General features: G+C 65.1%; 49 protein-coding genes and 2 tRNA genes (1 of these 51 running past the window's edge). 25 read left to right on the top strand and 26 right to left on the bottom strand.

What is annotated here, in order from left to right:
- The 10 genes from BXA07_RS10075 to ybaK all read right to left on the bottom strand — a co-directional run.
- Nucleotides 1–678, bottom strand: partial view of a 3-oxoacyl-[acyl-carrier-protein] synthase III C-terminal domain-containing protein gene (locus BXA07_RS10075; RefSeq protein ID WP_076567796.1) — the 5' portion only. It extends 303 nt beyond the left edge of the window; 678 of the gene's 981 nt are visible here — the first part of the coding sequence; the start codon lies at nt 676–678; its stop codon lies off the left edge, out of view.
- A gap of 157 nt (nt 679–835) precedes the next feature.
- Nucleotides 836–1744 (bottom strand): ion transporter, encoded by a 909-nt coding sequence (locus BXA07_RS10070; protein ID WP_076567794.1) that lies wholly within the window; start codon nt 1742–1744, stop codon nt 836–838.
- 79 nt (nt 1745–1823) lie between these two features.
- On the bottom strand, nt 1824–3575 hold the full coding sequence (locus tag BXA07_RS10065) for a cation:proton antiporter domain-containing protein (protein WP_076567792.1): 1752 nt from the start codon (nt 3573–3575) through the stop codon (nt 1824–1826).
- A 107-nt stretch (nt 3576–3682) separates the two neighbouring features.
- Nucleotides 3683–4927 carry a metal-dependent hydrolase gene (locus BXA07_RS10060; RefSeq protein WP_076567790.1) on the bottom strand — a complete coding sequence of 415 codons (1245 nt, stop codon included), beginning with the start codon at nt 4925–4927 and terminating at the stop codon, nt 3683–3685.
- Nucleotides 4928–4989: 62 nt separating this feature from the next.
- On the bottom strand, nt 4990–6651 hold the full coding sequence (locus BXA07_RS10055; protein WP_076567788.1) for a GDYXXLXY domain-containing protein: 1662 nt from the start codon (nt 6649–6651) through the stop codon (nt 4990–4992).
- Nucleotides 6648–7607: a DUF2157 domain-containing protein gene (locus BXA07_RS10050; RefSeq protein WP_076567786.1), complete on the bottom strand. Its 960-nt coding sequence runs from the start codon at nt 7605–7607 to the stop codon at nt 6648–6650. The genes BXA07_RS10055 and BXA07_RS10050 overlap by 4 nt, the downstream gene beginning before the upstream one ends.
- 34 nt (nt 7608–7641) lie before the next feature.
- Nucleotides 7642–7932, bottom strand: coding sequence for a DUF427 domain-containing protein (locus tag BXA07_RS10045; protein ID WP_076567784.1), 291 nt, complete (start codon nt 7930–7932; stop codon nt 7642–7644).
- A 70-nt stretch (nt 7933–8002) separates the two neighbouring features.
- Nucleotides 8003–8674, bottom strand: a complete 672-nt coding sequence (locus BXA07_RS10040; RefSeq protein WP_076567782.1) for a DsbA family oxidoreductase — start codon at nt 8672–8674, stop codon at nt 8003–8005.
- A 90-nt stretch (nt 8675–8764) separates the two neighbouring features.
- On the bottom strand, nt 8765–9409 hold the full coding sequence (gene plsY, locus BXA07_RS10035; protein WP_244556236.1) for a glycerol-3-phosphate 1-O-acyltransferase PlsY: 645 nt from the start codon (nt 9407–9409) through the stop codon (nt 8765–8767).
- Nucleotides 9410–9506: 97 nt separating this feature from the next.
- A complete protein-coding gene (gene ybaK, locus BXA07_RS10030) occupies nt 9507–9998 on the bottom strand; it encodes a Cys-tRNA(Pro) deacylase (RefSeq protein ID WP_076567779.1) in 492 nt (163 codons plus the stop codon).
- A gap of 37 nt (nt 9999–10035) precedes the next feature.
- Between ybaK and BXA07_RS10025 the strand changes: the two genes are divergently transcribed.
- Complete coding sequence (locus BXA07_RS10025; protein ID WP_076567777.1) at nt 10036–11016, top strand: endonuclease/exonuclease/phosphatase family protein; 981 nt, start codon at nt 10036–10038, stop codon at nt 11014–11016.
- Here the strand turns inward: BXA07_RS10025 and BXA07_RS10020 are convergent.
- Nucleotides 11013–13535: a sensor domain-containing protein gene (locus BXA07_RS10020; RefSeq protein ID WP_076567775.1), complete on the bottom strand. Its 2523-nt coding sequence runs from the start codon at nt 13533–13535 to the stop codon at nt 11013–11015. The two genes, BXA07_RS10025 and BXA07_RS10020, sit on opposite strands and share 4 nt — an antisense overlap.
- A 380-nt stretch (nt 13536–13915) precedes the next feature.
- Here BXA07_RS10020 and BXA07_RS10015 point away from each other — a divergent pair, with 380 nt between their 5' ends.
- The 4 genes from BXA07_RS10015 (at nt 13916) to BXA07_RS10000 (ending at nt 19658) form a co-directional block, all read left to right on the top strand.
- Complete coding sequence (locus BXA07_RS10015; RefSeq protein WP_076567774.1) at nt 13916–15148, top strand: efflux RND transporter periplasmic adaptor subunit; 1233 nt, start codon at nt 13916–13918, stop codon at nt 15146–15148.
- 3 nt (nt 15149–15151) lie between these two features.
- Nucleotides 15152–18265, top strand: coding sequence for an efflux RND transporter permease subunit (locus BXA07_RS10010; protein WP_076567772.1), 3114 nt, complete (start codon nt 15152–15154; stop codon nt 18263–18265).
- Between the two features lie 362 nt (nt 18266–18627).
- The gene (locus tag BXA07_RS10005; RefSeq protein ID WP_212592285.1) at nt 18628–19347 is read left to right on the top strand and encodes an MgtC/SapB family protein; all 720 of its coding nucleotides are present in this window, start codon (nt 18628–18630) and stop codon (nt 19345–19347) included.
- Nucleotides 19347–19658, top strand: coding sequence for a hypothetical protein (locus tag BXA07_RS10000; RefSeq protein WP_076567769.1), 312 nt, complete (start codon nt 19347–19349; stop codon nt 19656–19658). Before BXA07_RS10005 ends, BXA07_RS10000 begins: the two co-directional genes overlap by 1 nt.
- Here BXA07_RS10000 and BXA07_RS09995 read toward each other — a convergent pair.
- Nucleotides 19650–21053, bottom strand: a complete 1404-nt coding sequence (locus BXA07_RS09995; RefSeq protein ID WP_076567767.1) for a sensor histidine kinase — start codon at nt 21051–21053, stop codon at nt 19650–19652. The two genes, BXA07_RS10000 and BXA07_RS09995, sit on opposite strands and share 9 nt — an antisense overlap.
- Nucleotides 21046–21726, bottom strand: coding sequence for a response regulator transcription factor (locus tag BXA07_RS09990; RefSeq protein WP_076567766.1), 681 nt, complete (start codon nt 21724–21726; stop codon nt 21046–21048). The genes BXA07_RS09995 and BXA07_RS09990 overlap by 8 nt, the downstream gene beginning before the upstream one ends.
- A gap of 237 nt (nt 21727–21963) precedes the next feature.
- On the opposite strand from BXA07_RS09990, the gene BXA07_RS09985 reads away from it, so the two are divergent.
- The 3 genes from BXA07_RS09985 to BXA07_RS09975 are packed head-to-tail and all read left to right on the top strand — an operon-like array spanning nt 21964 to nt 27449.
- Nucleotides 21964–23088, top strand: coding sequence for an efflux RND transporter periplasmic adaptor subunit (locus tag BXA07_RS09985; RefSeq protein WP_076567764.1), 1125 nt, complete (start codon nt 21964–21966; stop codon nt 23086–23088).
- Nucleotides 23081–26185: an efflux RND transporter permease subunit gene (locus tag BXA07_RS09980; RefSeq protein WP_076567762.1), complete on the top strand. Its 3105-nt coding sequence runs from the start codon at nt 23081–23083 to the stop codon at nt 26183–26185. The genes BXA07_RS09985 and BXA07_RS09980 overlap by 8 nt, the downstream gene beginning before the upstream one ends.
- Nucleotides 26172–27449, top strand: a complete 1278-nt coding sequence (locus BXA07_RS09975; protein ID WP_076567761.1) for a TolC family protein — start codon at nt 26172–26174, stop codon at nt 27447–27449. The genes BXA07_RS09980 and BXA07_RS09975 overlap by 14 nt, the downstream gene beginning before the upstream one ends.
- Nucleotides 27450–27514: 65 nt before the next feature.
- On the opposite strand, the gene BXA07_RS09970 is transcribed toward BXA07_RS09975, so the two are convergent.
- The 6 genes from BXA07_RS09970 to BXA07_RS09945 form a co-directional block, all read right to left on the bottom strand.
- Nucleotides 27515–27700: a hypothetical protein gene (locus BXA07_RS09970; protein WP_076567759.1), complete on the bottom strand. Its 186-nt coding sequence runs from the start codon at nt 27698–27700 to the stop codon at nt 27515–27517.
- 80 nt (nt 27701–27780) lie between these two features.
- Nucleotides 27781–28695, bottom strand: a complete 915-nt coding sequence (gene xerD, locus BXA07_RS09965; RefSeq protein ID WP_170909645.1) for a site-specific tyrosine recombinase XerD — start codon at nt 28693–28695, stop codon at nt 27781–27783.
- Nucleotides 28695–29195 (bottom strand): methylated-DNA--[protein]-cysteine S-methyltransferase, encoded by a 501-nt coding sequence (locus BXA07_RS09960; protein ID WP_076567758.1) that lies wholly within the window; start codon nt 29193–29195, stop codon nt 28695–28697. Before BXA07_RS09960 ends, xerD begins: the two co-directional genes overlap by 1 nt.
- A 425-nt stretch (nt 29196–29620) precedes the next feature.
- Complete coding sequence (locus tag BXA07_RS09955; protein ID WP_076567756.1) at nt 29621–30901, bottom strand: TRAP transporter large permease; 1281 nt, start codon at nt 30899–30901, stop codon at nt 29621–29623.
- A complete protein-coding gene (locus BXA07_RS09950) occupies nt 30898–31470 on the bottom strand; it encodes a TRAP transporter small permease (RefSeq protein WP_076567755.1) in 573 nt (190 codons plus the stop codon). Before BXA07_RS09950 ends, BXA07_RS09955 begins: the two co-directional genes overlap by 4 nt.
- 117 nt (nt 31471–31587) lie before the next feature.
- Nucleotides 31588–32580: a TRAP transporter substrate-binding protein gene (locus BXA07_RS09945; RefSeq protein WP_076567992.1), complete on the bottom strand. Its 993-nt coding sequence runs from the start codon at nt 32578–32580 to the stop codon at nt 31588–31590.
- A gap of 145 nt (nt 32581–32725) precedes the next feature.
- Between BXA07_RS09945 and BXA07_RS09940 the strand changes: the two genes are divergently transcribed.
- Nucleotides 32726–34750 carry a sensor histidine kinase gene (locus BXA07_RS09940; RefSeq protein WP_076567753.1) on the top strand — a complete coding sequence of 675 codons (2025 nt, stop codon included), beginning with the start codon at nt 32726–32728 and terminating at the stop codon, nt 34748–34750.
- Nucleotides 34751–34780: 30 nt separating this feature from the next.
- On the top strand, nt 34781–35365 hold the full coding sequence (locus BXA07_RS09935) for a response regulator transcription factor (protein WP_076567752.1): 585 nt from the start codon (nt 34781–34783) through the stop codon (nt 35363–35365).
- A gap of 108 nt (nt 35366–35473) precedes the next feature.
- Here BXA07_RS09935 and BXA07_RS09930 read toward each other — a convergent pair whose 3' ends face one another.
- On the bottom strand, nt 35474–36301 hold the full coding sequence (locus BXA07_RS09930) for a siderophore-interacting protein (protein WP_076567750.1): 828 nt from the start codon (nt 36299–36301) through the stop codon (nt 35474–35476).
- A gap of 22 nt (nt 36302–36323) precedes the next feature.
- A complete protein-coding gene (locus tag BXA07_RS09925) occupies nt 36324–36974 on the bottom strand; it encodes a PadR family transcriptional regulator (RefSeq protein ID WP_139335515.1) in 651 nt (216 codons plus the stop codon).
- 113 nt (nt 36975–37087) lie between these two features.
- Between BXA07_RS09925 and BXA07_RS09920 the strand changes: the two genes are divergently transcribed.
- Together BXA07_RS09920 and BXA07_RS09915 are read left to right on the top strand one after the other, a co-directional pair.
- Nucleotides 37088–37465, top strand: a complete 378-nt coding sequence (locus tag BXA07_RS09920; RefSeq protein ID WP_076567747.1) for a DUF3052 family protein — start codon at nt 37088–37090, stop codon at nt 37463–37465.
- Between the two features lie 226 nt (nt 37466–37691).
- Nucleotides 37692–38582: a DMT family transporter gene (locus BXA07_RS09915; protein WP_076567745.1), complete on the top strand. Its 891-nt coding sequence runs from the start codon at nt 37692–37694 to the stop codon at nt 38580–38582.
- A 23-nt stretch (nt 38583–38605) separates the two neighbouring features.
- Here the strand turns inward: BXA07_RS09915 and queG are convergent, their stop codons facing one another.
- A complete protein-coding gene (gene queG, locus BXA07_RS09910) occupies nt 38606–39697 on the bottom strand; it encodes a tRNA epoxyqueuosine(34) reductase QueG (protein WP_076567744.1) in 1092 nt (363 codons plus the stop codon).
- A 78-nt stretch (nt 39698–39775) separates the two neighbouring features.
- On the opposite strand from queG, the gene tsaE reads away from it, so the two are divergent.
- The 3 genes from tsaE to BXA07_RS09895 are packed head-to-tail and all read left to right on the top strand — an operon-like array spanning nt 39776 to nt 42476.
- Nucleotides 39776–40264, top strand: coding sequence for a tRNA (adenosine(37)-N6)-threonylcarbamoyltransferase complex ATPase subunit type 1 TsaE (gene tsaE, locus BXA07_RS09905; RefSeq protein WP_076567742.1), 489 nt, complete (start codon nt 39776–39778; stop codon nt 40262–40264).
- Nucleotides 40228–41625, top strand: a complete 1398-nt coding sequence (locus BXA07_RS09900; RefSeq protein WP_076567741.1) for an N-acetylmuramoyl-L-alanine amidase — start codon at nt 40228–40230, stop codon at nt 41623–41625. The genes tsaE and BXA07_RS09900 overlap by 37 nt, the downstream gene beginning before the upstream one ends.
- A 14-nt stretch (nt 41626–41639) precedes the next feature.
- Nucleotides 41640–42476 (top strand): D-hexose-6-phosphate mutarotase, encoded by an 837-nt coding sequence (locus BXA07_RS09895; RefSeq protein ID WP_076567739.1) that lies wholly within the window; start codon nt 41640–41642, stop codon nt 42474–42476.
- On the opposite strand, the gene BXA07_RS09890 is transcribed toward BXA07_RS09895, so the two are convergent.
- Together BXA07_RS09890 and BXA07_RS09885 are read right to left on the bottom strand one after the other, a co-directional pair.
- Nucleotides 42473–43504 (bottom strand): carbonic anhydrase, encoded by a 1032-nt coding sequence (locus BXA07_RS09890; RefSeq protein ID WP_076567738.1) that lies wholly within the window; start codon nt 43502–43504, stop codon nt 42473–42475. The two genes, BXA07_RS09895 and BXA07_RS09890, sit on opposite strands and share 4 nt — an antisense overlap.
- 155 nt (nt 43505–43659) lie before the next feature.
- Nucleotides 43660–44310, bottom strand: a complete 651-nt coding sequence (locus BXA07_RS09885; RefSeq protein ID WP_076567736.1) for a VTT domain-containing protein — start codon at nt 44308–44310, stop codon at nt 43660–43662.
- A 138-nt stretch (nt 44311–44448) separates the two neighbouring features.
- Between BXA07_RS09885 and BXA07_RS30775 the strand changes: the two genes are divergently transcribed.
- From BXA07_RS30775 to BXA07_RS09840, 10 genes are all read left to right on the top strand, one after another.
- Complete coding sequence (locus BXA07_RS30775; RefSeq protein WP_170909638.1) at nt 44449–44598, top strand: hypothetical protein; 150 nt, start codon at nt 44449–44451, stop codon at nt 44596–44598.
- Complete coding sequence (locus tag BXA07_RS09880; protein ID WP_076567735.1) at nt 44580–45518, top strand: peptidylprolyl isomerase; 939 nt, start codon at nt 44580–44582, stop codon at nt 45516–45518. The genes BXA07_RS30775 and BXA07_RS09880 overlap by 19 nt, the downstream gene beginning before the upstream one ends.
- Before the next feature lie 38 nt (nt 45519–45556).
- Entirely contained in the window at nt 45557–47470 is a 1914-nt protein-coding gene (gene mutL, locus BXA07_RS09875; RefSeq protein ID WP_076567733.1) for a DNA mismatch repair endonuclease MutL, read from the top strand.
- Nucleotides 47471–47596: 126 nt separating this feature from the next.
- Complete coding sequence (gene miaA, locus BXA07_RS09870; RefSeq protein ID WP_076567731.1) at nt 47597–48544, top strand: tRNA (adenosine(37)-N6)-dimethylallyltransferase MiaA; 948 nt, start codon at nt 47597–47599, stop codon at nt 48542–48544.
- A 91-nt stretch (nt 48545–48635) separates the two neighbouring features.
- Nucleotides 48636–48712, top strand: a tRNA-Met gene (locus BXA07_RS09865).
- A gap of 59 nt (nt 48713–48771) precedes the next feature.
- A tRNA-Met gene (locus tag BXA07_RS09860) sits at nt 48772–48848 on the top strand.
- A 465-nt stretch (nt 48849–49313) separates the two neighbouring features.
- Complete coding sequence (locus BXA07_RS09855; protein WP_076567729.1) at nt 49314–50333, top strand: LacI family DNA-binding transcriptional regulator; 1020 nt, start codon at nt 49314–49316, stop codon at nt 50331–50333.
- Between the two features lie 243 nt (nt 50334–50576).
- A complete protein-coding gene (locus BXA07_RS09850) occupies nt 50577–51977 on the top strand; it encodes an alkaline phosphatase family protein (RefSeq protein WP_070311972.1) in 1401 nt (466 codons plus the stop codon).
- A gap of 78 nt (nt 51978–52055) precedes the next feature.
- Nucleotides 52056–53666 (top strand): histidine-type phosphatase, encoded by a 1611-nt coding sequence (locus BXA07_RS09845; RefSeq protein WP_076567727.1) that lies wholly within the window; start codon nt 52056–52058, stop codon nt 53664–53666.
- 95 nt (nt 53667–53761) lie between these two features.
- On the top strand, nt 53762–55348 hold the full coding sequence (locus tag BXA07_RS09840; RefSeq protein ID WP_083708137.1) for a histidine-type phosphatase: 1587 nt from the start codon (nt 53762–53764) through the stop codon (nt 55346–55348).
- 30 nt (nt 55349–55378) lie between these two features.
- On the opposite strand, the gene BXA07_RS09835 is transcribed toward BXA07_RS09840, so the two are convergent.
- Nucleotides 55379–56878, bottom strand: coding sequence for a CoA-acylating methylmalonate-semialdehyde dehydrogenase (locus tag BXA07_RS09835; protein WP_076567725.1), 1500 nt, complete (start codon nt 56876–56878; stop codon nt 55379–55381).
- Nucleotides 56879–56891: 13 nt separating this feature from the next.
- The coding region (gene iolB / locus BXA07_RS09830) for a 5-deoxy-glucuronate isomerase (RefSeq protein WP_244556235.1) at nt 56892–57671 on the bottom strand (780 nt) is incomplete at its 5' end.

Below are 57671 nucleotides of genomic sequence, written 5' to 3'. Positions count from 1 at the left end.
GACGGCCAGGCGGAACACGGCCTTGCCATCCATGCGGAACAGGTAGTCGCCCGGCTCACAGCCGTTGCGCGGGTTGCGCTCGGTGCCGCCGCCGCGGATTTCGCAGTAGCGCCGCCCTTCCGGATACGTGCCCATCTTGTAGGCGCGGATGCCGGCGCTGCCGTCGCCCCGCTCGACGATGACGGCGGCGGCGCCGTCGCCGAAGATCATCGACGCTTCCGGCTCGCTCCAGTCGACCCCGCGCGAGGCGAGATCGGACGAAACGATGGCGATGCGCCGGTAGGCGCCGCCGGCCAGCATGGACGCGGCCACGCGGAAGGCGGCCATGAAGCTGAGGCAGCTGGCGTTGACGTCGAAGCTTTGCGTGCCTGGCGGCAAGCCGGCGTGTTCGGCAACAAAACACGCCGTGTTCGGCAAGGCCTGTTCGGGCACGCCGTTGGCGCAGATCAGGAGGTCGATGTCGGCCGGGCCCAGGCTGGCATTTTGCAGCGCGTCGCGCAGGGCGGCGGCGCCCAGCTGGCTTTGCGATTCGTCGGGCGCGGCGACGAAGCGCGACAGCACGCCGCTCTTGCGCAGGGTGTAGCCGGGCGGGTGGCCCAGTTTCAGGTCCAGGCTGGCGGAGGTGACACTGTGCGACGGTACGGCTTTACCCGTCGCGATCAGGCGAACTGGAATCATGTCAGCTTTTATAAGTTAGTGCGCCAAGGCGCAAAAGACGCCTGATGCCGCCAGCTGCGCGGCGCGGTTTGCGGCCTCCGATGCTCGCCGTGCATGCGCACGGCTCGACGTCTCGGCCACAACCCGCATCCGCTCGCTGCGGTGGCATCCGGCGAGGTTAATCGAGTGCCAGCGGCGGCAGTTTGACGCCGCAGTTCTTGCAGAAGTTGGCGTCGTCATCGAGCCCTTCTTTCAGGCAAGTGGGGCAGGTACGCGTGGTCACCAGCTTGGAACTGCGCTGTACCGTCATTTCCGCGCTGATAATGCCGGTAGGCACTGCCAGGATGCCCCAGCCCAGCAACATCATCATCGAGGCGATCGCGCGGCCGAAGTCGGTCTTCGGCGTGATATCGCCAAAGCCCACTGTCGTCATGGTGCTGATGGCCCAGTATATCGACGTGGGAATACTGCTGTAACCGTTCTCCGGCCCCTCCACGACATACATCACAGTACCAAGCAGGAAAACCACCATCATGACAAAAGACAAGAAAATGAGGATCTTGCGCCGGCTCGACAGCAGGGCCCGCCCCAGCAGCGTATATTCATGCACATACGAGGTCAGCTTGAGGATACGGAACATGCGCAGCAGGCGCAGGATGCGCACGTCGATCAGCACGTGCGCGCCCGGCAACAGCAAGCCGATGTAGGTCGGCACGATGGCCAGCAAGTCGATAATGCCGAAGAAACTCTTGGCGTAGCGCACCGGGTGCTGCAGGCACGACAGGCGGGCGAAATATTCGATGGTAAACAGAATGGTGAAAAACCATTCGAGCGCCGTCAGCCAGGCGCCGTAGCGCTCCGCCACCGAGGCGACACTGCTGAGTACGACCACGGTCACGCTGATCAGGATGGCGGCGATCAGCGCCAGGTCGAAGGCGCGGCCCGTGCGCGTCTCCGCCTCGAAAATGACGGTGTACATCTTTTCGCGCCAGCCCCGCTCGGGCTTGCCAAATTTCTGTTGCGTTTCCTGCGCGGCAATTTGCTGCGGCGTCAACGGGGCCGCCCCGCTCTTCGTCGCGGCTTTCATGTGGTTAGTGTGCTCATATACTATTATTGTATAGATAATTGACAAAGCACGGCGACACGCACGTTTGCAACGGTTTTCGCTAGGGCAATTTTTTCGCCAGCAACACGGCATTGCGCCGGTCGCGCTCGGCCTGCACGATGTCCGCCGTGCGCGCTTCCGACAGGCCCACCTCGTGCAACACGGTGGCCGTCAGCTGCAGCGCCGATTCCAGCGCCTCGGGCACGACCAGGGTGGCGCCCGCCTGTATCAGGGCCACCGCATGCGCCTCGTCGCGGGCGCGCGCATACACGGGCAGCTGCGGATATTCGCGGCGGATCGATTTCACGGCGTGCAGCACGGATGCCGCATGGTCCATGGTCAGCACCACGGCTGCGGCCCGGTCCGCATTGACCTTTTGCAACAGTTCGGCGCGCGACGCGTCGCCGAAATACACGGGAAAGCCGCGCGGATGCAGGGTCGTCACCAGGCGCGCATCGTTTTCGATGGCCACATACGCGATATCCTGTTCCGTCAATACCTTGGCCAGCAACTGCCCCACCCGGCCGAAACCGGCGATGATGACGGTGCTGCCCTGCGGCGGCGGCGCGCCATGCGCCAGGTCGGCCATCTGATGGTGGTGGCGTTTTTCCCACCAGTTGCCGAAACCGCGCGCCGCCTTGGCCAGCGCCGGCGTGGCAAACAGGCTCAGGCCCACCACCAGCATGACGAACTGCGCCACCTGCGGGCCGATCAGTTTCGTGCCCAGCGCATACGCGACGACGATGAAGGCGAATTCGCCGCCCTGCCCCAGCAGCACGCCCGTTTCCACGGCGCGCCCCCAGTGAAAGCCGCCGAGGCGGAAAATCACGCTGATGACGAGGGTTTTCACCGCAAACAGGCTCAGCACGGCCAAGGGAATCAGGACCGGCGACTTGAGGATTTCGCGCACGTCGATCTGCATGCCCACCGACATGAAGAACAGGCCCATCAGCAAGCCCTTGAACGGTTCGATCGTCACTTCCACTTCGTGACGGAATTCCGTTTCCGCCAGCAGCAAGCCGGCCAGCAGGGCACCCAGCGCCATCGACAGGCCCGCCAGGTACGTCAGGCCCGCGATGCCCAGGGTACTGAGCAGTGTCAAGGCCATGAACACGTCGGGCTGGCGTTTCTTGACGAAAAACTGGAACAGCGGACGGATCACGCGGCGCCCCAGCAGATAAATCAGCAGGATGGCGCCGGCCGATTTCACGGCCGCAAAGCTGAGCAGGTAAGCCAGGTCGTCGCTGCGCCCGCTGGCGAACACGTCGATCAGGATGAACAGCGGCACCACCATCAGATCCTGGAACATCAGAATGGAAAAGCCCGCCTGGCCGGCCGGGGTCTGCAGGGAGCGCTGGTCGGTGAGCAGCTGCATCACCACGGCCGTGGACGACAGCGACAATACCAGGCCCAGCACGATGGACGCTTCCAGCGACAGGCCAAAGTAATACGCGACGGCGCCGATCAGGCAGGCGCTGACGGCCACCTGCCCTACGCCCGCGCCGAACACCCAGCGCCGCAGCGCCCACAGCCGTTCCGTGGACAGCTCCAGGCCGATCATGAACATCAAGAACATCACGCCCAGCTCGGCCAGTCCGCTGACCTGCTCGGCGCGCACGAACGAAAAATACGTCAGCCACGGGAAGTCGCCGGCCCACAGGCCGAAGCCGAACGGGCCGAACAGGGCGCCGACGGCGAGGAAGCCGAGGACCTGGTTGACCTTCAGGCGTTGTAATAGCGGAATGAAAATCCCGGCCAGGGCCAGAAACAGCAGGGTTTCCCGCAGATACGGTAAGGCGTGTTGCTCTTCCAAAATAATCCTAACTTAATGATATCTATGCCGAATTGATAATTGTCGCATGCTGGACCACGGCGAAGCAGGCCCACGCACGATATTTTTTCCACAAGGCAACATTGCCCTTACCTGCCATCCTCTTGCGGCACCGCCAGCATGTCCGCGCGCGGGCGGTCCCAGCCCGGCACGTAGGCGGGACACGGCCGGCTGCGGAACTGCTGCAGTTCCACAGTCGTAAAATTGGGCAGCATGCCGGGGTTGAAACGCACGTCCGTCAGCTTGTTGGCGTTAAGCCGGGGCATGCGGGCAAAACGGAACCAGGCGTCGACATAGCAATTGTCTTCCTGCAAAGCGCGCAAGGCGGCCAGGCTGCCCGCCGCCTGGGCCGATACGGCAATGCCGGGCGCCAGTTGCCGGCCCTGCTTGCTCATTTCCGCCAGGCCGGCCGGGCAGGCGGCGGGCGCCAGCGATGCGGGCAGCAGGCTCAGGGTGCCGCGCCGCAGCGTGTACACGTCCGTCTTGCTGTCGAGCGACACATAGATCCAGCACAATGGATTGCTGGGAAATGCCGTCATCGCCACGTCCCACACGCGCGTGCCAGGGTCCAGCCGCTGCACGGCCGCCTCGATGCGGCTGCGGCCGATGGCCGACGCCACACCCTGCGTGCCGATGAAGGTGGCGGCCAGCGCAAAGGCCAGCAGCAGCGGTCCCCGCCCCCGCTCGCCGGCCCGTCCTTGCAGCACGGCCAGCGCCACGCCCAGCCCCAGCAAGATGGACAGCGAGGCGGGTGCCAGATAGGTTTTATAGGTGAAGTAACACAGGGCCGCCGCCAATCCCGCCAGCAGCACGCTTTTGACGATGCCGTAGCGCATGGACATGATCACGGGCACGCCCAGCAGCACCCAGAACATGGGCTCGACAATAAAGACCATGTCGCCATACAGCCAGCGGCTGTTGAAGGGATAGAAAGGGTGCAAGCCATAGGAATTGAGGAAATCCATGCCCATGTGCAAGCAAAAGCCCAGCAGCACGCAAGCCGCCAGGCCGATGCGGGCAGGCACGCTGTCTTTCAGCAGCCGGCGCGCGCCGGGCCACAGCAGCCACAGCAGGGCCAGCAACAACAGCGCCTGCGGCAAGGCCAGCAGCAAGGTATGCGTATGGCCGCGGTGGTGCAGCATGTAGCCGAAGGGGCGCGGCAGCAGCCTGGTCAGCACCAGGTCCAGGTCGGGCGCATTGCTGGCAAACCAGGCCGAAAACAAAAACAGCGCGCGCCGGGTGCGCTGGGCGGGGAGCTGCGGCTCGGGCGGCAGGCTGCGGTGTACCAGTTCGCCGACCCCAAGGCCGATGACCGAATGCGTAATATTATCCATCGGGCAATTTTACAGGATGGCCGCCCTGGCGCGCTCTTGCACCACTACTTGCGCTACGACGTCTACAGCTTTTCCAGCTCCGGGCCACGCATGCCCACCAGTAAGGCCCGGCCATCGGGCAGGACGCGGAATTCGCCGTAACGGGCCTTTTCCCAGTGCGCCGCCTCGCCTTCCTTGAAGAACCAGGCATCGCTGACGAGCACCCAGTTGCCATCCTTCGGCGTCAGTTCGAGCAGCAATTCGCCGGGCGCCAGCGCCTCTTTGGTGTACGGGCGCAGCAGTTCGGCCACGCCGCGCGCATCGCGCCTGGCCACGACCAGGGGCCGGCCCGGCGCCCTGTCCACGCTGGCCAGGGTGTTCAAGACGCCGAGGCCCTGGAAATTGAGGCGCATGTAATCGCCCTGCATCAGCGAACGGGGATCGACGGGCGCCAGTTCCACGAACACAGGCTCGCCCTTGGCAATCAGCTGCTCCTTCTGCCAGATGCCGCCATTGGCGACGAGCAACACCAGCAGCAAGCCGCCCAGCGCGCCCAGGCGCAAGAAGCGGGGTTCGACCGCCACGCCCGCCGGCGTGCTTTCCACCAGGTGCAGCACGGCGCCGCGCGTGGCCAGCCACGACAGCGCGCACAGCAGCGCGCCGGCCACGGCCAGCAGCGCCGCCTTGCTGGCCAGCGGCCAGGCCAGCTGGTAATAAAAGCTGCCGATGACCCACGCCGCCGCCAGCGCGGCGGCCACGGCCACGCGCGTGCGCCCGCTCGTCAGGCAATAGGCGAGGATCAGCAGCAAGGGTCCCAGCGCCGGCATGAACCAGGACAGCACGATCAGCACCAAGCCCACGCCGATGGCGGGCAACTGGCGCAACGCCGGCCAGCGCCAGCCCGTCCAGGCGGCGGCCGCCGTGGCCAGCACGAGCGATACACCGTTCAAGGCTTGCGCATACCAGGTGCCGGCCTGGTGGCGGGCCACTTCGCGCGCCACTTCGCCCGTGAAACCGCCGCCCAGCACACCGCCCAGCATGAAGATCATGCCCGACCAGAAGACCAGCCCCAGCAAGATGGCCAGTACCCACCCCGTCGACAGCGATTCCAGAAAGGCGGCGATGGGCGCGCCGCGCCCGTCGTTGAACGCCTGCTTTTGCAGCCAGTGGACGGCCAGCCAGCATGCGAGGGCCAGCAGCCATGCCAGGTACAGCTGCGTGGGGTCGTTCGCGAAAATCCAGTCACGCCCGCTGTCGACGATGCCCAGCGCCAGCAAGCCGCAGGCAACCACGCCCAGCAGCACGCGCAGCCAGTCGCGCGGCAAGGCGGCGGCCACCAGCAGGCACGCCAGACACAGCAGCAAGGAAGCCATCTGTGCCGACCAGTCGCGGAACAGCGCATAGCCGAGCAAGCCGCCGCCCACCAGCAGGCAGGGCACGGCCAGTTGCTCGACGAACAACGCCACGCCGCGCGCGCGGATCAGCAGCACGGCTGCCACCAGCACGATGGCGGCCACGACATACGCGCCGGGACCGTGGCGCACGATACTTTCCAGGCCCACGCCCAGCGCCACGACGAGGGGAATGGCGGCCAGCCAGGCGCCGAAGGCCGTCATCAGCACCAGCGGCCACGGCCGCACGTCCTGCTCGGGACGCGCCACGCCAGCCGGCAGCAGGCCGGCGCGCGTGGCGTCGTCGATCAGGGTGGCGAGCGCATCGGCCCGCTGACTGTTGATATTGCTCATGCCGCCTCCTGGCGCGTGCGCCACAAAATGCCTTGCACGGTCAGCGCCAGCAGCATGGCAGCGGCCAGGCCCAGCATGACCAGCTTGCCGACACCATCGCCACCGCCGCTAAGCAGGGTGCGCGCCAGGCCACCCACCAGCAGGGTGTTGACGCCCAGCGCCACGGCGCTCAGGCCGAACACGTCAAAGAACTGACGCAGGGCCAGCAAGGCGCCGGCGACGGCCAGCAAGGCCAGCCCTGCCCAGTACGGCGAACCGACCTCGCTGCCGAACAGGGCGGTGACGGCCGTGCCCGTGATGAGGATGGTGGCCAGTACCAGGCCCAGGCGCAAGGCCCAGACGCCCGCGCCCGTCCAGCGCGCCATTAGCGGCGACACGAACGCGCATGCGAGCAGCACGGCCAGCCAGCCGCTGACGAAAATGGACAGGTCGGCCGAATCGATGCGCCAGCTGTGGTGCGCATGCGCCTGCATCCACAGGGTGGCGGCCATCGCGAAGATCAACATCCACGGCGTCCACAGCACGTCGCTGCGCGCGACCAGGCACAGCGGCAACGCCAGCACGGCCCACAGGGCGAACAATTGCCATGGATCGGCGCCCGTCTGGTAGGTCTGGCCGAAATACGCGAACAGGCCGCCAATAGCCAGCACTGCCACCAGCAGCAGGGGCACGCGGGCCTTGGGGACGGCGAACGCCCCGACGCAGGCGGCGGCCAGCACTCCTTGCAACAGGGCAAAACGCCCCATGCGGCCCAGGTCTTCCCAGTTGGCGGCCACCCAGAAAATCAGGCCCATGCCCAGCAAGGCGGCGCCCAGCACGGCCACGCCGCGCGGCAGCCAGTAGGCCAGGCGCGCCGGTTCGCGCTGGAAGCCGGCCACCTCCTGCAACTGCCGGGTTTGTTGGGCGTCGAGCGCATGGGCCGAGGCGAGCTGGTACACGGCGAGGCGTAGATCCATCGTCTGCTTTCTGTGTGAATGGTGGGGAAATGGGTCAGCGCTCGACGCTGACGCCGCGCCAGAAGGCGACGTGGCCGGCAATTTGCTTGGCCGCATCCTTGGGCTGGGCGTAATACCAGGCCGCGTTGGCGTTCGTCTGGCCATCGACGACGACGTCGTAGTAGCTGGCCGTGCCCTTCCACGGGCAGATGCTGGTGTGGCTGCTGGGATGCAGATAGGCCTGCGTCACCGCCGACAAAGGAAAATACACATTGTTTTCAACGATTTGCACCTGATCGTCGGCAGCGTGCGCGATGACGGCGCCATTCCAGCTGGCTGTTGGCATTTGACTATCCTCCCTCTGCGCCGAGTGTAGCCGAAAATGCCCGCCATGGCGCGCGCCATTGGCGCCCGGATCAGTCGCCGGTAATGATCTGGCGCAAGGCTTGTTCAAACACTTCGGGCGGCTGGCCGCCGGAAATCAGGTGGCGCTCGTTGATGATGACGGCAGGCACGGAATTGATGCCGTTCTGCTGGTAGAAGCGCTCCTGCGCGCGTACCTCGTCCGCATAGGCATCGGACGCCAATACTTCGGCCGCTTTCGCCGTATCGAGGCCCACGTCGCCCGCGACTTGCAGCAGCACGGCGTGCGAGGACGGGTCCTTGCCCTGCGTGAAGTAGGCGTCGAACAGCGCCATCTTGAGCGCCTTCTGGCGCCCTTGCAGGCCGGCCCAGTGCAGCAGCCGGTGCGCATCGAAGGTGTTGTAGATGCGCCCGCGCTTGTCCATGGAGAAGGTAAAGCCCAGCTGCTCGCCGCGCGCGCGGATCGCTTCGCGCGACTGCGCCATCTGTTCCGGGGTGGAGCCGTATTTGCGGGCGATGTGTTCGCCCACATCCTCGCCTTCGGGCGGCATGTTCGCGTTCAGCTCGAAGGGCTGGAAGTGGATGTCGGCCTGGACGGTGCCGTCCAGCTTGGCCAGCGCCTGCTCCAGCGATTTCAGGCCGATCACGCACCAGGGGCAGGAAACGTCGGAAACGAAATCGATACGGAGGGGAACGGGTGTGGCGGAGGAGGTGGAAACGGTCATGGTGGGCAGCCTTTGCGCGAGTCGGTGGCGGCCGCACCGCGCGGCGCCGCAAGCACAGCATATGCGTGCGGGCCGCGGGAAATCAAGCGCTTACTTTTTCTTGACGGGCGCCTTGGCCGCATCCTTCTTGCCGCCGATCTTGCTTTCTTTACCAGAGAGCAAGTTCGCGATGTTCTGGCTGTGGCGGTAGGCCAGCAGCACGCTCATGATGATGACGGCCAGCAAGATGGGGTCGACGCCGAACAGCAAGCCATAGTAAAACGGCGCGAACAGGGCCGCCACCAGCGCTGCCAGCGAGGAATAGCGAAACGCGTAGGCGATGATCAGCCAGGTGGCCAAGGTCGCCAGGCCCAGCCACGGATTGATGCCCAGCAGCACACCGAGGGCCGTGGCCACGCCCTTGCCGCCGACGAAGCGGAAGAACACGGGCCACAGATGGCCGAGGAAGACGGCGATGGCCACCAGGGCCACGGCCGTGTCGCCCACGCCCAGCGCGCTGGCAAAATGGTCGGCCAGGAACACGGCCAGCCAGCCCTTGGCGCCGTCGCCCAGCAGGGTCATGATGGCGGCGCCCTTGTTGCCGCTGCGCAGCACATTGGTGGCGCCCGGATTCTTCGAGCCATAGGTGCGCGGATCGGCAATGCCGTAGACCTTGCTCATCACCACGGCAAACGATATCGAGCCGAGCAAGTAAGCGGCCACTGTCATTGCCACGGTTGTGATTACTGGATTCATTTCTTCCCTTTATTGTGTTTATTACACCAGCATCAAGGCTGGCGCAGCAGAATATACACCAGCGTCCAGTCCAGGGACAGGGTGGCGTCTGGTTTTCTTAATCCTGCAGCGCGCACTGCACCGGCTTGGCCTTGAGCAAGTCGAGCAATACCCGGGGCGCCAGCGAGACGAGAAAACCGCGCCGCCCGCCATTGATGTAGATGCGCGGCAATTCCAGGATGGACGCTTCCACGTAGACGGGCATGGCCTTCTTCGTGCCGAACGGCGAGGTGCCGCCAATCATGTAGCCGGAATGGCGCTGCGCCACCTCGGGCTTGCACGGCTCGACGGATTTGCAGCCGATGCCGCGCGCCAGGTTCTTGGTCGATACCTTGCAATCGCCATGCATGAGCACGATCAGCGGCTTGGCCGCCTCGTCCTGCATCACCAGGGTCTTGATCACCGCATGTTCCGGCACCCCCAGCTCGCGCGCCGAGACGCTGGTGCCGCCGTGTTCTTCATACGGATACGGGTGTTCTTCGAAGGAAACTTGATGCTTGCGCAGCAGCTGCGTCGCCTGGGTTTCGGAAATATGCTCTTTTTTAGCCATGCGTGATACGCTGATCGTTCAGTGAGGAGTCCTAATTATGCAGCAAGAAATCCGCTTTGCCACCTTCAATGTCTGCAACCTGGCCCCCGCCGGGACGAAATTGTATGACAACCTGGAACCGTTGAGCCCCGCGCAATACGAAGCCAAGGCGGAGTGGACGGCGCGGCAGATCGATTTGCTCGACGCGGACGTCATCGGTTTCCAGGAAATTTTCTCGCAGGCGGCCCTGCGCGACGTGCTGTCGCGCACGCGCCGCTACCGTGAAGCCGTACAGGCGGGCTATGATGCGGCGGACGCGGCCGGGCGCATGCTGCCCACGGTGGCGCTGGTCTCGCGTTTGCCCCTGGCCGGCCCCGGCGTGGCCCATGCGGACTTTCCCGCAGGGATCAGCCTGCCAGCCGACGCCAGCGACGACAATCCCTGCCGCTTCGCCCGCGCGCCGCTGCATGTGCAGGTGATGTTGCCCGGCGGACAACTGACGGACGTGGTGGTGCTGCATCTGAAGTCGCGCCGGCCCGACTACCGCCATGGCGAGGGCAGCGACGCGCTCGCTTACGCGCTGGCCAACCTGCGCTCGCTGCAGCGGCGCGGCGCGGAAGCCGTGGCCCTGCGCGTGCTGGTCAGCGAGCTGGGCCGCAGCGGCCGTCCGCGCATCGTGCTGGGCGACTTCAACGACATCGCCAATGCCGTCACGACGTCCATCGTCATGGGCGCGGGCGCGCCGTGCGAACCGCAAGGCGTCAGGCCGGAAATGCGCGAACGCCTGTACGACGCCAACGCCATCGCCCTGCGCCAGGATGCGGCGCGCCACGCGGGCTACACGAATATCCACGACAGCGCCTACATGACGATCGACCACATCCTCGTTTCCGAACACTTCCACCCCGCCTCGCCGCGCGCCATCGGCGCCGTGCTCGACGTGAACTACCTGAACGACCATTTGCTGCTGGGTCTGCCGCATGCCTCCGACCATGGCCAGGTCTTGATGCGCGTCAAACTGCTGGGCAATATTGATTAATTCAGCAACGTCGCCTGCGCACTGCCTTCGACTTGCGCGCTGGCATGGCGCCCCTGGTATTGCTGGCAGCCCTGCGCCTGCAGATACGCCAGCTGCAGCGGCGTTTCCACGCCTTCGGCGATCACCGTCAGGTGCAGTTCGCGCGCCATGGCGATGATGGTGGCGGCCACGGCCGCGTCGGCGGCGCCATCCACCGCACCCGGCAGGAAAGAGGGGGCGATCTTGAGTTTATCCACCGGATACTGGCGCAGATTGGCCAGGCGCGAGTAACCTGTGCCGAAGTCGTCTATGGCCAGCCGCACGCCCAGCGCGCGCAGCTGCGCCAGCTCGTCGGCGAGGCGCACGCCGCCCTGCATCAGCAGCGCTTCCGTCACCTCCAGTTCCAGCCAGGCAGCTGGCAGCCCCGACACGTGCAGCGCTTGCTGCACGCTGTCGAGCAAATGATTGCGCAGGCATTGCGCCGCCGCCAGGTTCACGGACACCCACCAGGCTTGCCCTGCGTCGTGCCAGGCGCGGGCGCGCAGGCACGCATGCTGCAGCACCCAGTTGCCAATCGACACCATCAAGCCGCACTCCTCGGCCACGGCGAGGAAGCGTTCGGGCGCCAGCACGCCCAGCTGCGGATGGCGCCAGCGCAACAAGGCTTCCGCGCCAACGATCTCGCCGCTGGCCACGTCAAGCGCGGGCTGGCATTCCAGCACGAACTCGTCGCGCCCCAGCGCGGCCCGCAAGCCCTGCTCCAGGCCCGCACGCTCGAGTATCCGCGCATGCATGTCGGCGTTGAAAAACTGGAAATTGTTGCGCCCGCCTTCCTTGGCGTGGTACATGGCGACGTCGGCGTTGTGCACGAGGGTGTCGATGGAGTCGCCGTCGCTGGGGAAGATGGCCACGCCGATCGATGCGGACACCTGCAGCTCGTAGCCGCCCAGCTGGTAGGGCTGCGTGACGGCGTGCAGCAGGCTGGCCGCCACATGCGCCGCCTGGTCGATGCCGCCCACTTCGGCCAGGATGATGACGAATTCGTCGCCGCCATGGCGGCTGACGGTGTCGACGCCGCGCACGCAGCGCACCAGGCGCCGCGCCACCTCCTTGAGCAGCAAGTCGCCCACGTGGTGGCCCATGCTGTCATTGATGTGCTTGAAGTGATCGAGATCCAGGTACAGGATGGCCAGCATGCTCTGCTTGCGCCGCGCGGCCGCCAGCGCCAGCGACAGCCGGTCCAGCAGCAGCACCCGGTTCGGCAAGTCGGTCAGGAAATCGTGCTCGGCCAGGTGGCGCGTGTGCTCCTCATGCTTCTTGCGTTCGCTGATGTCGCTGAGGATGGCCATGTAGTTGCTCAGTTGCCCTTGAGAATCACGGATGGCCGTCAGCGACAGCCAGGCCGGATAGCGCTCGCCTCCCTTGCGCTGGGCCACGATATCGCCCTGCCAATAACCGTTCGCGTCGACCTCCTGCCACACGTGCGCGAACAGCGCCGGCGCCTCCGCTTCCGCGCCGTGCGGGACGAAGGGCTTGCCCAGCATGTCATCCGGGCTATAGCCGCTGATCTCGCTGTACGCGGGGTTCATGCTGACGACGCTTTGCTGCGGGTCCATCACGACGATGGCTTCGCGCGCGTGTTCCACCACTTGCGCCGACAGGTGCCACGCCTGCTCGGCCAGTTTGCGAGAAGAAATATCGCGGATCACGGCGTAAAACAGATAGCTATGGTCGAGCGTGACGGAAGTGAGCAGCACTTCGCCCCAGAACAATTCCCCCAGGCAAGTCTGATAGCGCCAGTCGTAGCGGCAGTTGCCGTCCGCGTGGGCCTGCGCCGCCAGCTGCGTGCCGCGCAAGGCCGACAGTTCGCCATCGGGCTGGCGCAGCGGCGAAAAATCGCTGAGGCGGCGTCCCAGCAGCCGGGGCCGGTCTTCGCATTGAAACAGGGCGATGGCGGCCGGATTCGCCTCGGCGATGTATTCGTCGCGCAACAACACGATGGCGTCGGCGGACTTGTCGTACAACTGGCGGAAATTGTCGCCCATCAATAGCAGGGCGCCCTGCGCCGCGCCGTCCTGGCCGCTGGCCGTGATATCGATGTCGACGCACACCACTTGCCGCACGCGCCCGGATTCCATGACGGGAAACACGGTGGAATGGATGCAGCGCGGCGCGGCGCCATCGGTGCCAAGGCGCCACAGGCGCGCCGTGCGCGCCTTGCCGCTGTCCCAGACGGCCGCCAGTGCCGCATGGCCATCGTCGAACCCGCCCTGGCCTTGCGGCAAGGCGGCGGCCACGCCGGCCCAGGCCTGGCCCACGGCCAGCTCGGCCGGCACGCCATACAGGCGCGCCGCACCCGCGCTCCAGTAGCGCACGATGCCGTCGCGGTCGATGCCGCGCACGGCCATGCCGGGCGCCTGTTCGACGGCGGCAACGATGATGGACAGCAAATCGAGCGCCCTGGCGGCCTGCCCCGGCTCCGGCGCGGCGGCAAGCAAACGGCCCGGCGACGGGGCGGCTGCGGCAATCCGGTCTGACATCAGGCCCCCCGTTGCGCGGCCACACCGCAACCGGCGAACGAGCGGTCCGTCCGGTGGCGCAACCATCACTGCCATTCTTGCGCGCCGGCGAATCGGCTTATTGAGGATGCTCAAGCATCGGCGCATGCCGTATTGGTCCCCGGTCGGCGTTTTTTGCATTCCAGCCCCGTTTTTGTGCAATCTGTCGCACGGCGATGGCGGCCGGGCTTGAATCTTCCTAAAGTGGCAACATGCGCATCGTCGTGAACGGGCACAGCGGCAGGCGTGCCGTCTGCGGCCGCCACGGTGATGCGCTACCCGAATTCCCCCGGCCAGCGACTGGCCGGGTCCGCACCGAGACCTGGCGCCTAGCCCTCGCGCCGCCTCCATCGAAGAGTCCTATGAAAAACGAGACACTGCCACCGCCATCCCCCCTCGCAGCCAGGCGCAGCCGCCGCTGGCGCGCCCCTGTAGCGATCCTCGTCGTGCTGGGCCTGGCCGGCGGCGGCTGGACCATATTGCAATCAAAGCAACAAGCCGCCAAAGCCGCCGAACAGCAAGCCAGCAAGAAGAAGGAACAGGCCAAGACGCCCGTGCATGAACTGGCGCAGGGCGACGTGGCCGCCATCGACGCGCGCGCCCTCAGCATCAGCCTGCCCCTGTCCGGTTCGCTGGCGCCCGTGACCCAGGCCACCATCAAGGCCAAGGTCTCGGGCGTCATCCATGAAACCACCGTGCAGGAAGGCCAGAGCGTGGCGGCCGGGCAAATCCTCGTGCGCCTCGACGCGGCCGACCAGCGCGCCCGCCTGACGCAGCAGCAAGCCATGCTCGACGAAGCGCAGGCGCGCCTGTCGATGGCGGCCAAGAATGAAGCGAACAGCCAGGCGCTGCTCAAGCAAAAATACATTTCGCAGACGGCCTACGACACGACGCAAAACTCCGTCGACCTGGCGCGCGCCAGCGTCAAGTCCGCCGCCGCCATGCTCGACATCGCCCGGATCGCGCTGGCCGACACGGTGATCCGCGCCCCGATGGCCGGCATCGTCAGCAAGCGCCACCTGCAGGCGGGCGAAAAAGTCGCGCCCGACATGCCCGTCTACACCATCGTCAACCTGGCCCAGCTGACCCTGGAAGCGCCCGTACCCAGCGCGGAGATTCCCCGCATCAAGCTGGGCCAGGACGTGCGCTTCAAGGTTGACGGCTTCGGCGCGCGCGACTTCGCCGGCAAGGTCACGCGCATCAACCCCACCACCGAGAGCGGCTCGCGCGCCATGCTCGTCTACATCGCCGTCGACAATGGCGATGGCGCGCTGCGCGGCGGCATGTTCGCCAAGGGCAGCATCGTCACCGAGCGCTCGCCCGTGGCGCCGCTGGTGCCCTTGACGGCCGTGCGCAACGAAAAGCAGGGTCCCGTCGTGTATGCGCTGGTGAACAACAAGGTCGTCGCGCAGCCCGTCACCCTGGGACTGCGCAACGAGGATGAGGGCTACGCCGAGGTCAAGTCCGGCCTGGTGCCGGGCGCGAAAGTCATCATCGCCAAGCTCGATGGCGTGAAACCGGGCCACGGCGTGACCTTCGCCGCGCCCGCCACGGCACCTGCCGCGCCGGCGGCCGTGCTGGCACGGAAGGACTGAGCCATGTGGATGACCAAAGTCAGCATTCAAAACCCCGTCTTCGCCACCATGGTCATGGTGGCGCTGGTGGTGCTGGGCATCTTCTCCTACCGCGGCCTGGGCGTGGAGAGCATGCCCAGCGTGCAGTTCCCGTTCGCCGCCATTGAAGTGAACTACCCGGGCGCCTCGCCCGAAGCCGTGGAAAACGACATCACGCGCCCCATCGAGGACGCCGTCAACACCGTCAGCGGCATCAAGACCATCCGCGCCAACTCGTGGGAAGGACGCGCCGGCGTCTACCTGGAATTCGAACTGTCGACCAACATGGACAAGGCCATGCAGGACTTGCGCGACAAGGTGGCCCTGGTGCGCCCGCGCTTCCCGAAAGAGGCCAAGGACCCGTTCATCGCGCGCGCCGAGGGCGACAACGAGCGCCCCATCGCCACCATCGTGCTGACCTCGACGGGGCACGACCTGCGCTCGCTGTCGACCATGACGGAGCAGATCATCAGCAAGCGCTTCCAGGGCGTGGCTGGCGTGGGGCAAGTCAAGCTGCGCGGCCTGCGCGCGCGCCAGATCCTCATCAGCATGAAGCCGATCGAGCTCAATGCCCAGGGCATCGGCGTCGATGAAGTCATCCGCGCCATCCAGGCGACGAATACCAACCTGCCGGCCGGCTCCATCAGCCATGGCGCGGCCGAACAGCTGGTGCGCGTGGAAGGCAAGATCAAGGATGCGCGCGAATTCGGCAAGATCATCGTCGCGCGCCGCGCCGTCGGCCCCGTCTACCTGGACCAGGTGGCCACCGTCGTCGACGGCGAGCAGGAAGAACTGTCGATTTCGCGCATGAACGGCCAGCAGGCCGTGACCATGGAAATCACCAAGGTGCAGGACGCCAACGTGGTCGAAGTGGGCACCGGCATCCTGAAAGTGGCGGCGGACCTGCAAAAGACGCTGCCGCCCGATATCACCCTGCGCGTGCTCGACGACGAATCGGAACGCGTACAAAGCCAGCTCAATAACGTCAAGCGCACCATCATCGAAGGCGCCGTGCTGACCATGGTGATCGTCTTCCTGTTCCTGCACTCGTGGCGCTCGACCATCATCACGGGATTGACCCTGCCGATCTCCGTGCTGGCCAGCTTCATCGCCATGAAGGCCTTCGGCTTCACGCTGAACTTTTTGACCCTGATGGCGCTATCGCTGTGCATCGGCCTGCTGATCGACGACGCCATCGTCGTGCGCGAAAACATCGTGCGCCACCTGGGCATGGGCAAGAACCACTACAAGGCGGCCAACGACGGCACCAATGAAATCGGCCTGGCCGTGATGGCCACCACGTTTGCCATCGTCGCCGTGTTCGTGCCCGTCGCCTTCATGGACGGCATCATCGGCCGCTTCTTCCTGCAGTTCGGCATCACCGTGGCCGTCGCCGTGCTCGTTTCCCTGTTCGTCAGCTTCACGCTCGACCCCATGCTGTCGTCCGTCTGGCGCGACCCCGTCAAGGACCGCTTCAAGTACGCGCCGTGGCTGGGCCGCTTCATGGCTTGGATCGAAACGGGCATCGACCGCCTGCACGTCTGGTACGGCAAGGTGCTGGCTGTGGCCCTGCGCTGGCGCAAGACCACCCTGGCCACGGCCGTGGCGCTGTTCGCGGGCAGCCTGATGCTCGTGCCCATGATCGGCGGCGAAATGTTCCCGGAAACGGACCAGGGCTGGGTCAACCTGCGCTTCAAGACGCCCGTCGGCTCCAGCCTCGAATACACGGATAGTAAAGTGCGCCAGATCGAAACGGCCTTGAAGGAATTTCCCGAGATCGACAGCCTGGTGGCCAATATCGGCACGCCCGATGGACGCAACACGGCCGAGGTGAACCTGAAGCTGACGGACATCAAGACGCACAAGCGCCGCTCGCAGCAGGAACTGGAAAAACTGATCCGCGAACGCCTGGCGCCGATCGCCGGCATCACCCTGTCCGTCGGCCAGCGTCCCATCTTCATCGCCATCCTCGGCACGGATGAAGGCAAGCTCGATGCGGTGGCGCACACCCTGATGGACAAGATGCGCAACATCAAGGGCCTGGCCGACATGGAATACAGCCAGGAAGGCGCCAATCCGTCGACCACCGTGAAGATCAACAACGAGCTGGCCAGCGACCTGGGACTGTCGGTGCAGCAGATCGGCAATGCCCTGCGGCCGTTCGTGGCGGGCGACACGGTCAGCCACTGGCTGGCGTCCGACGGGCAGAACTACGACGTCAACGTGCAGCTGCCCAAATCGGGCCGGCAGAAGGTGGCCGACCTGGCCGACCTGTCGCTGGCGTCGAGCAAGCTTGACGCGAACGGCAAGCCCGTCATGATTCCGCTGCGCCAGGTGGTCGAATTCGTGCCGTCCTCCAGCCCGCAAGTACTGAAACGCCAGGCCTTGCAGCGCCGGGTCGCCATCTATGCGGGCGTGCAGGGCCGCCCTGCCGGTGACGTCGACGCCGACGTGCAGAAAGCCATCAAGTCCATCGACCTGCCGCCGGGCGTGCGCTTCGACGTGGCCGGCAATGCGCAGCAGATGGCCGAAACCATGGGCGGCGCGATGATGGCGCTGGGGATCGCCGTGATCTTCATCTACCTGGTGCTGGCCTCGCAGTTCGGCAGCTTCCTGCAGCCGATCGCCATCATGGTGTCCTTGCCGCTGTCCCTGATCGGCGTGCTGGCCGCGCTGCTGATCACGGGCAGCACCCTGAACATCTTCTCCGTGATCGGCTTCATCATGCTCATGGGCTTAGTGACGAAGAACGCGATTCTGCTGGTCGACTTCACCAACCAGCGCCAGCGCGAAGGCCTGGGGCAGTTCGAGGCGCTGATGGAAGCGGGGCAAGTGCGTCTGCGGCCCATCCTGATGACGACCCTGGCGATGGTGTTCGGCATGCTGCCGATGGCCATCGGCATGGGCGACGGCGGCGAATCGCAGGCGCCCATGGGCCGCGCCGTCATCGGCGGCGTGATCACCTCGACCTTGTTGACCCTGGTGGTGGTGCCCGTCGCCTACACCTATCTCGACAGCCTGGGCAAGCGCGCCGCGCGCTTTTTCGGCGGCGGCGAGCATGCCGAAACCACCGACGATGGCAAAGCGCCTGCCCACTGACCCACCGGTCGCCTTCACCGTCCCCGCATTGGCGGGGACGACGCGGCGGCTTCCTGAAGAGAGCTTCAGTTGACCAAAGCGGCCCCACTGGCTAGACTGTCCCCGTTATCAATGATATGGAGTGACTCGTGGGTGCTTGTTCCAGTGACAGTAGTCGATTGACCATCGGCGATCGGCCTTAGGCAAGACGCGCGCTCCGCCCGCCTTGCCCTCGGCAAGGTGCGGTTTTACCAGCGGCGATGTCCATTCGCCGCCACTTCCCTCCTCATCGTTCCACCGTTATCGTCTGCTGCCCCCAATCCGGGCGGATTTTCTTCGCCTTGTGCACTCGCCTGTTCCTCCCCAGCCGGGAGAAACTGATGGTGGTATTTGATTTTGCGCTGCGCGTTGCCGCGGCATTGACCCTGGGCGCCATGATCGGCGCCGAACGCCAGCTGCGCCAGCGCATGGCGGGCCTGCGCACGAATGCGCTGGTGTCCGTCGGCGCCTCGCTGTTCGTGATGGTTTCCGTGCTCGAAGGCGACAGCGCCGGCCATATGCGCATCGCCGCGCAAGTGGTGTCGGGCATCGGCTTTCTCGGCGCAGGCGTCATCATGCGCGAAGGCATGACGGTGCGCGGCCTGAACACGGCCGCCACCCTGTGGTGCTCGGCCGCCATCGGCATCCTGTGCGGCCTGGGGTTTGCCCTGGAAGCGGCCATCGGCACGGGCTTCGTGCTGATCGCCAACCTGGTGCTGCGCCACCTGGCGCAACGGATCAACGCGCACGGCAGCGAAGCGGGCATCGAGACGGAAAGCATCTACCGCGTGACGGCCGTGTGCGAGGCGGAGCAGGAAGTGCAGGTGCGCAAGCTGATGCTGCGCCTGATCAGCGGCATGCCGGCGCTGATGCTGCAATCCTTGCACAGCGAAGACGCGGCGCAGGCCGGGCGCATCGAAGTGCGGGCCGACCTGCTCACGCCCGTCTCCAGCCTGGGATTGCTGGAACAGATCGTCAGCCAGGTGAGCCTGGAAGGCAGCGTCTCGGCCGTGCGCTGGGCGCTCGTGAACAACGCGGAATTTGTCGCCGAACGGGGAGTGTGATGATGAAAAAATTCTTCCATTGGTTTGCCGGGCGCGGTCCCGTCGTGGCCACCTACCGCCTGACCGTCACCTGCCCCGCGGCGCAAGCCGACCACGTCGTGCGCCTGCTGCTGGCCGAACTCAAAGGCGCGGGCCTGGCGCCGTCGCAGATGCTGCGCAGCTGGGACCAGGCCCGGCAGGTGGTGCAGCTGATCGCCATGGTGCTGTGCCAGGCCGTGCAGCGCGCCGTGCTGGTGCGCTTCGTCAACCGCGCAGGCGCCTGGCCGCAGGTGCGGCAGGTGCGCTGGGAAGGCGTCGCGTCTTCACTCTGACGCGGGCAGGCGCATGGTAAACAGGGCGCCGCCTTGCGGGCGGTTGCATGCCTCGATACTGCCGCCATACGCATGCACGATGGCCTGCGACAGGGCCAGGCCGAGGCCGAAACCGGGCGCCTCGCCCGCGCGCGCCTTGGCGCCCCGGTAAAAGCGTTCGAACAAATGCGGCAAGTCTTCCACGCCAATGCCCGGCCCCGCGTCGGCCACGCCGACAAGCGCGTATTCGCCCTCGCGCGCCACGTGCACGGTGATGCTGCTTTCTGGTGGCGAAAACTTCACGGCATTGTCGAGCAGATTGGCCAGCACCAGGTCAGCAGGCCCGGCCGCCACCCGCGCGTGCACGGGCGCGCCATCACCTTCGTCGAACATGATGCGGATGCCGCGCTGCGCGGCCGCCTTTTCCAGGCGCTGCGCGGCCGCCCGCACGAGCGGATTGAGCGCGATGGTTTCCACGGCATTGCGCTCCTGCCCCACGTCCAGGCGCGTGAGCATCAGCAGTTCCTCCACCAGGGTTGTCAGGCGCTGCACTTCATCGAGGCAGGACGCCAGCGCGTCCACATACTCGGGCGCTTCGCGCGGGCGGCGCAGGGTGATTTCGATTTCCGTGCGCAGGCGCGACAGGGGCGAGCGCAGCTCGTGCGAAGCGTCGGCCGTGAAGCGGCGCTGCGCGTCGTAGCCGCGCTCCAGGCGGTCCAGCATGGCGTTCAGGGTATCGACCAGGCGGCCGATCTCGTCCTGCGTGCCCGGATGGGGCAGGCGCTGGTGCAGGCTGGCTTCGCCGATCGAATGCGCCTGGTCCACCACGTCGTCGATGGCGCCCAGCACACGGCGCGTGAGCATTTCGCCGGCCAGCCCCACGGCCGCCAGCAAAGCCAGGGCCATGGCGCCAAACAGCACGGTAGCCGCCGCCAGTATGTGGTTGGCGTCGTCGAGCGAACCGGCCACCTGCACCGCCAGGCGCGAACCGGACGACGACACGGGAACGGACACCATGCGCAGCGGCTCTTCGCCGAACTTGGGCAAGGTCTCGAAGACGGTGTCGCCGGCCGCCAGGTGCGCCAGCAGGGCCGGTGGTGCCGGCAGCTGCGCCGCCTCCAGGTTGCGGCTGCGCGCCAGCACGCGGCCTTCGCCATCGATGATCTGCACCAGGCGGTCCAGCCGCATCAGCGACGGCGGCGCCTGGCCCGGCGCCACCTCGTGCACCTGCACGGGCTGGCGTGGCGCGGCCGGCAGCATGGCCATTTCCGTCTCGGCCAGCGCCAGCAGGGCCGCGTCTAGCTGGCCGCGCACGGCGCGCGACAGGCCCCAGTAGCCGGCCAGCGCCGTGCAGGCGACGATGGCGAGTATCACGGCCAGGTGCACCCGCAACAGGCGCTTGCGAAAGCTAGCCACCGTGGTTTTCCGCCAGGCGGAAGCCCCGTCCGCGCACCGTGTGGATCAAGGGAAGCAAGCCCGGCGCATCGACCTTGCCCCGCAGGTTGCGCACGTGGACGTCGATCAGGTTGTCGATGCCGATCAGGTCCGCCTGCCAGATCTGCTCGGCCAGGCGCGCGCGGCTAACCACCTCGCCCGCCTGGCGCAGCAGGATCAGCAGGATCGCGTATTCCTTGGGCGTGAGCACCAGCGGCGCGCCGGCCCGCGTCACCTGGTGGCTGACGGGATCGAGCGACAGGTCGGCCAGCGCCAGCACGAGCGGACGGCTGATATCGGAGCGGCGCAGCAGGGCGCGGATGCGCGCCAGCAGCTCCTCGAATTCGAACGGCTTGGTCAGGTAATCGTCGGCGCCCGTGTTCAGGCCCGCCACCCGGTCGGCCGTGGCGTCGCGCGCCGTGAGCATCAGCACGGGCGTCTGGATGCCGCGCGCGCGCAAATCGCGGCAAAAATCGATGCCCTGCTTGCCCGGCAACATCCAGTCCAGCACGATCGCGTCGTAGTCGACGGCGTAGCTTTCGTCCTCGCCCTCTTCCGCGCTGTGCGCCACGTCGACGACAAAGCCTTCTTCCTGCAAGCCCCGTGCCAGCAGGCGCGCCGCCTTGCGGTCGTCTTCCACCAGGAGGATTCTCATGCTTGCCTTTCCCATTGTGCTGCGTTTCCCGCATTTTCCATCCTTGCATTTTACCGCGCCGTACCGCGCGCGCGCGGAACCTGAAGAATGATTCAGGCGTTCTTGGGCGCTTCTTCAGGAGCACATTGCTATGCTTTCCCGGCGCTGTCATATCGCTGCCCGCGCTCCCCTCTGACCGCCCGCCTGGGCACGGCATCCACGCATGCCCCATCACCATCAATAATAAGGAAACACGGGATGAACACGACCACCCGCAACGCCCTGGGCGCCAGCTGCGCCCTCGCTCTCGCCTGCTCGGCCCTGGCCGGCTGCGCCAAGCCGACGGCGGCAGCCACGCCACCCGCCCAATCGATGCATCTGGACGACGGCAGCATCGCCGTCGACAGGATGTCGCCGCTGCTCCAGCGCCTGCAGATCGCCGCCGTGCAGGAACAGGAAATCGCCACGCAGACGGATGCGCCGGGCAGCATCGAAGCGATGCCGGAAAAACTCGTGAAAATCACGCCGCCGCTGGCCGGGCGGATCACGCGCCTGCAGCGCGCGCTGGGCGACAGCGTGAAGGCGGGCGAGCCGCTGTTCACGCTCGACTCGGTGGAACTGAGCGCCGCCTACGCGGACGACAGCAAGGCGAAGTCCGCCCTGCTGCAGGCGCGCCAGGAACTCGAACGGCAAAAAACGCTGTTCGAGGCGGAAATCGCCGCGCGCAAGGAGTACGAAGCGGCCCAGGCGGCCTACGACCAGGCTGGCAGCGACGCGCACGCCAGCGCCGACAAGCTGGCCCAGTACGGCGCCGGCGCGCACGGTTCGCGCCGCGACTACGTGCTGCGTTCGCCCATCGCCGGCACCGTGATCGCCATGGACGGTGCCCAGGGCGGCTACTGGAACGATATCAACGCCCCTGTCATGACGGTGGCGGACCTGTCCACCGTGTGGCTGTCGGCCAACGTGGCCGAAAGGGACCTGGCGCAGGTGGCAGTGGGCCAAAAGGCCCGCATCAAGGTCGATGCCTGGCCCGGCAGGGATTTTGAAGGCAAGGTCGCGTATGTGGGCGCCGTGCTCGATCCCGAGACGCGCACGGTGAAAGTGCGCGTGGCCATCGACAACCGCGCCGGCACCTTCAAGCCCGGCATGTTCGCCCACGCGGGTTTTGCCGGCGCCAGCCGCCGCGCCATCGTCGTGCCCGCGGCGGCCGTGCTGCAAAGCGGGTTGTCGACGCGCGTAATGGTCGAGCGCGGCCCGCTGCGCTTCGAGCCACGCACGGTGGAAGTAGGCGCCAGCCATGGCGACCAGGTGGAAATCGTCTCGGGGCTGAAGGCGGGCGAGCGCATCGTCGTCAAGGAAGGAGTGCTGCTCAATGATTGACCGTTTCATCACCACGTGCTGCCAGCGGCGCGGCATCGTCTGGCTGGTGCTGCTGTTCGTCGCCGTCTACGGCATCTACTGCTGGAAGCAGCTGCCCATCGAAGCCTATCCCGACATCGCCGACGTCACCTCGCAGATCGTCACGCAGGTGCCGGGCCTGGGCGCCGAGGAAATCGAGCAGCAGATCACCATTCCGCTCGAGCGCGCCCTGCTCGGCACGCCCGGCATGCACGTGCTGCGCACGCGCAGCCTGTTCGCGCTGTCCCTGATCACGGTGGTCTTCGAAGACGGCAGCGACGGCTACTTCACGCGCGAACGGTTGCAGGAGCGCCTGGCCAGCGTGAACCTGCCGTACGACGCCAAGCCGGGTCTCGATCCCTATACCTCGCCCACGGGCGAAATCTACCGCTACACGCTGGAATCGAAAACACGGTCCCTGCGCGAACTGTCCGAGCTGCAGTTCTGGACCGTGATCCCGCGCCTGCAGCAGGTGCGCGGCGTGGCCGACGTCAGCAATTTCGGCGGCCTGACGACGCAATTCATGCTGGAACTCGATCCCGCAAAACTGGACAGCTACGGCTTCTCGCTGGCGCAGGTCAAGGACGCCATCAACGCCAACAACCTCAGCGGCGGCGGCAGCGTCATCGACCGCGGCCAGCAATCGTACGTGGTGCGCGGCGTGGGCTTGCTGCATTCGCTCGACGACATGGGCAATGTCGTCGTCAGCAGCAAGGACGGCGTGCCCGTGCTGGTGAAGGACCTGGGCAAGCTCGCCTACGGCAACGTGGAGCGGCGCGGCATCCTCGGCAAGGACGACAAGCCCGACACCATCGAAGGCATCACCCTGCTGCTGAAGGATTTCAACCCGTCCGAGGCGCTGGCCGGCATCCATGCGGCCGTGGACGATTTGAATGCGAATGTGCTGCCGAAGGACGTCAAGGTCGTGCCCTACCTGGACCGCAGCTCGCTGATCGACGCCACCCTGCACACGGTCAGCCATACCCTGGGCGAAGGCATGCTGCTCGTCGCCCTCGTGCTGCTGCTGTTTTTGGGCAGCCCGCGCGCGGCCGCCATCGTCGCGCTGACGATCCCGCTGGCCCTGCTGATCGCCTTTATCTTCATGCACCACTTCAGGATTCCCGCCAATTTGCTGTCGCTGGGCGCGATCGACTTCGGCATCCTCGTCGACGGTTCCGTGGTGGTGCTGGAAAACATGCTGCGCCGCCGCGAGCGCGAGCAGGACCGCCCGCTTACCCTGCAGGACGCCATCGACGCGACCCTGCAGGTGGCGCGCCCCATCATGTTCGGCATGGCCGTCATCATCGCCGCCTACCTGCCCCTGTTCGCCTTCCAGCGCATCGAGTACAAGCTGTTCTCGCCCATGGCGTATGCGGTGGGCGCGGCGCTGGTGGGTGCGCTGGTGGTGGCTTTGGTGCTGATTCCGGGCCTGGCCTGGCTGGCATTACGCAAGCCGCGCCGCACCTTCCATAACCGCGCGCTGGACAAGCTGGCGGCCGCGTATGGCCGCTTCCTCGAACGTACCGTGGGCAAGCGCCGCTGGGTGGCGATGGTGTGCGCCGGATCGCTCGCGGCGCTGGCCATCCTGGGCGGCAGCATCGGCCGCGACTTCCTGCCCTATCTCGATGAGGGGTCGCTGTGGCTGCAGGTGCAGATGCCGCCCGGGATCACCTTGGACAAGGCGTCGGAGATGGCCAGCGAACTGCGGCGCGCCGCGCTGGAATTCCCGGAAGTGTCGACCATCGTCACGCAGACGGGACGCAACGACGACGGCACCGATTACTGGACGCCGTCGCACATCGAGGCAAGCGTGGGACTGCATCCCTATAAAAGCTGGAAGTCGGGCATGAGCAAGCAGCAGCTGATCGCGAAAATGAACGCGCGCTTCGCCCGCATGCCAGGCTACACGGTGGCCTTCATGCAGCCGATGATCGATGGCGTGCAGGATAAATTGTCGGGCGCGCACAGCGACCTGACGGTGAAAATCTTCGGCAACGACCTCGATGAAGTGCGGCGCATCGCCGGCAAGGTGGCCAATGTGCTGAAGACTGTCCACGGCGCCTCCGACGTGGCGGTGGACGTCGAGCCGCCGCTGCCCAACCTGAAAGTGGAACTGGACAGGGCAAAAGCGGCACGCTACGGCATCAACGCGGCCGACGTGGCCGACCTGATTGCCACCGGCATCGGCGGCGCGCCCATCGGCCAGGTCTACGTGGGCGAGAAAAGCTATGACATCGCCGTGCGCTTCCCGCCCGCCACGCGCTCCAGCCCGGACGCCGTTGCCAGCCTGATGCTCAACGCCGCCAGCGGCGCCAGGATTCCACTGGCGCAGGTGGCCACCATCAGCACCACCTCGGGCGAAAGCGTGATCGTGCGCGAAATGGGACGGCGCCACATCATCGTGCGTCTCAATGCCCGCGGGCGCGACCTGGCCGGCTTCCTGGCCGAAGCGCGCCCGCTGGTGGCGCAGGCCGTGGCCAACGAGCACCAGCGCATCAGCGTCGAATGGGGTGGCCAGTTCGAAAACCTGCAGCGCGCGCAAAGCCGCCTGGCCCTGATCCTGCCGATGACCCTGGGCGCCATGTTCCTGCTGCTGTTTGGCCAGTTCCGCAATCTGCGCCAGCCCGCGCTGGTCTTGCTGGCCGTGCCGCTGGCCATGCTGGGCGGCCTGGCCGCGCTTCACCTGCGCGGCATGACCCTGAACGTGTCGAGCGCGGTGGGCTTCATCGCCCTGTTCGGCGTGGCCGTGCTCAATGCCGTGCTGATGCTGGCGCAGATCAACCGATTGCGCGCGGAAGAAGGCAGGAGCTTGCGCGACGCCGTGCTGGATGGCGCGCGCGACCGCATGCGCCCCGTGCTGATGACGGCCACCGTGGCCGCCCTGGGGCTGACGCCGGCCATGCTGGCCACGGGGCTGGGCAGCGACGTGCAGCGCCCGCTGGCCACCGTCGTGGTGGGCGGCCTGGTGACGGCCACGGCGCTGACCCTGCTGCTGTTGCCGGCCCTGTATTACCTGATCGAGGCGTATGTACAACAACGCCGGATCGATACCGAAGGAGTGAACCATGACACGTTTTAATGTACTGCTGGCGGTCTGGCTGATGACGCCATGCGCCAGCGCCGCCCCGTTGACCTTCGAGACCTATTTGTCCGCCGTGGAAAGCCACAGCCTGGAATTGCAGGCGCAGCAGGAAAGCATCACCTCGGCCAAGGCCGGCATCGGCATCGCCGGCCTGCGTCCCGATCCCGAATTCACGCTGGGCGCCACGCGCGAGACCGTGCGCAGCGTCGAGCACCGTCCCGTCACGTGGACGCCGGCCATCAACATGGCCATCGAAACGGGCGGCAAGCGCGCCGCGCGCTTGAAAGCGGCGCACAGCAATGTCGCGCTGGCCGAGGAAACGGTGGCCGGCTTCAAAAGCGAGCTGTATGGCACGGCCGCCGCCGCGTTCACGGAAGCGTGCCGCACGCGCGAGGTCCTCGCGCGCAAGCAGCAGACCATGGCGGCCCTGTCTAAGGTGGTCGAGGCGAACGCCGTGCGGCGCAAGGCTGGCGACGTGGGCGGCATCGAACTGCTGCAGTCGCGCGTGGAACGCGACCAGTTCCAGGCCGAACTGGCGCAGGCACGCAGCGAGGCGGACAGCGCCATGTTGAATTTGTCGCCGCCCTTGGGCCGCCAGTTCGACACGCTGTTTCCGGACGCGCAGCTGGCCTGCGACTTCGCCGCGTATGCCGACCAGGATGCCAGCACCCTGGTGCCGCAGGCGCTCGGCGCGCGCAGCGACGTGCGCATCGCCCGCGCCAGCGTGGACAATCTGCGCGACGGCGCGGCGCTGGTCCGCGCCAACCGTTCGGTCGATCCGACCGTCACCGTGGGCCTGTCCGCCGCGCGCGGCTACCATGACGGCGTTGACGCCAGCGGCAATCCCGTCGACGGGTCGCCCCGTTCGCGCGCCCTCTCCCTTTCGCTGGCCATCCCCATCCCCCTGTCGCGGCGCGACCAGGGTGACATCGTGCAGGCGGAAGCGGGCGTGACGCAGGCGATGCTGGCGCTGCGCCAGGCGGAATTGAAGGCGGAGACGGAAGTGCGCGCGGCGCAGCGGCAATGGCGCTCGGCGCAGGAACGGCTGGCGCACTACCGCGACGGCGTGCTGCAGGATGCGCAGAAGGTGGTCGACGGAATGCGCCTGTCCTACATCAAGGGCAATGCCTCGCTGCTGGAATGGCTGGCGGCGCAGCGTTCGGCCGATGAGGCGTATCAGGGTTATGTGCAGGCGCGCGCCGATGCGGCCATCGCCAGCACGCAGCTGCAACTGGCGATCGGCCAGCGGCCGCGCTTGTAGCGGGGGAAAATAGAACGAGGGGAGACCGGCGCGGCGATGCCGCACCGGTCGTCAGGAACGAGGAATTACTGCGGCTGGGCGGGAGCGTCGGTGTCGTCCGCTTCCGGCTCTTCACCCTCGGCGCCCTCTTCACCGTCGGCCGGCTTCGGATTGTTTTTCGCTTCCAGCTTGCGTCTGGCTTTTTCCTCGGCTTTCTTCTTCTTTTCCAGCTCTTTTTGCCGTTTTTCGTATTGGAAATTTGTCTTGGCCATTTACTACCTCTTTAGTTTTTTATTGTTACAGATAAGCACATAAGGCACATTATGACGTAATTGGACCAAACACCAAATGTTTAGCCTCGGGGATGATGCTGCGCATGCAGCAGTTTCAGCCGTTCGCGGGCGACATGCGTGTAGATTTGCGTGGTGGAAATATCGGAATGTCCCAGTAACAATTGCACAACACGCAAGTCCGCGCCATGGTTGAGCAGATGCGTGGCAAACGCATGGCGCAAGGTATGCGGCGACAGCGGTGCCGTGATGCCGGCGTTTAGCGCGTGTTTCTTGATGATGACCCAGAACATTTGCCGCGTCATGGCGCCCCCGCGCCGCGTGACGAACAGCGCATCGTCCATCTGCCCGTCGAGGATGACGCCGCGCGCCTCTTTCAGGTAGCGCTCGATCCACAGCCGCGCCTGTTCGCCGAACGGCACCAGGCGCGTCTTGCTGCCCTTGCCCGTGATGCGCAGCACGCCATCGTTCAGGCTCAGTTCCACCGATTGCAAGTCCACCAGTTCCGACACGCGCAAGCCGCTCGCATACATGAGTTCGAGCATGGTGCGCTCGCGCAAGCCCAGCGGCGTACTCACGTCGGGCGCCGCCAGCAACGCTTCCACCTGCGCTTCGCTCAGGGTATGCACGAAGCGCGCCGGCTGCTTTGCCGACACCATCTTCAGGCACGGGTCGGCGGCAATATGCTTGTGCCGCAAGGCCAGCTGGTAAAAGCGCTTGAGCACGGACAGCCGGCGGTTCGACGAGGTTGCCTTGCTCTCGTCGTGGCGGGCGGCGAAATACGCCTCGATGTCGGCCGTGGTCACCTCGTACAGGCCCTCGCGCCCGGGCCGCGCCACTTCCAGCCAGCGCGCGAACAATCGCATGTCGCGCCGGTAGGCATCGAGCGAGTTTTTCGACAGACCGTCTTCCAGCCACAGGCTGTCGCAGAATTCATCGATCAGGGTGGCGTTGTCGGGCGCCAGCAGGCTGTTCATCATCGGTAAGCTTCCACGCCTTCATGCGCCAGCAGCCAGCGCTTCACGCCAAGGTGAAAGCCGGTGGCGTCATCATGGTGGGCAAAGCCGCCCAGGCCGCCTGCGGCCGTCACGCGGTGGCAAGGGATCACCACGGGATACCAGTTGGCGCCGCAAGCCTGGCCCACGGCGCGCGGGGCCGAGCCGATCAGGCGCGCCACATCGCCATACGTGCGCACCTGGCCGCGCGGAATGCCGGTGATCGCCGCCCATACGCGTTGCTGGTAGGCGCTGCCCAGGCCAGCCAGCGGCAGGTCAAAGACGTAGTCCGGATCAAGGAAGTAGCGCGCCAGTTGCAGGCAGGCCTGCTCCGAGACGGCGTCCTGCGCGTTTTTCTCGGCAAAGTGCGGCGGCAGGTAGACCAGTTCGCGCAGCTGCCCGTCCTGCGCGCGCACACCCATGGCGCCGAACGGCGCGGCCACGATGGCGCTGAACAGTTCACTGCCCTGTTGTTTTTTCATCTGCTGATCATTATTCAAGTGTGGCAAATATACAACCTGCTGGCGCCGGAAACAGCGCCTAGGCGATTATGCACCGACTTTTGGCGTGCTGGCGGACGTTTCCCCGGCACGAAAAAAAAGCGCACCAGCCGGTGCGCTTCAAATATTGCTTCACGTTCCCGGTCGTTTGGGTCCGCCGGTTCCGGCTTGTGGCCGCACGCAGCGATGACTCAACAACTTCTGTGAAACGTGTGTCTCCTCAATATATCCCCGGTATCAATACCGTTCTTATAGACTACTCCCCCACCAACCTTGACACCAATTCTGTCCTTCAGCCTTGCTACCTGGGCGTATATGCTTATACGTGTTTCCCCTTAAGGCTGCCCATCATAGCGCATTTGTTCGGCCGGATCGACTTTTTTTGCACCATGACGGGGTCAACTGTTTTAGTTGTAAATTAAATTTGGCAGCCACAGCGAGATTTGTGGTACGTAGGTAATCAAACCGAGGAAGGCCAGCATCGTCAGCAGCCATGGCATCACGGCCACGGTCAGTTCGGAAATGCCCATCTTCGTGATGCCGGACGCTACATACAGGTTCAGCCCCACGGGCGGATGGCACATGCCCACCTCCATATTGACCACGATCAAGATACCGAAGTGCACCGGATCAATGCCCAGCTTCATGGCGACGGGGAACAGGATAGGCGCCATGATCAGCACGATGGACGACGGCTCCATGACGTTACCGGCCAACAACAGCAGCACGTTGACCACCAGCAGGAAGCTGATCACGCCCAGGCCCTTGCCCGTGATCCACTCAGCCATCGCCTGCGGGATGTTTTCGCTGGTCATCAGGAACGAGAACAGCACGGCGTTGGTGATGATGTACAACAACATCGCCGACATGGCGGCCGAATCGAGCAAGACCTTGCCCACTTGCTTGATCTTCAAGTCCTTGTAGACAAAGACGGCGATAAAAAAGGCGTACACGGCGGCCATGGCGGCCGCTTCCGTCGGCGTGAAGGCGCCCGAATAGATGCCGCCCATGACGATGACGATCAGCAGCAGGCCCCAGGCGCTTTTCTTGAACGTGACGAAACGCTCTTTCCAGCTGGCCTTCTGCATGCGCGGATAGTTGTTCTTGCGCGCCAAAAACCACGTCGTCAGGCCCAGCAGCATGGCCAGCATCATGCCGGGAATCACGCCCGCCATGAACAGCTTGCCCACGGACGTGTTGGTGCTGACGGAATACATCACCATCACGATCGACGGCGGGATCAAAATGCCCAGGGCGCCCGAGGTGGTGATGACGCCGGCGCCGAAACCGCGCGGATACCCCTGCTTGACCATGGCCGGCAAGATGATGGAGCCAATCGCCACCACCGTGGCGGGACTGGAGCCGGAGACGGCCGCAAACAGCGCACAGGCCATCACGCCGGCCAGCGCCAGGCCGCCATGCCAGTGTCCGACCATGGAGCTGGCGAAGTTGATCATGCGCCGCGCCACCCCGCCATGCGTGAGGAAATTGCCCGCCAAAATGAAGAAGGGGATCGCCATGATCTCGAACTTCTCGATGCCCGTGAAAATCTTCAGGGCCACCGATTCGATGGGCACGCTGGTCATGGTGAACAGGAACGTCAGCACCGTCAGGCCCAGCGAGATGGAAATCGGCATGCCGGTCAGCATCAGCGCCAGCAGCAATACAAAAATAATCAGCGCGTTCATGCCTTGGCTCCTTTTTCTTCAGCCGTCAATTCCTCTTCCAGGCCCTCGACATGCGAATGGTCATGCTTCGGCAAGGTGCCCGTCTTGATGAAATGCACCATCACTTGCAGGAAGCGGAAGCACATCAGGTAGGAGCCGAGCGGCACGGCCAGGTAGACCAGCCACATGGGGATTTCCATGTCGGCCGAAGTCTGGTCCGTGTGGCCGATCGACCACACGAAGCTGGCGCCCAGGGTCCCGACGATGCCCGTAAACAGGGCGCCGGCGCCCAGGCCGAAGACGATGAAGCGGTCGCGCCAGCGTGGATTCATGCGGTTGATCAGGACGTCGACGCCTACGTGGATGCCGGTGCGCACGCCGTAGGCGGCGCCGAACTTGGCCATCCAGACGAACATGTAGATGCACAGTTCCTGGGCCCAGCTGGTATTGATTTGAATCAAAAAGTCTTGCAGGCCCGGTATCGGCAAGCCTGCCAGGTAGCGGTGCACGACCGCCACGAAGATGATGAAGGTGGCTGCGCCCATCAAGGACGCGATCAGCCACTCTTCCAGGTGATCCAGAAATTTCATGGTGGACTTTCAAAGAATGCGGGTACGCTGACACCCGCGCAGGACGCGCAGGTGCCGTTGCTACAGAAAGACAGGGAGGTCCCTGAAAGCCGCGCCCGGTGGCGCGGCCAGCGCGGCTTACTTCGCGCTTTCCTTGTTGATGGCCGAGATCAGATCCTTGCCGATGCGCCCTTCCATGGCCTTCTGCACGGGCGCCAGCGCCTTGCGCCACTCGGCCTGTTCCTGCACCGTCAGCGTATAGATCTGCGTCTTGCCCGCCTTCTTGATGGCGTCGAGAGCCTGGTCGTTGTCACGCTGGGCGATGGCTTTTTCAAACGTCGTCGCCTCGCGCATGGCTTTTTCCAGCTGCGTGCGGATCTCGGGCGGCAGGCCGTCCCAGAATTTCTTGTTGACGATGACGGCATAGCCCAGGTAGCCGTGGTTGGACACGGTCACGTGCTTTTGCACTTCATGCATCTTTTGCGTGTACATATTCGATGGCGGATTTTCCGTGCCGTCGACCACGCCCGTCTGCAGCGCCTGATACACTTCCGAGAACGCCAGCACCTGCGGATTGGCGCCCAGCGCGCGCATCTGCGCATCGAGCACCTTGGACGACTGGATGCGCATCTTCAGGCCCTTGAAGTCGGCCGGCGTGTGCAGCGGCTTGTTGGCCGACATCACCTTGAAGCCGTTGTCCCAGTAGGCCAGGCCCGTGATACCCTTGGGTTCAAGCTTTTTCAGCAGGCTCTTGCCGATTTCGCCTTCGGTGACGTTGTACAGCGCCGTCTTGGTAGGGAAAATGTAGGGCAGGTCGAACGCTTCGAATTCCTTCACGCCCAGCGGGCCGAACTTGGCCAGCGACGGCGCCAGCATTTGCACGGCGCCCAGTTGCAGGGCTTCGAGTTCTTCCTTGTCCTTGTACAGCTGGCTGTTCGGGTACAGTTCGACCTTGACCTTGCCATTCGTGGCTTTCTCGGCCAGCTGCTTGAAGCGCTCCGCCGCCTGACCTTTGGGCGTGTCGGTGGCCACGACGTGGCTGAATTTGATGACGATGGGCGCTTGCGCGTAGGCGTGAACGCCGGCGGTGGCGCCGATGGCGGCGCACAGCGCGACGAACAGGGTTTTCATTGGCGGCAGTTGCATTTTTATCTCCTCAGTGGTTTTTTAAAAAACTTTATTATTTGTCTACTTGGATATTGTGCCAAAGAAACTGACCCGGCTATTGTGGTTAACCACAATAGCCGGCTCCCGATAAGCCGCTACCCTGCCAGCCATGCCGACTCCCCCCACCCTTGCGCGCCGTTTCAAGCTATCGAGCCCGATGCGCTGGCTGCTGCCCGTCATCCTGCTGCTGCTGTTCCTCTCCATCCTGTTCTGGCTGCCCTGGCAGGCGCGCCAGATGGAGAGCAACGAGCGCCAGGAACAGCTGATCGCCGACACGCTGTGGGTCGAGCAGACCATCCGTTTCCAGCTGGCGCGCAACGAAGAAAGCCTGTTCAACCTGGGCGTGGACATCGCCGGCGGCTCCCTGTCGGCGGAAAAAGTGCACGAACGGCTGCAGCAGATGCTGCGCAATGGCCGCGAACTGCAGCGCGTGCTGTGGCTCGACACCAACGGCAAGGTGCTGGCCACCAGCGACAGCAATCTGCCGCACGCCCTGGCGTTTTCGCCTGCCTCGCTGACGGCGGCCGACAATGCGCGTCGCCTGCACCGGGGGCAGTACGCCCAGCCTTCGCAGCAGACGGGCTTTCCCGACGCGCCGCCGGGCGCCATGCTGATGGATTACCATCAGCCCCTGTTCGATGGCCAGCGCTACGTGGGCAGCCTGGTGGCCACTTACCAGATCAGCAGCCTGCTCGATGAAATGGTGCCGTGGTGGTTCGCCCAGGATAACCAGATTTCGCTGATCGACCGCGACGACAAGGTGCTGGCGCGCCGCGCCGCGGCCGGTCCCGGCCACGGCGTGTACACGCACAAGCGCGCGCTCGACGTGCCCGGCGCCAGCATCACCCTGTTTACCGACAGCGTGAAAAGCCAGCCCAAGCTGCTGCCCAATCTGCTGGTCGGCTCCGTCATCGCCCTGTCGCTGGGTTTATTATGGAGCCTGCTGGCCCTGTGGCGGCATATTTCGCGCCGTCTGGTGGCCGAAGGCGCGCTGCGCCAGCAGATGCTGTTTCGCACGGCGATGGAGAACTCGCTGGTGACGGGCATGCGCGCGCGCGACCTGGAAGGCCGCGTCACCTATGTGAATCCCGCGTTTTGCCAGATCGTCGGCTATCCCCCCGAGGAAATCCTGGGACGGCTGCCACCCATGCCCTACTGGGTGCCCGAGGCGCTGGAGGAATACCAGCAGCGCTTCGTCAAGGCCCTGGCGGGCAACCCCACGCCGCAGTTCGAAACCTATTTCCAGCGCCCGGACGGCACGCGCGTGCCCGTGCTGATCTTCGAGGCGCCGCTGGTGGACAAGAACGGCCAGCAGACGGGCTGGATGGGTTCCGTGCTCGACATCTCGGACCGCAAGCGGGTCGAAGAACTGAATCGCCAGCAGCAGGAAAAACTGCAAACGAGTTCGCGCCTGGCCACCATGGGCGAACTGGCGTCGATGCTGGCGCATGAACTGAATCAGCCGCTGGCGGCCATTTCCAGCTACACGACAGGGGCCTTGAATTTGATCCGCCGCGCCATCGACAGCGGCACGCCCGTCGAGCCGAACACCCTGAAGCCGGCGCTGGAGCAGGCCAGCGCACAGGCGCAGCGGGCCGGCCAGATCATCCGCAGCGTCCACGATTTCGTGCGCAAGAGCGAGCCGCAACGCCAGGATATCGCCATCCGCACCCTGATCGACGGCATCCGCGCGCTGATCGACCTGCAGGCGCGCAAATACTATGTCACCATCCAGGAAGAGCTGCCGCCGGACCTGCCGCTGTTGCGCGCCGACCCCGTGATGATCGAGCAGGTGCTGCTGAACCTGACGCGCAACGCCATCGAGGCGATGCAGGATGCGGCGCCGGGACGGCGTATCATGCGCCTGCGGGCCAGCCATGATGCGCAGCAAGGCATGGTGACGGTGGACGTGATCGACCATGGCCACGGCATCCCCGTGGACGTGGCCGAGCGACTGTTTTCGCCGTTTTTCTCGACCAAGTCCGAAGGCATGGGCATGGGCCTGAACATCTGCCGCACCGCCATCGAATTTCACGGCGGCGCGCTGACCTTCGGCGCCAATCCCGCTGGCGGTACCATCTTTACCTTCAGCGTGCCGGCCGCACCGCGCGCCGCACCAGGCAATAACGCATAACGAATAACGAAACGACAAGCCGGAGACACCATGCTACACATTATCGACGACGAAGAAGTCGTGCGCGACTCCCTGTCCTGGCTGGCCGCCTCGCGCAGCATCGAGGCGCGCAGCTACGCCAGCGGCCAGCAATTTCTCGATAGCCTCGACGGCAACTTCGACGCCGACGGCGACTGCGTGCTGCTCGACGTACGCATGCCCGACATGAACGGTATCGCCCTGTTCGACCAGCTGGTCAAGCGCGACCTGACGGCGCGCCTGCCCGTGATTTTCCTCACCGGCCACGGCGACGTGCCGATGGCCGTCGACAGCCTGAAACGGGGCGCCTTCGATTTCTTTGAAAAGCCGTTCAACGACAACGACCTGATGGACCGCGTGCAGCAGGGCCTGGCCAACTCGCGCCAGGCGGGCGAACTGGCCGCCGTGCACGCGCGCCTGGCCACCCTGTCGACGCGCGAACGCGAAGTGCTGGACCTGATTTTGGCAGGCAAGATGAACAAGGTGGTAGCCGACAAGCTGGGCATCAGCATGCGCACCGTGGAAGTCCACCGCGCGCATATCTTCGACAAGATGCAGGTCAAGACGGCGGTGGAGCTGGCGGGATTATTGAAATAAATGCAGCGATGTTGACTAGCATTGCCGAGAAAATGCCCAGGGCAAGGCGCGCGGCCGCAGGCAGTACGCTAGTACGGCAAGGACGCGAACGCCGCCATGGGCGTTTTCTCATTCGTCATGATGCTCATGGTGCTCCGCCGCCCCATGCTTCCAGTAGCTGGCCACATACAGATGCTGCTTCGGCACCCCGGCGTCGATGAAATGCCCGCGCAAGCCCTGCACCTGCGCATGCTCGCACGCCACCCACACGTAGCCGTCGCCCTCTGACGGCAGCGCGACCTGGCGCAAGGCGTCGAGCAGCAGCGGCCCCTTGCGGCCATTGCGCGCCACCCAGCGCACGTCCAGCTGCGCCGCGCTATCGAGCGCGATCTGTTCGCCGTCTTCGACGATCTCGATCACGGCAATGGCCCGCGCCGTGGCCGGCAGCTGCTCCAGGCGGCGGGCGATGGCCGGCAAGGCCGTCTGGTCGCCCACCAGCACATACCAGTCGAAGTCGAGCGGCACCAGCATCGAGCCGCGCGGCCCGCCCACACCCAGGGTCTGGCCGGGCGCCGCTTGCGCCGCCCAGCTGGCTGCAGGCCCGTCGCCGTGCAGCACGAAGTCGATTTCCAGCTCGCGCCGCGCGGCGTCGTAGCGGCGCGGCGTGTAGTTGCGGGCGATGGGACGCGCCCCTTCCGCATACTCGATGGGATTGGCGCCATTGCCCAGCACGGGGAACACGGGCGTCGTCTGCCCCGGCGCTGGGAAGAACAGTTTCACGTGATCGTCGTGCGCGGGCGAGACGAAGCCGTCCAGGTCATCACCCGCCAGCGTGATGCGGCGCATGTGCGGCGTCAGCTGCTCGGTGCGCACGACGGTGAGGACACGCAGTTTCAGGTCATGCCGCACGCGCTCGATGGCGTGCGGGCGTGGTGCCGTTGGTGATGCAATAGTCATTGCTTGTCCTTGTAAAGTGGGCTCAGTGGCCGTCGACGATGGCATTCGCGGCCTGTTCCAGCACGGCCGCCACGCGCTCGGCTTCCGCCTCGCTCCAGTTGGTCTTGTTCAGCAACAGCGCATGCTTGAGGGTGTGCATGGCCTGGTGCACGCGCTCGGGCAAGGCCTTGCGCGCCTGGACGCGGGCGAACATGTCGAGGCGGGCCAGGATGCCGTCCACCTGGGCGCGGTTCTCGTCGAGATAGGCGCGGCCCAGGTCCGTGATCGTGTAGAGCTTCTTGCCGCTGACGCTTTCGCCCGACGTGACGTGATCCTGCTCTTCCAGCAGGGTCAATGTCGGATATACGGCACCCGGACTGGGGGCGTAGGCGCCGCCGCAACGCTCTTCGATGGCCTTGATGATTTCATAACCATGGCGGGGGCTGATTTCGATCAGCGCCAGCACGATCAGCGGCAGATCGCCGCGGCCGAAGACGCGCTCGGCCCGTTCGCCGCGCCCGCCGCGCCCGCCAGGACCGCCGCCCATGCCGTCGCCGCGCTCGTCGAAGCCGCGCGGGCCGCGGCCGTGCATGAAGTAATCAGGGTTGTGTTCGTGGCGATGCCCGCCTTGATGGTGATGGTGGTGATGATGTTGGCCGCAATGGCCGTGTTCTGCGTGACGTGAGTTTCTCATGTTTTCTCTTTAAAGATATATCGTTAGTAGGTATCGTCATTTTATAACGATATATCGATAAGTCAAGGAGAAATTTGCTATGCTCATCTTTTCCCAACCGACACGCCCATGCCATGCCTGAAAAAACCGTTGCTGAAAAAATGTATGTAAAAAATGCCAAGGCCCTGGCCGTGCTCAATGACGGCGGCGAGCATGCCGCCCTGCTGGCGCAGTTGCCGGCCGAACGGCGGGTGAGCGAAGGAGAGAACGCCGACTGGATAGTGCTGTTCGCGCGCAGCCGCGCGGAACTGGAGCAGTTCCTGCCAGCGGCGCAGGCGCGCCTGGCACCCGGCGGCGCGGTCTGGGTGGCCTACCGCAAGGGTGGCATAAAAGCAGGCAGCGACATCCACCGCGACGATATCCGCAGTTTTGCGCAAACAATGGGACTCGATAGCGTGGCGATGGTCGCCATCGACGCCGACTGGTCGGCGTTGCGCCTGAAGCAGGTATAAAAATCAGGTGGCGCCGTGCGGCGACGGTTGGTCGCGGCGTAACCTTGTCCGCCACACCAGCGGCATGCGAAATAATCATGGGCGATCCGCGCAAGCCATACCAACACCACTGCGGCTGGCGCGTCGATGGTGCTACAGCATAAAAAGCAATTCAACAGCAAGAAGCGGCTTTCGGCGCCCGCTTCCGCCATCGACAATAATGATTTTGCATTTAACCGGAGTCCGCATGAGCACCGCCAACCTGCTTCGACTGATCTTTTTGGCCGCCGTCTGGGGCGGCTCCTTCCTGTTCATGCGCATCGCCGCACCGGTGCTGGGAGCGGCAGTGCTGATCGAATACCGGGTACTGTTCGCCGCACTGTTCCTGGCCGTGATCGGCTTCTTCCTGAAAAAAAGGCTCGCGCTGCGCGCACATTGGGCACACTACCTGATTCTCGGCCTGTTTAATTCCGCAATACCATTCCTGATGTTCGCCTTCGCAGCGCGTACCTTGTCGGCTTCCCTGCTGGCGGTGATCAACGCCACCACGCCGCTGTGGGGCACACTAATTGCGGCAGTCTGGTCCCGTCAAATGGTCAGCGCCAAGGTGATGCTCGGTCTCGCGCTCGGCGCCTGCGGTGTCGCGCTGCTGGTCGGCTTCGATCATGTCAGCGCCATGCCTGGCGCCGGCATCGCCACTGCGGCCGTGCTATTCGCCTCTTTCAGCTATGGTATCGCCAGCAACTACGCCAAGCAGGCCAAGGCCGTCGAGCCGTTCGCCAACGCGCACGGCTCGATGTGGGCGGCCACCTTGCTGGTGCTGCCGGTAGTGCCGTTCTTCCCGGCTTCAGCCGAGCCGACCATCGGCATCATGGGCGCGGTGCTCGCGCTGGGCGTGTTGTGCAGCGGCGTGGCCTATCTCATCTACTTCCGTCTGATTCAGGATGTCGGCCCATCTTCGGCATTGACGGTGACCTTCCTTAGCCCTTTGTTCGGCATCCTGTGGGGCACGCTATTCCTCGGCGAGACAGTCGGCTGGTACACCTTCGCCGGCGCTGCCATCGTCATCACCGGCACCGCGCTGGTCACCGGCTTCCGTCCTGGCCTGGGCTTCCTGAACAAGAGCAAGGCGGGATGACAGGCTTATCGCACTGCCGCCAGCTAGCGCCTGCCGTGCAGCGCCAGCGCCCACTCAATATGTTCGCGCACGATGGCCGATGGATGCGCGCGGCGCGACAGCAGGGCCGCGACGATGTCGGCCTGTCCCTTGGCCTTGGCGGCCGCGTTGCCCATGCCGACGGCCAGGTTGCGCAGCCAGCGTTCGTGGCCGATGCGGCGGATCGCGCTGCCTTCCATGCGGCGGTTGAATTCCTCTTCCGTCCAGGCAAACAGTTCCACCATGCCGGCGCTGCCCAGGCTGTGGCGCTCGTCGAAGTCGGGCACGACGGCGCGCTGGGCGAACTTGTTCCACGGGCAGACGGTCTGGCAATCGTCGCAACCATATACCTTGTTGCCGATCAAGGGGCGCATCTCGACGGGAATGGCGCCTTTCAGCTCAATCGTCAGGTAGGAGATGCAGCGGCGCGCGTCGAGCTGGTACGGCCCCAGGATGGCTTGCGTCGGGCACACCGCGATGCACGCCGAGCACTGGCCGCAACGCGGGGTCTCCGGCGGGTCGACGGGCAGCGGCACGTCGATGAGGATCTCGCCGAGGAAGAAAAAGGAGCCGCCCTGGCGGTTGATCAGCAAGGTGTGCTTGCCGCGCCAGCCCAAGCCGCCTTTTTGCGCCAGTTCGACCTCCATCACGGGCGCAGAATCGCTGAAGACGCGGTAGCCGAAGTCGCCGATCTCGCCCTTGATGCGCTCGGCCAGCTGCTGCAGGCGCGAACGCATCACCTTGTGATAGTCGCGGCCCCGCGCATACACGGAGATCACGGCCGCCGCGGGGTCGGCGTCGCGCGCCGCCTCGTGCGCGCGCCAGTCCGGCCCTAGCGCCGGCGGCAGGTAGTTCATGCGGGCGCTGATGGCGCGCACCGTGCCCGGCACCAGCTCGGCCGGGCGGGCGCGCTTCATGCCGTGGCTGGCCATGTAATCCATTTCGCCGTGATACCCTGCATCGAGCCAGGCCTGCAGGGGCGCTTCCATATGCGACAGGTCCACGTCGGCGATGCGCACCTCGGCAAAACCCAGCTCGCGCCCCCATTCCTTGATGGTGCGCGCCAGGACGGCGAGATCGGTGGTGGTGGCGGACATAGGGGACTTTACGGAAAACGGCAGGCGCGCGGGCGGTTACAATAACGGCAGCCTCCATTTTATGCGATACGGAAGATAATGACCGAACACTTCACCGCCCACCTCCATGACGAAGCCGGCACCGCCGCACTGGGCGCCGCGCTGGCGCGCGCGCTGGCGCCGGGCCTGGCGATCTACCTGCACGGCGACCTGGGCGCCGGCAAGACGGCCCTCACGCGCGCCCTGCTGCACGCGGCCGGCCATGCGGGCCACGTGAAAAGCCCCACCTACACCTTGTCCGAACCTTACACGGTACGGCTCGATGGCCAGAGCATCAACGTCATCCACTTCGACCTGTACCGCATGGGCAGCGCCGAGGAATTTCTCGACGCGGGCTTTCGCGAAGACTTCGACGGGCGCAATATCTGCATCGTCGAATGGCCGGAGAAAGCCGAACCGGTGCTGCCGCCGGCCGACCTGAATATTTATTTGAGCGTTGCGGGTACAGGACGTGATGTAGAATTGCAAGCGTCTTCTGAATTGGGTCTGTCATGCCTTCACCGTCTCAAATTCGCCCCGAACCTTTGATCTCCTCGCCCATCACCCGGCGCACGGTGCTCAAGGCCGGCGGCACCCTGCTGTTGTCCGTGTTCGCGCCGATGTCGGCGATGGCGGCGCAAATCCTTGCCGTGCGCGTCTGGCCGGCCGAGGACTATACACGCGTCACGCTGGAAAACGACAGCATCCTGAAGGCCACCCACTTCATCGTCAAGGACCCGGAACGCCTGGTAGTCGACATCGAAGGGCTGGAACTCAATCCCACCTTGAAGGGCCTGGTGGCGAAGATCCAGTCGAACGACCCGTACATCAAGCAGGTGCGCGTGGGCCAGAACCGGCCCAATGTGGTGCGCCTGGTGTTCGACCTGAAGGAAGAAGTCACGCCGCAGCTGTTTACCCTGCCGCCGGCCGGCTCCTATAACCACCGGCTGATCTTCGACCTGTATCCCGTGCACGAGCCGGACCTGATCGCGCAGATGATCGAAAAGGGTGACTGGTCCAGCGACCCGGCCAAGCCGCCCATGGCCGGCACGCACACGCCGCCGCCCGCGCTGCCCCTGCCCGACAGCGGCAAGGCGCCCGTGGCCGTGGCGCCGCCGGTAGCGGCCATCGTGCCGCCCGTGCCCGACGTCCGCCCGGAGCAGCGCCCCGAAGCGCGCCCGCTGCCGGGCCAGAAAGTCGTGCGCATGATTACCATCGCACTCGACCCCGGCCACGGCGGCGAAGACCCTGGTGCCATGGGCAGCCGGGGCAGCCGCGAAAAAGACGTGGTGCTGGCCATCGCCAAGCGCCTGAAAACCAAGCTGGAACTGCAACCGAACATGCGCGTCATGCTCACGCGCGACGCCGACTTCTTCGTCCCGCTGGGCATGCGCGTGGAAAAGGCGCGCAAGGTGCAGGCCGACCTGTTCGTCTCGATCCACGCCGACGCCTTCATCCAGCCCACGGCGCGTGGCTCCTCCGTCTTCGTGCTGTCCGAAAAGGGCGCCACCTCGACAGCCGCGCGCTGGCTGGCCAACAAGGAAAACCAGGCCGACCTGATCGGCGGCGTGAACGTCAAGAACCACGACAAGCAGCTGGCCAGCGTGCTGCTCGACCTGTCGACGACGGCGCAGATCAATGACAGCATGAAGCTGGGCAAGGCCGTGCTGCGCGAAATCGGCGGCATCAACCGCCTGCACAAGGGTTCCGTCGAGCAGGCCGGCTTCGCCGTGCTGAAGGCGCCCGATATCCCTTCCATCCTGATCGAGACGGCCTTCATCTCGAACCCGGAAGAAGAGGCCAAGCTGACCGACAACGGCTACCAGGACCAGATGGCCGACGCCATCGTCACGGGCATCAAGAATTATTTTGCCAAGAATCCGCCACTGGCGAAAAGCCGTCTGACCTGACATGAAAGCCTAGCATGAGCAACAGCACCTTTGGCCAGTTGCCGGCCGTGACCATCCGCGCCGCCGATGGCGCGCAGGCGACCGTCACCCTGTACGGCGGCCATCTGGTCTCGTGGCAAACCAGCGATGGCCAGGAGCGCCTGTTCTGCAGCCGCAATTCCGCCCTCGACGGCAGCCGCGCCATCCGTGGCGGCGTGCCCGTGATTTTCCCCCAGTTCGGCGCGCGCGGCACGGGCATGCGCCACGGCTTTGCGCGCGTGGCGAGCTGGCAGCTGGAATCGACGGGCGACACCGATGGGGCCGCATGGGCGCAATTCATCCTGCAGCACACGGACCTGCCGGAGGCGATCGCCGCCAGCTGGCCCTGGACCTTCACCCTGCGCCTGCGCGTGGCCGTCAAGGCGCAGGCGCTGGAGCTGCAGCTGTCCGTGCACAACACGGGCGAGCAGGCATTCCCGTTCTCGGCCGCCCTGCACAGCTATTTTGCGATTGATCAATTGAGCGAAGCCCGCATTGGCGGCCTGCAGCGCGTGCGCTATTCGGACGAGACGCCGCAAGATGCCTTGCAGGCGGAAGAGATGCTGCAATTTTCGGACAAGCTGGACCGCATCTACTACCAGCTGCCGGGCGCCTTGACCCTGCAATCCGGCGGCCATGCGCTGCGCCTGGAGCAGCAGGGCTTCACGGATGCCGTCGTGTGGAACCCGGGCGCCCAGGACGCGGCCGCCCTGCCCGACCTGGCCGACGACGAGTACCAGCGCTTCATCTGCATCGAGCCGGCGCTGATCCAGCCCGATACGCTGGCTGCCGGCGCCGCATGGAGCGGCAGCCAGCGCCTTGAATTCGTTTAATTCGATTCCTTGATGATGCGTCCATTACCGGCTTGCACCGGGCGCGCATTCAAGGGATACAAACGGCTGAACAGCGCCATCTGCGCCGGCGACGCCTGTACCGGCTGCTTCATCACCAGCCACAGCACGCCTTCACTGCACGGCGGCGAAGTCAGCGATCCCATATACGTGTAGTAGTCGCGCCGCGCCGGCAGCATCTCGGCCGGATCAAGCAGGATGGTGGGCTGCATGGTCTCGAATTTTTCCAGCGGCAGGTTGTTCCACACGGTCTGGATGGTCGCTTGCGGTGCGCCCCGTTCCAGCAGCAGCGCCAGCACGGCCAGCCGGCCTTCCGCATCGCGGTGCACCAGGTGCACCACCATCTCGAACGCCTTGCCATTGATGCGCTCTTCCGACGGGCGGTGGAAATGGAATTGCTGCAGCTCGAACATGCGGTTCTGCACCGTGATGTAATTGCCGCCGCTCACGCCCACCTGCACCGTATGACCATTATCGACCACACTGAACGACGAGGGGTGGTAGTCAAAGCTGATCTGTTCAAGCTCCACCTTCATGCCGTCGCGGATGTCGATCGGCGACTGGCGATTGCCATTGCCGCACTTGGCCCAGTCGACATTGATCTTGCTCCAGTTGGCCGGACCACTCTCCCCTTCGTACGACCAGTGCGTACCGCGCGGCACCGGCGGTGGAGGCGGCGGCGCGGCCTTCACCACGGCGGCGCGCTTGGCGCGGGCGGCGGCGCGGGCCGCCTGGGTGGCGCGCATTTCCGCCAGGCGTGCCGCGATGCGTTCGGACAGGTCGACTTCGGCCGCTTCTTCCTTCTCGCGCGCCGTGGGCGCGACGGCGACAGGCGCCTTGACCTCCTTGCCCTTGACCGATTCCGTCAGGGTTTTCATGGCGGCCGCGCGCGCCGACGCCGACATCGGCGCGGATGCGGCGGCGCTCGCCGAAGCGGGGGCATCTTTGGCGCTTGCCATGGCCGCCATGGCGGCAAGGCTGCAAGCTAACAGGGCGCTCAAATGTCGCATGGAAATCCAGAAAGTGAGAATACCCTCTGGTTTACGGCTGGAAAGCAACAAAACTTGAATCAGCAGGGGATTAAAACAGAAATGCAGAGAGGAAAATTAATCCAGGGCCAGCTGCGGACGGTGCCGCAGCGTACTTGCCCTGGATCGACGGAGCGTCAAGCGGACTTGCCGGCCATGCGCTTGTAGAGTTTCCACATGCCGCCCAGCACCACCGGCACGACGGCGGCACCGACGCCGATCAGCACAATCAAGGTCAGGTGGTCGCGTATCCACGGGATATTGCCGAAGAAGTAACCCGCCGTCACCAGACCGACCACCCACAACAGGGCGCCCGTCACGTTGTACATCTGGAAGCGCGCATGCGTCATGTCGGAAATGCCGGCCACGAACGGGGCAAATGTACGCACCACTGGCACGAAACGGGCCAGGATGATGGTCTTGCCGCCATGCTTTTCAAAGAATTCATGCGTGCGGCGCATGGCATCCTTGTTGATCCAGCGGTAATCGTGGGTAAACACCCTTTGCCCGATGGCTTCGCCTATCCAGTAATTAAGCGTGTTGCCCGTGATGGCGGCCGTCACGAGCAGCGCGATCAGCAGGCCCAGGTGCATCTGTCCCGTCGCGCAGAACGCGCCGGCGATAAACAATAAGGTATCCCCAGGGAAGAAAAACAGTACCACGAGGCCTGTCTCGCAAAAAATAATGGCGAAAAGCACCGCATACACGAGGGTGCCGTACTGCTCGATCAAGAGACCCAGCGTCTTGTCGACATGCACGATCATGTCGAGGAATTGCACAAAATCCATATATTTTTCCCTAAAGGTAGCGGCGGAATCATACACCACCCGGCCGGCGCAACGGCAGTCCCAGACCCGATATTTCAGGATTAATTATGCGTCGCCCTTGCGTGTGTGGCAATTTAAGGAAAGGTTAAGGAAAGCGCCATGCCAAAGCGTCCGGCCCAGTTTGCCTCCCCGCAGGCCGGACAAGCCCAGCGCAATGTTTTTTCAGCGAAATATTGCCATTCCGGTATACACTTTCTGCACGGCGCAACCCGCGCCCACCAGGAGAAAACATGTATCGACACCCATTGAGCGGCCTGACCATGGCCACCGTACTGGGCCTTGCACATCTGACGGCCAACGCGGCGCCTGTCCAGATCAAGGCGCCCGCCGAACTGCCCGCCAAGGCGACCTTGGCCGACGTGATCAAGGCCTCGAAACCATCCGACTGGCGTGCGCTGGACCCGGACAACACCTTATATATGGACATTCCCGCCGGCCGCGTGGTGATCGAACTGGCGCCGGACTTCGCGCCGAAGCACGTGGCCAATATCAAGGCCCTGGTGGCCGAACAGTATTACGACGGCCTGGCCATCACCCGCGCGCAGGATAACTGGGTGGCGCAGTGGGGCGATCCGAACGAGAAAAATCCCAAGCCGATCCGGCATGCCCAGCGCACCCTGCCCGGCGAATTCACGGTACCTTTGACAAACATCAAGAGCTTTACCCGCCTGCCGGACGTCGATGGCTATGCGCCGCAAGTGGGCCATTCGAACGGTTTCCCGTCCGCGCGCGATCCGAAAAGCGGCACGGCCTGGCTCACGCATTGCTATGCCACCGTGGGCGTGGGCCGCGACAGCGCCAGCGACAGCGGCGGCGGCACCGAGCTGTACGCCGTCATTGGCCAGTCGCCGCGCCACCTGGACCGCGACATCACGGTCGTCGGCAGGGTCGTCTCCGGCATGCCATTGCTGTCCACCCTGCCGCGCGGCACGGCGCCCATGGGCTTTTACGACAGTCCCGAGAAAAACGTGCCGATCAAGTCCATCCGCCTGGCCGCCAGCGTGCCACCGGAGCAGCGCAGCAACCTGGAAGTGATGCGTACCGACAGCGCCGCCTACCAGGCCGTGCTGGAAGCCCAGCGCCACCGCGGCGGCCCCTGGAGCAAGGTCACGGCCGGCCACGTCGACCTGTGCAATGCACCGATACCGGTGCGGGAGGTGGCGAAGTAGCCGGTGCCCGACAATTCGCAACCCGCTATAATCAGGGCATGAACGCTCCCATCACGCCCCACCGCCCGATCCAGGCCTTGCCTGACCAGTTGATTTCGCAAATCGCCGCCGGCGAGGTGGTCGAGCGGCCGTCGGCCGTCGTCAAGGAATTGCTGGAAAATGCGCTCGACTCGGGCGCCACGCAGATCACGGTGCGGCTGGAAGAAGGGGGCGTGAAACGCATCGCCATTACCGACAACGGCCGCGGCATTGATAAAGATCAGCTGCCGCTGGCCCTGGCGCGCCACGCCACCTCGAAGATCGCATCGCTGCACGACCTGGAAAACGTGGGCACCCTGGGCTTCCGGGGCGAGGCGCTGGCCTCGATCGCCTCGGTGGCCGCCGTCACCGTGACCTCGCGCACGGCAGACGCGGCCCATGCGTGGGAAATCGTCGGCTCGCACAATGGCAGCGTCTCGCCGTCGTCGGGCGCGCACGGCACCACGGTCGACGTGCAGGACCTGTATTTCAACACGCCCGCGCGGCGCAAATTCCTCAAGTCCGAGCAGACGGAGTACGGCCACTGCGCCGAAGTCGTGCGCCGCATCGCGCTGGCCCGGCCCGACGTGTCGTTCTCGCTGTCGCACAACGGCCGCACCATCGACCAGTGGAATATCAGCGAACTGGCCAAGCGCAGCGCCCACATCCTGGGCAACGACTTCGCCGAGGCGCGCCTGGCGCTGGACGAATCGGCCGGCACCCTGCGCCTGCACGGCTTTGCCGGCTTGCCGACAGCCTCCAAGGCGCGCGCCGACGGCCAGTTCTTTTACGTCAACGGCCGCTTCGTGCGCGACAAGCTGCTCGTGCACGCCGTGCGCATGGCCTACCAGGACGTGCTGCATGGCGACCGCTTCCCGTCGTACGTGCTGGCGCTCGACCTCGACCCGGCCCTGGTCGACGTCAACGTGCACCCGTCGAAGATCGAAGTGCGCTTCCGCGACAGCCGCTCCGTGCACCAGTTCGTCTTCCACGCGGTGCAGCGCGCGCTGGCGCAAACGTCGGCCACGGCCTTCGGCAGCGTGCCGGCGCCGCTGCCGGCCGCCTCCACCCTGGGCGGCGGCGACGCGGGCGCGGCTACCGGCGGCCCCGGCATCTGGCGCCGCGAGCAGACGCAGACCTCGTTCGGCGCGCAATTTACGAATACCTTCGCGCCCGCCCCGCCCGGCGCGGCCCGCCCCTTCTTTGCCGACGCGCCAGGCGTGGGGCAGGACACGGCGGCCTACGGCGCCCTGTTCGGCGGCGGCGCAGGTGCCGCCAACTCGCCGGTCACGCAGGTGGAGCCCTACATCGCCTCGCCCGAAGCGATGGCGCGCGAAGAATATCCGCTGGGCTTTGCCCTGGCCCAGCTACACGGCATCTACATCCTGGCGCAAAACACCAAGGGCCTGGTGCTGGTCGACATGCACGCGGCGCACGAGCGCATCCTGTACGAACAGCTGAAAAACGCGCTGCAGGCGCAGGTCTCCGGCCAGGACATGCAGGTGCAATCCTTGCTGATCCCCGTGACGTTCTACGCGGACGCCATCGAAGTGTCGACGGCGAATGAAAACCAGGAGACGTTAAAAGCGCTGGGCTTCGACATCGCCGCCCTGTCGCCCACCACCCTGGCCGTGCGCTCCGTGCCGACCCTGCTCAAGAACGCGGACGCGCAAACCCTGGCGCGCGACGTGCTGCGCGACGTGCGCGAATACGGCGGCTCGCGCGTGCTGATCGAGCGCCAGAACGAATTGCTGGGCACCCTGGCCTGCCACACGGCCGTGCGCGCCAACCGGATCTTGTCGGTGCAGGAGATGAACGCCCTGCTGCGCCAGATGGAGAGCACGGAACGCGCCGACCAGTGCAACCATGGCCGGCCCACGTGGGTGCAGGTCGAGATCAACGCGCTCGATAAACTGTTCCTGCGCGGCCAGTAAAAGAGCCTGAAAAACGTCCATGGCGGCGTTGCACTGCCTCGCCGTACTAGCCGTACTGTCTTCGGCAATGCGCCTTGCCCTGAACGTTTTGCCAGTCTCTTTTGCACCACATCATACAAAACCAACATGCAAAACGCCCCACACCTCCCCCTGGCCGTCGCCATCATGGGCCCCACGGCCAGCGGCAAGACGGCCAGTGCGCTGGCCATCGCGCAAGCGATCCCGTCCGAGATCATTTCCGTCGATTCCGCCCTCGTCTACCGGGGCATGGATATCGGCACGGCCAAGCCGTCGCAGGAAGAACTGGCCCAGGTACCGCATCATTTGATCGATATCATCGACCCGCTCGATGCCTATTCCGTGGCGCAGTTCCGCAACGATACCCTGCGTCTGGTAGCGGACATCTCCGCGCGCGGCAAGCTGCCGCTGCTCGTCGGCGGCACCATGCTGTACTTCAAGGGCCTGGCCGACGGTCTCGACGACTTGCCAGGCGCCGATCCAGCCTTGCGCGCACGGCTGGAAGAGGACGCGGCCGCCATCGGCTGGCCCGCCATGCATGCGCGCCTGGCCGAGCAAGACCCCGTCACGGCCGCGCGCCTGGCGCCGCAGGATGCGCAGCGCATCGGCCGCGCGCTGGAAATCATCGCCCTGTCCGGCCAGCCCATGTCGGCCCTGCTGGACCGCCGCGAAAAGACCGTGCTGCCATTCCGGCTGCAATCGTTCGCACTGGAGCCGTCCGACCGCGCCGTGCTGCACGCGCGCATCGCCACGCGCTTCGACCTCATGCTGAAAAACGACGCCCTGCTCGATGAAGTGGAGCAGCTGCGCCGCCGTGGCGACCTGCACCCTGGCCTGCCCTCGATGCGCTGCGTGGGCTACCGCCAGGCCTGGGAATACCTCGATGGCCGCATCGACCGCGCCGCCCTGCGCGAGACGGGCATCATCGCCACGCGCCAGCTGGCCAAGCGGCAGCTGACCTGGCTGCGCTCGATGCCGGAGCGCATCGTCGTCGATTGCCTGGGCCCAGACCCGGCTGCGGCCATGCTGGCGCAGATCCAAGCGTTGCCGAAATAGCCACGACAAGAATGCACCACGAAAAATCCGCACATTTTTTTGCGCCGGCATTGACAAGGAAATGGGAAGACTGGATAATGCTCGGCTGTTGGGTGATATAGCTCAGTTGGTTAGAGCACAGCATTCATAATGCTGGGGTCGGTGGTTCAAGTCCACCTATCACCACCAAAGAACATCGATCAGGTTTCACCTGGTCAAAACCAGCATCCGGTCTGACCGGTCTGTTTGGTGATATAGCTCAGTTGGTTAGAGCACAGCATTCATAATGCTGGGGTCGGTGGTTCAAGTCCACCTATCACCACCAAGAATTTGCAGCACTGATGAACCCGCCCTGCCCCGTGCAGCGGCGGGTTTTTTCATTGCCGGCCGTCGCGCATGCGGCCTGTATGCAACACCTGCCCCCTGCAAGCAGGGATCGTGACAAGCTGGCGCCGACAATGACTCTCATCCGCGGTCTTTGAAACCTGATGTCCGTCGCCCAGCCTTGGGCAGCATCGGCGCTCGCTTTACAGCCAGCGGGCGGCGATCCGCGCGCCAGGCACCCGGCGGGCCTCCCGATCCGGATTGCACGCCTGGGCTGGCAAGCCATGAATGGCCCTGGCGCTCAACATCAGCAACGCTCTCGGCTGGCGCCATGTCATCCTGTCCGACAACTGGCATTCTGACTGGCATTCAGTTCGCGCCGCGGCCGGGATTTTCGGCTAAGATGATGGCGCGGCGTTGCGCCGCACCGCATCGTGCATCGGCCTCTCAATCATCTACACCGTCAATGGAACAAAAAGACAAGTCCTGGGTCACTTCGGTGGACGTCGCCAAACGGGCCGGCGTCTCGCGCTCTGCCGTCTCGCGCACGTTCACGCCCGGCGCCAGCGTGGCGCCCGAAACGCGGGCCCGCGTGATGGAAGCGGCGCAGTCGCTGGGCTACCAGGTCAACATCCTGGCGCGCAGCATGAACCAGGGCCAGAGCAATCTGGTGGGCGTCGTCATCACGGGCTTCACGGACCCGTTCCGCGTGGCCCTGCTGGGCGAAGTCACGCGCAGCCTGAGCGAACATGCGCTGGTGCCGCTGCTGATGAATGCGGAAGATCCCGAGCGCCTCAGCGAACTGCTGCGCATCCTCCTCAGCTACAAGATTTCCGGCGTCATCATGACGTCCGGCTCGCCGCCGTCCGCCGTCGCCACGGAATACCTGCAGCGGCAAGTGCCGGTGGCCATGATCAACCGCGCACGCGACCTGAAGGGCGTGGACGTGGTCAACAGCGACAACCGCCACGGCGGCGAACTGGCGGCCAGCACCCTGCTCGACAGCGGCGCCAAACGGCTGGCCTTCGTCAACACGCGCGCCAGCAGTTTCAGCGGCATCGCGCGCGGCAAGGCCTTCCTCGACCACCTGGCGCCGGCCGTGGCGAAGAAGCGCTGCACGGCCGTCGAATACCTGGCCGACGCCATCGGCTACCAGGCGGGCCAGGAAGCGGCCGACGCCCTGCTCGCCTCGGGCAAGCTGCCCGACGGCGTCTTTTGCGCCACCGACCTGATCGCCTGCGGCTTCATCGACGCGGCGCGCAGCAAGTACGGCATCGACGTGCCCGCGCAATTGCAGGTGATCGGCTTCGATGACATTCCCATGGCGGCGCTCGACGCCTACCAGCTGACCACCATCCGCCAGGATGCGGGCGAACTGGCGCGCCGCGCCGTCAAGAGCCTGGTCGAGCGCATGGAAAAATTTGCCATGCCGGGCCGCCTGAAGGAAGTCCCCGTCACGCTGGTGCGGCGCGGCACGACGCGCTAAGCGCTTCGGCATGGCAGATGGCGCAACGCCGTCGTCTGCCGCCCGCCACCGCCCCGCAGCGCCCGCCGTTCCCCGTTTTCCACACTTTTTCATCCCCCGCCTGTACTTGTTGACATCGAAAAAAATCCGGGTTACTGTTTGCACACGCGTGCTGCACACGTGTGCAATTTCTTCAAAAAGCCTGTTCTGGCCACACCACTAAAAAAAGCGCCCCGTCCACGGAGGCGCATCAAGGAGACTGTTATGTTGAACCACGTTCTAAGAATCGCCCTGTTCGGCGCCGGGGCCATCGGCCTGGCGGCCTGCACCACCCCCGCCGGCATGCAGCACAATACCGCTGCCACAGCCGCCGCCGATCCGAAGCTGGCGAAGATCGGCCAGATCGTCGTCGTGTACATGGAAAACCGCAGCTTCGACCATCTGTTCGGCACCTTCCCAGGCGCCGACGGCATCGCCAATGGCCGGTCGCCGGACACCACCACGCAGACCGGCCCCGATGGCAAGCCGTATGCGATGCTGCCGGCCGTGGCGCTCGACAAGGGCGGCCTGGACCAGCGCTTCAAGGGCGACATCGCCAACGCGCCCTTCCACATGGAGCCGAGCGTGTCGCTGGGCGACAAGACGGCCAGTCCCGTGCATGCATTCTGGACGCACAAGCGCCAGATCAACGACGGCAAGAACGACCGCTTCGTCGTCGAGGGCAACACGGGCGCCCTGCCCATGGGCTATTTCGACGGCAGCAAGCTCAAACTGTGGGCCTTGGCGCAGCGCTACACCCTGGCCGACCGCTTTTTCCAGTCCGCCTACGGCGGTTCCTTCCTTAACCACATGTGGCTGACCTGCGCCTGCACGCCCGTGTTCCCGAACGCGCCCAAGTCCATCGTCGCCCAGGATGAGCGCGGCACCGGCCACAAGAAGGGCGAGGAAGCGGAAGTGACGCAGGACGGCTACGCCGTCAACACCATGCAGGGCCCGCTGCTGTTCGATCCGACCAAGAAGCAGACCTTCCTGCCGCCGCAAACCATGCCCACCATCGGCGACCGCCTGACGGACAAGGGTATCTCGTGGGTCTATTATGCGGACGGCTACGACATCGCCGTCGCCTCGACCAAGTCGGGCAAGAAGGCCGACGATTTCTCGTATCATCACCAGCCATTCACCTACTTCAAGCGCTTCATCGACAGCCCGCAGCAGCGCGCCACGCACCTGAAGGACCGTTCCGACATGATCGCCGATGTCCAGGCGGGCAAGCTGCCGCCCGTCTCGTTCTACAAGCCCATGGGCAAGAAGAACATGCATCCGGGGATGGACAAATCGAGCGTGGCGGCCGGCGACGACGAGGGCGTGGCCATCATCAACGCCATCATGGAAGGCCCGCAATGGAAGGATACCGTCATCATCGTCACCACCGATGAAAACGGCGGTTTCTGGGACCACGTGGCGCCGCCCAAAGGCGACCGCTTCGGCCCGGCCACGCGCATCCCCGCCCTCGTCATCTCGCCGTTCAGCGAAGGCGGGCATATCGACCATACCGAGTATGAAACCGTGTCGATCCTGAAGTTCATCGAGGAACGCCATGGCCTGGCGCCATTGAGCGAGCGCGATGCGCGCGCCAACAGCCTGGCCAAGGCCCTCAAGCTGTAATCCCCCCTCCTGCCTGTCTGCCCTGGGTGCGCCGTCCTGCGCGGCGCGCCCGGGCAACTCATATCCAAAGGAAACGCCATGCTGCATGCACGCCATCTTCCCCTGTCCATCCTGATGCTCTCCCTGGCCGCCTGTGGCGGCGACGATACGCCGCCCCCTGTCACGCCGCCGGTGACGCCCCCTGTGACGCCGCCGACCGCCACCTATTACCAGACCAAGACGCCGTACACGCCGCAGCAGGACGCGGCCACGTATGAAGCGGCACCGGCCGGCTACGCGCCCGTGTTCACCGAACTGGTGGCGCGCCACGGTTCGCGCGGCCTGTCGAGCATGAAGTACGACGCCGCCTTCTACAACGTCTGGCAAAGGGCCGCCGCCGACGATGCGCTCACGCCGCTGGGGCAAAAGCTGGGCGCCGACATCCTGAAACTGATGAAGGCCAACGCGCTGCTCGGCTACGGCGTGGACGGCATCACGGCGCCCGGCTACGGCAACCTGTCGCAGACGGGCATCAATGAGCACAAGCAGCTGGCCGTGCGCATGCTGGCGCGCCTGCCCGCCCTGTTCACGCAACTGGGCGCGAGCGCCGCCAGCGCGCCGCGCAAGATCGTCACCGTCAGTTCCGGCGTGGACCGCGCCAAGGACAGCGCCGCATATTTTGCGCAGTCGCTGGCCGCCACGGCACCCAACGTCGCGCCGCTGATCACCCTGCCGCCAGCGCCGGCCGGCTACCCGGCCGGCAAGCCCGTGGCGCAGCCGAACGGCACCAACCGCTTCCTGCTGTATGCGCACAAGCTGGTGCCGAAGACGGACCTCGTCACCGATGCCCTCGACGGCTACTACCAGACCTACCAGGACAGCCAGGCCTACCAGAACTACCTGAAAAGCCCCGACTTCCTGGCCAAGTACACGGCCATCGACACGGACGCCACGGCGCGCACCCTGGGCCGTGCAGTGCTGGAACGGCTGTTTAGCAAGCCGTTTGTCGACAAGATCGACAACGGCACCTACAGCTTCGCCAATACGGGCACCTACAGTTTCACCAGCGACGACGGCAAGTTCACCAACACTGTCACCGGCGACGGCGAGACCACCATCAAGGGCCTGGCCGATGCAGCTTCCGTGCTGTACAACCTGTACGCCATCATGGCCGGCATGACGAACGAGGTCAAAGCCGACTTCGTGCAGTACATGCCGTCGGACGCGGCCAAGTACCAGGCCTTCGTGCAGGATTACCAGGATTTCTACAACAAGGGTCCCGGCACCACGGAAAGCGCCGGCGTCACCTGGAACTACGTGCGCGCGCTGCGCGAGGACTTCTTCACGGAAGTGGACGCCATCGCGCGCGGCGACCTGTCGCACGGCGCCAAGCTGCGCTTCACGCATGCGGAAGCCATCATCCCGCTGGCCACGGCCATGGGCCTGAAGACCGTCGTCGGCGCGCTGCCGGCGGCGCAGACCTACAGTTATGACAACAGCAGCTGGCGCGGCCTGTACGTGGCACCGATGGCGGCCAACATGCAGTGGGACGTGTACCGCGACGCCAGCGGCAATGTGCTGGTCAAGCTGCTGTACAACGAAAAGGAAACCGACTTCCAGGCCGCCTGCGATGGCGCCCGCCATGCGGCCGGCAGCCATTTCTATGTGTATGCGAAGCTGAAGACCTGCTACGGCCACGTGGCGCAGTAAGCGGTAAGCGTGGGCGGGCCGGCTCCAGCCGTGCCCGCCAGTTTGGCGTTTGATGCTAGGCTTGCGCCCAGGAACTCATCACGTCACGGACCCCCATGCCTCCATCGCTTCCCCTGGCCAGCATCCCGCTGGCCCTGGCCCTCGCCATATGCGCCGGCCCCACGCTGGCCGTCGAAGGCCATTACCAGACCAAGACGCCATATGCGCCGCAGCAGGACCCGGCCACCTACGCCGCGCCGCCGGCCGGCTTCCAGCCCATCTTCACGCAACTGGTGGCGCGCCACGGTTCGCGCGGGCTCACCAGCATGAAGAACGACGCGGCCCTGTATGCGATGTGGCAGCAGGCCGCCGCGCAGGATGCGCTCACGCCCCTGGGCCGCGAACTCGGTCCCGACATCCTGGCCCTGATGAAGGCCAATGCCTTGCTCGGCTATGGCGTGGGAGGCATCGAGCGGCCCGGCTACGGCAATCTGTCGCAGACGGGTATCGACGAGCATCGGCAGCTGGCCGTGCGCATGCTGGCGCGCCTGCCGGCCCTGTTCGCGCAGGTGGGAAAGGACGCCGCGACAGCGCCGCGACAGCTCCTCACCATCCATTCCGGCGTGGACCGCGCGCGCGACAGCGCACGCTTCTTCACGCAGTCGCTGCTCGAACACGCGCCAGCGCTGACACCCTTGGTATATCTACCGCCCGCGCCGGCGCCATATCCGCAGGGGCGCAAGCCTGCGGTACAGCCGATATTGCAGCCCGATGGCGTCAACCGCTTCCTGCTGTACGCGCACAAGCTGGCGCCGCAGACAGACCGCGTCACCGATCCGGCCAACCCGTATTACGCCACCTATGCCGCCAGCCAGGCCTACCAGTACTATGAACGAAGCAAGCAGCTGCATGCGCTGATGGGCGCCCCGGCCAGGCTGCCTGCGGCGACCGCACATGCGCGCCACGTGCTCGAACGGCTGTTTTCTCCCGCCTTCCTCGACCAGTTTGAAGGCGGCCGCGCCAGCTATGCGGACACGGGCAGCTACACCTTCACCAGCGCCGACGGCAAGTTCACGCGCACCATGACGGGCAGCGGCAAGACCGTGATTCGCAGCCTGAATGCCGCCGCGACGAAATTGTACGAGCTGTATGCGATCACCGCCGGCATGCGGCATGAAATGCCGGCCGATTTCAGCCGCTACATGCCTGCCGAGGACGCCCGCTACTACGCCTATGTCGCCGACCACGAGGATTTTTACCAGAAGGGACCGGCCACCACGGAAAGCAGCGGTGTGACGTGGCGCTTCGCGCTGGCCTTGCGCGACGATTTTTTCAATGAGGTCGATGCGCTGGCCAGGGGAGATGTGCGCCACGCGGCCAAGCTGCGCTTCACGCACGCCGAGATGATTATTCCGCTCGCGTCGGCCATGGGCTTGCAGCAGGCGCTGGCCCCCTTGCCGGCATCGGTCAGCTACAGTTATGCAGACAATCCATGGCGCGGCCAGAGCGTCTCGCCGCTGGCGGCCAATATGCAGTGGGATGTGTACCGCAACGACGCAGGACAGCTCATCGTGCGCCTGCTGTACAACGAAAAGGAAACGGACTTCCAGGCCGCTTGCGACGGCGCCCGCATCGCGCCGGGCAGCGTCTTTTACGACTATGCGAAACTGAAAACCTGCTACGGACACGTGGCGGCGCGCTGACGCGCTGATAGTGCGCGCCGCCAGCGCGCTTTACTTCAAGGTCGGCATGGCAAACTCCGCCCCGGCCGCCGTCGAGGCCGGCCAGCGCTGCGTCACCGCCTTCTGCTTGGTATAGAAACGCACCGATTCCGGGCCGTGCGCATGGTGGTCGCCGAACAGGCTGCGCTTCCAGCCGCCGAAGCTGTGGAAGGCCATCGGCACGGGAATCGGCACATTCACTCCCACCATCCCCACCTGCACCCGGTGCGTATATTCGCGCGCCGTGTTGCCGTCGCGCGTGTAGATGGCCGTGCCGTTGCCGTATTCATGCGCATTGACGAGGTCCAGTGCCGCCGTGAAATCGGGCACGCGCACGATACAGAGGACGGGACCGAAGATTTCTTCCTTGTAGATCGTCATCTCCGGCGTGACATGGTCGAACAGGCTGCCGCCGAGGAAAAAACCGTGCTCGTGGCCGGGCAGGACAAAGCCGCGCCCGTCGCAGATGAGCTTGGCGCCCTCTTCCACACCTTGCGCGATATAGCCGGCGATCTTGTCCTTGTGCACCTGCGTCACCACCGGCCCCATCTCGGCCGACAGGTCCATGCCCTGCGTGATCTTCAATGCCGCGATACGGGGCACCAGGGCTTCCACCAATTGATCCGCCACATTGCCCACCGCCACGACGACGGAAATGGCCATGCAGCGCTCGCCGGCCGAACCGAACGCGGCGCCCATCAGGGCGTCGACCGTCTGGGGAATATCCGCGTCGGGCATGACGACCATGTGGTTTTTCGCGCCACCCAGGGCCTGCACGCGCTTGCCCTGCGCGCAGCCCGTCGCATAGATATACTCGGCGATCGGCGTGGAACCGACGAAGCTGACGGCGCGCACGTCCGGGTGGTGCAGCAAGCCATCGACGGCCTCTTTATCGCCCTGCAGCACGTTGAAGACGCCGTCCGGCAAGCCCGCGTCCGTCAGCAGCTGCGCCAGCAGCAGGCTGGCCGACGGGTCGCGCTCCGACGGCTTTAATACAAACGTATTGCCGCAGGCAATCGCCATCGGAAACATCCACATCGGCACCATCACGGGAAAGTTGAAGGGCGTGATGCCGACGCAGACACCGAGCGCCTGGCGGATCGACCAGGCGTCGATGCCGCCGGCTACCTGTTCCGAATACTCGCCCTTCATCATCTGCGGGATGCCGCAGGCAAATTCCACCACTTCGATGCCGCGCGTCACTTCTCCCTTGGCATCCGTGAAGACCTTGCCGTGCTCACGCGTAATCAGCTCGGCCAGCTGGTCGGCATGTTCTTCCAGCAATTCCTTGAACTTGAACATGACGCGGGCGCGGCGCAAAGGGGACGTTTGCGACCAGGCGGGAAAGGCCGCGTGGGCGGCAGCCACGGCCGCGTTCAGTTCGACGGAAGTGGCCAGGGAAACCTTCGCCGTCACGGCGCCCGTGGCGGGATTGTAGACGTCGCTCGTGCGCTCGGAGCGCGAGGCCATCGGGTTGCCACCAATAAAGTGGCCGATCATCGGGGTCGTCATTGTTTATCCTTGGTTATTTCGTCATCAGCCAGTCATGGGCCGGGTCGTTTTTAAAGTGCCAGACCCGCTTGGGGCCGGCCATCACGTTCAGGTAATAGCCGTCATAGCCATACGGCACGGTGACGGGGTGGTAGCCGCGCGGCACCATCACCACGTCGTGGTTTTCCACGGCCATGGCTTCATCGATGGAGCGGTCATCCGTGTAGACGCGCTGGTAGGCAAAGCCCTGTTCGGGGTTCAGCCGGTGGTAATAGGTTTCCTCCAGCGAACTCTCGGTTGGAATATTGTCGCTGTCGTGCTTGTGCGGCGGATAGCTCGACGAGTGGCCGGACGGCGTGACGACTTCCACCACCAGCAAGCCGTCCGCCTCGGCCGTCTGCGGCAGGATGTCGCACACATAACGGGTATTCGCGCCCTTGCCGCGCACGGAACGCGTCATGCTGGCCGGTTCGATCAGGCGCGCCGGGCGCTGGTGGGTGGCCGGCGCGCTGCACAGGGCGACCTCGGCGGCGTTCACGGCCGTGATGCTGACCGTGGTTTCCAGCGGCACATACACGGCGTAGGGCGAGACGTCCTCGAAGACGCTGGCGCGCTTGCCGATGGCGTCCCAGGTCTGTCCACCCGCCTGCACGTTGACCGTGCCCGTCAGCACGACGAGACACAGCTCGCGCTTGCCCGTCTCCAGCTTCAGGGTCTCGCCGGGCGCCAGGCGGTGCGCGGCAAAGCCCACGTGCGTCCAGCCGGCGGACTCGGGCGTGACTTCGACGATGGTGGAACCGGACTTTGCCTTGAC

It is taken from the genome of Janthinobacterium sp. TND4EL3, from assembly GCF_900156175.1.
In the GTDB taxonomy this organism is placed as follows: domain Bacteria; phylum Pseudomonadota; class Gammaproteobacteria; order Burkholderiales; family Burkholderiaceae_D; genus Janthinobacterium.
Note: the sequence above shows the minus strand (reverse complement) of the source record. Positions and strands in the feature narration are given on the sequence as shown.

Excerpts from the sequence above, each read along its gene's own strand:
- BXA07_RS10070 (WP_076567794.1), bottom strand. The coding sequence starts at position 1,744 with ATGAAAGCCGCGACGAAGAGCGGGGCGGCCCCGTTGACGCCGCAGCAA.
- BXA07_RS10060 (WP_076567790.1), bottom strand. The coding sequence starts at position 4,927 with ATGGATAATATTACGCATTCGGTCATCGGCCTTGGGGTCGGCGAACTG.
- BXA07_RS10055 (WP_076567788.1), bottom strand. The coding sequence starts at position 6,651 with ATGAGCAATATCAACAGTCAGCGGGCCGATGCGCTCGCCACCCTGATC.
- BXA07_RS10050 (WP_076567786.1), bottom strand. The coding sequence starts at position 7,607 with ATGGATCTACGCCTCGCCGTGTACCAGCTCGCCTCGGCCCATGCGCTC.
- BXA07_RS10045 (WP_076567784.1), bottom strand. The coding sequence starts at position 7,932 with ATGCCAACAGCCAGCTGGAATGGCGCCGTCATCGCGCACGCTGCCGAC.
- BXA07_RS10040 (WP_076567782.1), bottom strand. The coding sequence starts at position 8,674 with ATGACCGTTTCCACCTCCTCCGCCACACCCGTTCCCCTCCGTATCGAT.
- plsY (WP_244556236.1), bottom strand. The coding sequence starts at position 9,409 with ATGAATCCAGTAATCACAACCGTGGCAATGACAGTGGCCGCTTACTTG.
- ybaK (WP_076567779.1), bottom strand. The coding sequence starts at position 9,998 with ATGGCTAAAAAAGAGCATATTTCCGAAACCCAGGCGACGCAGCTGCTG.
- BXA07_RS10025 (WP_076567777.1), top strand. The coding sequence starts at position 10,036 with ATGCAGCAAGAAATCCGCTTTGCCACCTTCAATGTCTGCAACCTGGCC.
- BXA07_RS10020 (WP_076567775.1), bottom strand. The coding sequence starts at position 13,535 with ATGTCAGACCGGATTGCCGCAGCCGCCCCGTCGCCGGGCCGTTTGCTT.
- BXA07_RS10015 (WP_076567774.1), top strand. The coding sequence starts at position 13,916 with ATGAAAAACGAGACACTGCCACCGCCATCCCCCCTCGCAGCCAGGCGC.
- BXA07_RS10010 (WP_076567772.1), top strand. The coding sequence starts at position 15,152 with ATGTGGATGACCAAAGTCAGCATTCAAAACCCCGTCTTCGCCACCATG.
- BXA07_RS10000 (WP_076567769.1), top strand. The coding sequence starts at position 19,347 with ATGATGAAAAAATTCTTCCATTGGTTTGCCGGGCGCGGTCCCGTCGTG.
- BXA07_RS09990 (WP_076567766.1), bottom strand. The coding sequence starts at position 21,726 with ATGAGAATCCTCCTGGTGGAAGACGACCGCAAGGCGGCGCGCCTGCTG.
- BXA07_RS09985 (WP_076567764.1), top strand. The coding sequence starts at position 21,964 with ATGAACACGACCACCCGCAACGCCCTGGGCGCCAGCTGCGCCCTCGCT.
- BXA07_RS09980 (WP_076567762.1), top strand. The coding sequence starts at position 23,081 with ATGATTGACCGTTTCATCACCACGTGCTGCCAGCGGCGCGGCATCGTC.
- BXA07_RS09975 (WP_076567761.1), top strand. The coding sequence starts at position 26,172 with ATGACACGTTTTAATGTACTGCTGGCGGTCTGGCTGATGACGCCATGC.
- BXA07_RS09970 (WP_076567759.1), bottom strand. The coding sequence starts at position 27,700 with ATGGCCAAGACAAATTTCCAATACGAAAAACGGCAAAAAGAGCTGGAA.
- xerD (WP_170909645.1), bottom strand. The coding sequence starts at position 28,695 with ATGAACAGCCTGCTGGCGCCCGACAACGCCACCCTGATCGATGAATTC.
- BXA07_RS09960 (WP_076567758.1), bottom strand. The coding sequence starts at position 29,195 with ATGAAAAAACAACAGGGCAGTGAACTGTTCAGCGCCATCGTGGCCGCG.
- BXA07_RS09955 (WP_076567756.1), bottom strand. The coding sequence starts at position 30,901 with ATGAACGCGCTGATTATTTTTGTATTGCTGCTGGCGCTGATGCTGACC.
- BXA07_RS09950 (WP_076567755.1), bottom strand. The coding sequence starts at position 31,470 with ATGAAATTTCTGGATCACCTGGAAGAGTGGCTGATCGCGTCCTTGATG.
- BXA07_RS09945 (WP_076567992.1), bottom strand. The coding sequence starts at position 32,580 with ATGAAAACCCTGTTCGTCGCGCTGTGCGCCGCCATCGGCGCCACCGCC.
- BXA07_RS09940 (WP_076567753.1), top strand. The coding sequence starts at position 32,726 with ATGCCGACTCCCCCCACCCTTGCGCGCCGTTTCAAGCTATCGAGCCCG.
- BXA07_RS09935 (WP_076567752.1), top strand. The coding sequence starts at position 34,781 with ATGCTACACATTATCGACGACGAAGAAGTCGTGCGCGACTCCCTGTCC.
- BXA07_RS09930 (WP_076567750.1), bottom strand. The coding sequence starts at position 36,301 with ATGACTATTGCATCACCAACGGCACCACGCCCGCACGCCATCGAGCGC.
- BXA07_RS09925 (WP_139335515.1), bottom strand. The coding sequence starts at position 36,974 with ATGAGAAACTCACGTCACGCAGAACACGGCCATTGCGGCCAACATCAT.
- BXA07_RS09920 (WP_076567747.1), top strand. The coding sequence starts at position 37,088 with ATGCCTGAAAAAACCGTTGCTGAAAAAATGTATGTAAAAAATGCCAAG.
- BXA07_RS09915 (WP_076567745.1), top strand. The coding sequence starts at position 37,692 with ATGAGCACCGCCAACCTGCTTCGACTGATCTTTTTGGCCGCCGTCTGG.
- queG (WP_076567744.1), bottom strand. The coding sequence starts at position 39,697 with ATGTCCGCCACCACCACCGATCTCGCCGTCCTGGCGCGCACCATCAAG.
- tsaE (WP_076567742.1), top strand. The coding sequence starts at position 39,776 with ATGACCGAACACTTCACCGCCCACCTCCATGACGAAGCCGGCACCGCC.
- BXA07_RS09900 (WP_076567741.1), top strand. The coding sequence starts at position 40,228 with ATGCCTTCACCGTCTCAAATTCGCCCCGAACCTTTGATCTCCTCGCCC.
- BXA07_RS09895 (WP_076567739.1), top strand. The coding sequence starts at position 41,640 with ATGAGCAACAGCACCTTTGGCCAGTTGCCGGCCGTGACCATCCGCGCC.
- BXA07_RS09890 (WP_076567738.1), bottom strand. The coding sequence starts at position 43,504 with ATGCGACATTTGAGCGCCCTGTTAGCTTGCAGCCTTGCCGCCATGGCG.
- BXA07_RS09885 (WP_076567736.1), bottom strand. The coding sequence starts at position 44,310 with ATGGATTTTGTGCAATTCCTCGACATGATCGTGCATGTCGACAAGACG.
- BXA07_RS30775 (WP_170909638.1), top strand. The coding sequence starts at position 44,449 with ATGCCAAAGCGTCCGGCCCAGTTTGCCTCCCCGCAGGCCGGACAAGCC.
- BXA07_RS09880 (WP_076567735.1), top strand. The coding sequence starts at position 44,580 with ATGTATCGACACCCATTGAGCGGCCTGACCATGGCCACCGTACTGGGC.
- mutL (WP_076567733.1), top strand. The coding sequence starts at position 45,557 with ATGAACGCTCCCATCACGCCCCACCGCCCGATCCAGGCCTTGCCTGAC.
- miaA (WP_076567731.1), top strand. The coding sequence starts at position 47,597 with ATGCAAAACGCCCCACACCTCCCCCTGGCCGTCGCCATCATGGGCCCC.
- BXA07_RS09855 (WP_076567729.1), top strand. The coding sequence starts at position 49,314 with ATGGAACAAAAAGACAAGTCCTGGGTCACTTCGGTGGACGTCGCCAAA.
- BXA07_RS09850 (WP_070311972.1), top strand. The coding sequence starts at position 50,577 with ATGTTGAACCACGTTCTAAGAATCGCCCTGTTCGGCGCCGGGGCCATC.
- BXA07_RS09845 (WP_076567727.1), top strand. The coding sequence starts at position 52,056 with ATGCTGCATGCACGCCATCTTCCCCTGTCCATCCTGATGCTCTCCCTG.
- BXA07_RS09840 (WP_083708137.1), top strand. The coding sequence starts at position 53,762 with ATGCCTCCATCGCTTCCCCTGGCCAGCATCCCGCTGGCCCTGGCCCTC.
- BXA07_RS09835 (WP_076567725.1), bottom strand. The coding sequence starts at position 56,878 with ATGACGACCCCGATGATCGGCCACTTTATTGGTGGCAACCCGATGGCC.